At 59.0% G+C, this 56,066-nt stretch carries 54 protein-coding genes (2 of these 54 only partly in view); 28 read left to right on the plus strand and 26 right to left on the minus strand.

Annotated features, from left to right (window positions below):
• A protein-coding gene (locus tag QRN31_RS08465; RefSeq protein ID WP_201199341.1) for a DUF2782 domain-containing protein crosses the window boundary here: on the minus strand, positions 1 to 284 show its 5' portion. It extends 7 nt beyond the left edge of the window; the window shows 284 of its 291 coding nt (coding positions 1-284); it begins with the start codon at positions 282 to 284; its stop codon lies off the left edge, out of view.
• A 74-nt stretch (positions 285 to 358) separates the two neighbouring features.
• On the opposite strand from QRN31_RS08465, the gene polA reads away from it, so the two are divergent.
• Positions 359 to 3,130, plus strand: coding sequence for a DNA polymerase I (gene polA / locus QRN31_RS08470; protein ID WP_285431418.1), 2,772 nt, complete (start codon positions 359 to 361; stop codon positions 3,128 to 3,130).
• Positions 3,131 to 3,414: 284 nt separating this feature from the next.
• Here polA and yihA read toward each other — a convergent pair whose 3' ends face one another.
• Positions 3,415 to 4,059 (minus strand): ribosome biogenesis GTP-binding protein YihA/YsxC, encoded by a 645-nt coding sequence (gene yihA, locus QRN31_RS08475; RefSeq protein WP_285431419.1) that lies wholly within the window; start codon positions 4,057 to 4,059, stop codon positions 3,415 to 3,417.
• A gap of 191 nt (positions 4,060 to 4,250) precedes the next feature.
• Here yihA and QRN31_RS08480 point away from each other — a divergent pair, with 191 nt between their 5' ends.
• From QRN31_RS08480 to QRN31_RS08510, 7 genes are all read left to right on the plus strand, one after another.
• Positions 4,251 to 4,541 carry a c-type cytochrome gene (locus QRN31_RS08480; RefSeq protein ID WP_090177419.1) on the plus strand — a complete coding sequence of 97 codons (291 nt, stop codon included), beginning with the start codon at positions 4,251 to 4,253 and terminating at the stop codon, positions 4,539 to 4,541.
• 46 nt (positions 4,542 to 4,587) lie between these two features.
• Entirely contained in the window at positions 4,588 to 5,199 is a 612-nt protein-coding gene (locus tag QRN31_RS08485; protein ID WP_222589190.1) for a c-type cytochrome, read from the plus strand.
• Between the two features lie 200 nt (positions 5,200 to 5,399).
• Entirely contained in the window at positions 5,400 to 6,041 is a 642-nt protein-coding gene (locus QRN31_RS08490) for a thiol:disulfide interchange protein DsbA/DsbL (protein WP_285431421.1), read from the plus strand.
• 14 nt (positions 6,042 to 6,055) lie between these two features.
• The gene (locus QRN31_RS08495) at positions 6,056 to 6,934 is read left to right on the plus strand and encodes an endonuclease/exonuclease/phosphatase family protein (RefSeq protein ID WP_222589188.1); all 879 of its coding nucleotides are present in this window, start codon (positions 6,056 to 6,058) and stop codon (positions 6,932 to 6,934) included.
• The gene (locus QRN31_RS08500) at positions 6,931 to 8,973 is read left to right on the plus strand and encodes a diguanylate cyclase (RefSeq protein WP_285431423.1); all 2,043 of its coding nucleotides are present in this window, start codon (positions 6,931 to 6,933) and stop codon (positions 8,971 to 8,973) included. Before QRN31_RS08495 ends, QRN31_RS08500 begins: the two co-directional genes overlap by 4 nt.
• Positions 8,974 to 9,076: 103 nt before the next feature.
• The gene (locus QRN31_RS08505; RefSeq protein WP_285431425.1) at positions 9,077 to 9,856 is read left to right on the plus strand and encodes an N-acetylmuramoyl-L-alanine amidase; all 780 of its coding nucleotides are present in this window, start codon (positions 9,077 to 9,079) and stop codon (positions 9,854 to 9,856) included.
• 75 nt (positions 9,857 to 9,931) lie between these two features.
• Positions 9,932 to 11,545 (plus strand): EAL domain-containing protein, encoded by a 1,614-nt coding sequence (locus QRN31_RS08510; protein ID WP_285431427.1) that lies wholly within the window; start codon positions 9,932 to 9,934, stop codon positions 11,543 to 11,545.
• A 15-nt stretch (positions 11,546 to 11,560) separates the two neighbouring features.
• Here the strand turns inward: QRN31_RS08510 and QRN31_RS08515 are convergent, their stop codons facing one another.
• The gene (locus tag QRN31_RS08515; protein ID WP_285431429.1) at positions 11,561 to 13,351 is read right to left on the minus strand and encodes a KinB sensor domain-containing domain; all 1,791 of its coding nucleotides are present in this window, start codon (positions 13,349 to 13,351) and stop codon (positions 11,561 to 11,563) included.
• A gap of 10 nt (positions 13,352 to 13,361) precedes the next feature.
• Positions 13,362 to 14,708 (minus strand): sigma-54-dependent response regulator transcription factor AlgB, encoded by a 1,347-nt coding sequence (algB, locus tag QRN31_RS08520; RefSeq protein WP_222589184.1) that lies wholly within the window; start codon positions 14,706 to 14,708, stop codon positions 13,362 to 13,364.
• Between the two features lie 439 nt (positions 14,709 to 15,147).
• Between algB and QRN31_RS08525 the strand changes: the two genes are divergently transcribed.
• The 5 genes from QRN31_RS08525 (at position 15,148) to QRN31_RS08545 (ending at position 19,666) form a co-directional block, all read left to right on the plus strand.
• Positions 15,148 to 15,435, plus strand: coding sequence for a hypothetical protein (locus tag QRN31_RS08525; protein WP_285431430.1), 288 nt, complete (start codon positions 15,148 to 15,150; stop codon positions 15,433 to 15,435).
• A gap of 82 nt (positions 15,436 to 15,517) precedes the next feature.
• Positions 15,518 to 15,682 carry a DUF1328 domain-containing protein gene (locus QRN31_RS08530; protein WP_003177151.1) on the plus strand — a complete coding sequence of 55 codons (165 nt, stop codon included), beginning with the start codon at positions 15,518 to 15,520 and terminating at the stop codon, positions 15,680 to 15,682.
• Positions 15,683 to 15,684: 2 nt separating this feature from the next.
• The gene (locus tag QRN31_RS08535) at positions 15,685 to 16,149 is read left to right on the plus strand and encodes an inhibitor of vertebrate lysozyme family protein (RefSeq protein ID WP_285431432.1); all 465 of its coding nucleotides are present in this window, start codon (positions 15,685 to 15,687) and stop codon (positions 16,147 to 16,149) included.
• Positions 16,150 to 16,852: 703 nt separating this feature from the next.
• Entirely contained in the window at positions 16,853 to 18,184 is a 1,332-nt protein-coding gene (gene gltP / locus QRN31_RS08540; protein ID WP_285431433.1) for a glutamate/aspartate:proton symporter GltP, read from the plus strand.
• Between the two features lie 252 nt (positions 18,185 to 18,436).
• On the plus strand, positions 18,437 to 19,666 hold the full coding sequence (locus QRN31_RS08545; RefSeq protein ID WP_090177461.1) for a spore maturation protein: 1,230 nt from the start codon (positions 18,437 to 18,439) through the stop codon (positions 19,664 to 19,666).
• A 119-nt stretch (positions 19,667 to 19,785) separates the two neighbouring features.
• On the opposite strand, the gene QRN31_RS08550 is transcribed toward QRN31_RS08545, so the two are convergent.
• The 12 genes from QRN31_RS08550 to QRN31_RS08605 form a co-directional block, all read right to left on the minus strand.
• Complete coding sequence (locus tag QRN31_RS08550) at positions 19,786 to 20,412, minus strand: ABC-type transport auxiliary lipoprotein family protein (RefSeq protein ID WP_285431435.1); 627 nt, start codon at positions 20,410 to 20,412, stop codon at positions 19,786 to 19,788.
• Positions 20,409 to 21,347 (minus strand): MlaD family protein, encoded by a 939-nt coding sequence (locus tag QRN31_RS08555; protein WP_285431436.1) that lies wholly within the window; start codon positions 21,345 to 21,347, stop codon positions 20,409 to 20,411. Before QRN31_RS08555 ends, QRN31_RS08550 begins: the two co-directional genes overlap by 4 nt.
• Position 21,348: 1 nt before the next feature.
• A complete protein-coding gene (locus QRN31_RS08560) occupies positions 21,349 to 22,152 on the minus strand; it encodes an ABC transporter ATP-binding protein (protein ID WP_222589178.1) in 804 nt (267 codons plus the stop codon).
• Positions 22,149 to 23,297, minus strand: a complete 1,149-nt coding sequence (locus tag QRN31_RS08565; RefSeq protein ID WP_285431438.1) for an ABC transporter permease — start codon at positions 23,295 to 23,297, stop codon at positions 22,149 to 22,151. The genes QRN31_RS08560 and QRN31_RS08565 overlap by 4 nt, the downstream gene beginning before the upstream one ends.
• A gap of 54 nt (positions 23,298 to 23,351) precedes the next feature.
• Positions 23,352 to 24,380, minus strand: coding sequence for a DUF5924 family protein (locus QRN31_RS08570; RefSeq protein ID WP_285431440.1), 1,029 nt, complete (start codon positions 24,378 to 24,380; stop codon positions 23,352 to 23,354).
• Between the two features lie 115 nt (positions 24,381 to 24,495).
• Complete coding sequence (locus QRN31_RS08575; protein ID WP_285431441.1) at positions 24,496 to 25,884, minus strand: M16 family metallopeptidase; 1,389 nt, start codon at positions 25,882 to 25,884, stop codon at positions 24,496 to 24,498.
• Between the two features lie 121 nt (positions 25,885 to 26,005).
• A complete protein-coding gene (locus QRN31_RS08580; protein WP_285431442.1) occupies positions 26,006 to 27,664 on the minus strand; it encodes a Na/Pi cotransporter family protein in 1,659 nt (552 codons plus the stop codon).
• A 283-nt stretch (positions 27,665 to 27,947) separates the two neighbouring features.
• The gene (locus QRN31_RS08585; protein ID WP_285431443.1) at positions 27,948 to 28,580 is read right to left on the minus strand and encodes a hypothetical protein; all 633 of its coding nucleotides are present in this window, start codon (positions 28,578 to 28,580) and stop codon (positions 27,948 to 27,950) included.
• The gene (locus QRN31_RS08590; protein ID WP_285431445.1) at positions 28,580 to 29,737 is read right to left on the minus strand and encodes a DUF2515 family protein; all 1,158 of its coding nucleotides are present in this window, start codon (positions 29,735 to 29,737) and stop codon (positions 28,580 to 28,582) included. Before QRN31_RS08590 ends, QRN31_RS08585 begins: the two co-directional genes overlap by 1 nt.
• 18 nt (positions 29,738 to 29,755) lie before the next feature.
• Positions 29,756 to 30,253: a PAAR domain-containing protein gene (locus QRN31_RS08595; RefSeq protein WP_285431447.1), complete on the minus strand. Its 498-nt coding sequence runs from the start codon at positions 30,251 to 30,253 to the stop codon at positions 29,756 to 29,758.
• Between the two features lie 282 nt (positions 30,254 to 30,535).
• Positions 30,536 to 31,300, minus strand: a complete 765-nt coding sequence (locus QRN31_RS08600) for a TerC family protein (protein WP_222589173.1) — start codon at positions 31,298 to 31,300, stop codon at positions 30,536 to 30,538.
• An 85-nt stretch (positions 31,301 to 31,385) separates the two neighbouring features.
• Positions 31,386 to 32,693 (minus strand): CitMHS family transporter, encoded by a 1,308-nt coding sequence (locus QRN31_RS08605; RefSeq protein ID WP_285431449.1) that lies wholly within the window; start codon positions 32,691 to 32,693, stop codon positions 31,386 to 31,388.
• A gap of 319 nt (positions 32,694 to 33,012) precedes the next feature.
• Between QRN31_RS08605 and QRN31_RS08610 the strand changes: the two genes are divergently transcribed.
• Positions 33,013 to 33,414, plus strand: coding sequence for a GFA family protein (locus tag QRN31_RS08610; protein WP_285431450.1), 402 nt, complete (start codon positions 33,013 to 33,015; stop codon positions 33,412 to 33,414).
• On the opposite strand, the gene QRN31_RS08615 is transcribed toward QRN31_RS08610, so the two are convergent.
• Entirely contained in the window at positions 33,415 to 33,741 is a 327-nt protein-coding gene (locus QRN31_RS08615; protein WP_285431452.1) for a DOPA 4,5-dioxygenase family protein, read from the minus strand. It lies immediately after the preceding gene.
• 82 nt (positions 33,742 to 33,823) lie between these two features.
• Between QRN31_RS08615 and QRN31_RS08620 the strand changes: the two genes are divergently transcribed.
• Complete coding sequence (locus tag QRN31_RS08620) at positions 33,824 to 34,495, plus strand: NAD(P)-dependent oxidoreductase (protein ID WP_285431453.1); 672 nt, start codon at positions 33,824 to 33,826, stop codon at positions 34,493 to 34,495.
• On the opposite strand, the gene QRN31_RS08625 is transcribed toward QRN31_RS08620, so the two are convergent.
• Positions 34,482 to 35,432, minus strand: a complete 951-nt coding sequence (locus QRN31_RS08625; RefSeq protein WP_285431454.1) for a choline sulfate utilization transcriptional regulator — start codon at positions 35,430 to 35,432, stop codon at positions 34,482 to 34,484. The genes QRN31_RS08620 and QRN31_RS08625 overlap by 14 nt on opposite strands.
• A gap of 114 nt (positions 35,433 to 35,546) precedes the next feature.
• Between QRN31_RS08625 and betC the strand changes: the two genes are divergently transcribed.
• From betC to QRN31_RS08640, 3 genes are all read left to right on the plus strand, one after another.
• Positions 35,547 to 37,061, plus strand: coding sequence for a choline-sulfatase (gene betC, locus QRN31_RS08630; protein WP_285431456.1), 1,515 nt, complete (start codon positions 35,547 to 35,549; stop codon positions 37,059 to 37,061).
• Positions 37,062 to 37,077: 16 nt separating this feature from the next.
• Entirely contained in the window at positions 37,078 to 37,998 is a 921-nt protein-coding gene (choX, locus tag QRN31_RS08635) for a choline ABC transporter substrate-binding protein (RefSeq protein ID WP_285431458.1), read from the plus strand.
• A gap of 150 nt (positions 37,999 to 38,148) precedes the next feature.
• Entirely contained in the window at positions 38,149 to 39,717 is a 1,569-nt protein-coding gene (locus QRN31_RS08640) for a SulP family inorganic anion transporter (RefSeq protein WP_285431460.1), read from the plus strand.
• A gap of 114 nt (positions 39,718 to 39,831) precedes the next feature.
• Here QRN31_RS08640 and aroE read toward each other — a convergent pair whose 3' ends face one another.
• Both aroE and hemF read right to left on the minus strand, forming a co-directional pair.
• Entirely contained in the window at positions 39,832 to 40,653 is an 822-nt protein-coding gene (gene aroE, locus QRN31_RS08645; RefSeq protein WP_285431461.1) for a shikimate dehydrogenase, read from the minus strand.
• 13 nt (positions 40,654 to 40,666) lie between these two features.
• The gene (gene hemF, locus QRN31_RS08650; protein WP_285431463.1) at positions 40,667 to 41,581 is read right to left on the minus strand and encodes an oxygen-dependent coproporphyrinogen oxidase; all 915 of its coding nucleotides are present in this window, start codon (positions 41,579 to 41,581) and stop codon (positions 40,667 to 40,669) included.
• Positions 41,582 to 41,744: 163 nt separating this feature from the next.
• On the opposite strand from hemF, the gene QRN31_RS08655 reads away from it, so the two are divergent.
• Positions 41,745 to 42,722, plus strand: coding sequence for an NADPH:quinone reductase (locus tag QRN31_RS08655; protein WP_285431465.1), 978 nt, complete (start codon positions 41,745 to 41,747; stop codon positions 42,720 to 42,722).
• A gap of 117 nt (positions 42,723 to 42,839) precedes the next feature.
• On the opposite strand, the gene tsaC is transcribed toward QRN31_RS08655, so the two are convergent.
• From tsaC to QRN31_RS08670, 3 genes are all read right to left on the minus strand, one after another.
• Entirely contained in the window at positions 42,840 to 43,397 is a 558-nt protein-coding gene (gene tsaC, locus QRN31_RS08660) for an L-threonylcarbamoyladenylate synthase type 1 TsaC (protein WP_008155669.1), read from the minus strand.
• 54 nt (positions 43,398 to 43,451) lie between these two features.
• Complete coding sequence (gene dprA / locus QRN31_RS08665; RefSeq protein WP_285431468.1) at positions 43,452 to 44,552, minus strand: DNA-processing protein DprA; 1,101 nt, start codon at positions 44,550 to 44,552, stop codon at positions 43,452 to 43,454.
• Between the two features lie 80 nt (positions 44,553 to 44,632).
• Positions 44,633 to 45,658 (minus strand): LysM peptidoglycan-binding domain-containing protein, encoded by a 1,026-nt coding sequence (locus QRN31_RS08670; RefSeq protein WP_285431469.1) that lies wholly within the window; start codon positions 45,656 to 45,658, stop codon positions 44,633 to 44,635.
• Between the two features lie 167 nt (positions 45,659 to 45,825).
• Between QRN31_RS08670 and def the strand changes: the two genes are divergently transcribed.
• The 5 genes from def to QRN31_RS08695 all read left to right on the plus strand — a co-directional run bounded on the left by def (position 45,826) and on the right by QRN31_RS08695 (position 50,533).
• Entirely contained in the window at positions 45,826 to 46,332 is a 507-nt protein-coding gene (gene def, locus QRN31_RS08675) for a peptide deformylase (protein WP_285431471.1), read from the plus strand.
• Positions 46,333 to 46,389: 57 nt separating this feature from the next.
• Positions 46,390 to 47,349, plus strand: coding sequence for a methionyl-tRNA formyltransferase (gene fmt, locus QRN31_RS08680; protein ID WP_285431473.1), 960 nt, complete (start codon positions 46,390 to 46,392; stop codon positions 47,347 to 47,349).
• Positions 47,346 to 48,656 carry a 16S rRNA (cytosine(967)-C(5))-methyltransferase RsmB gene (gene rsmB, locus QRN31_RS08685; protein ID WP_285431474.1) on the plus strand — a complete coding sequence of 437 codons (1,311 nt, stop codon included), beginning with the start codon at positions 47,346 to 47,348 and terminating at the stop codon, positions 48,654 to 48,656. Before fmt ends, rsmB begins: the two co-directional genes overlap by 4 nt.
• Before the next feature lie 23 nt (positions 48,657 to 48,679).
• On the plus strand, positions 48,680 to 50,053 hold the full coding sequence (gene trkA, locus QRN31_RS08690) for a Trk system potassium transporter TrkA (RefSeq protein WP_285431476.1): 1,374 nt from the start codon (positions 48,680 to 48,682) through the stop codon (positions 50,051 to 50,053).
• A 165-nt stretch (positions 50,054 to 50,218) separates the two neighbouring features.
• The gene (locus tag QRN31_RS08695) at positions 50,219 to 50,533 is read left to right on the plus strand and encodes a tetratricopeptide repeat protein (protein WP_285431477.1); all 315 of its coding nucleotides are present in this window, start codon (positions 50,219 to 50,221) and stop codon (positions 50,531 to 50,533) included.
• Here QRN31_RS08695 and QRN31_RS08700 read toward each other — a convergent pair whose 3' ends face one another.
• The 3 genes from QRN31_RS08700 to tag all read right to left on the minus strand — a co-directional run bounded on the left by QRN31_RS08700 (position 50,534) and on the right by tag (position 52,331).
• Positions 50,534 to 50,773, minus strand: a complete 240-nt coding sequence (locus tag QRN31_RS08700) for a pilus assembly protein PilZ (RefSeq protein ID WP_090177550.1) — start codon at positions 50,771 to 50,773, stop codon at positions 50,534 to 50,536. It lies immediately after the preceding gene.
• Between the two features lie 72 nt (positions 50,774 to 50,845).
• Complete coding sequence (locus QRN31_RS08705; RefSeq protein WP_090177553.1) at positions 50,846 to 51,733, minus strand: lysophospholipid acyltransferase; 888 nt, start codon at positions 51,731 to 51,733, stop codon at positions 50,846 to 50,848.
• Positions 51,734 to 51,773: 40 nt separating this feature from the next.
• Complete coding sequence (tag, locus tag QRN31_RS08710; RefSeq protein ID WP_285431479.1) at positions 51,774 to 52,331, minus strand: DNA-3-methyladenine glycosylase I; 558 nt, start codon at positions 52,329 to 52,331, stop codon at positions 51,774 to 51,776.
• Between the two features lie 81 nt (positions 52,332 to 52,412).
• Here tag and glyQ point away from each other — a divergent pair, with 81 nt between their 5' ends.
• From glyQ to QRN31_RS08730, 4 genes are all read left to right on the plus strand, one after another.
• The gene (gene glyQ / locus QRN31_RS08715) at positions 52,413 to 53,366 is read left to right on the plus strand and encodes a glycine--tRNA ligase subunit alpha (RefSeq protein WP_003213601.1); all 954 of its coding nucleotides are present in this window, start codon (positions 52,413 to 52,415) and stop codon (positions 53,364 to 53,366) included.
• Positions 53,363 to 55,417 carry a glycine--tRNA ligase subunit beta gene (gene glyS / locus QRN31_RS08720; RefSeq protein WP_285431482.1) on the plus strand — a complete coding sequence of 685 codons (2,055 nt, stop codon included), beginning with the start codon at positions 53,363 to 53,365 and terminating at the stop codon, positions 55,415 to 55,417. Before glyQ ends, glyS begins: the two co-directional genes overlap by 4 nt.
• A 4-nt stretch (positions 55,418 to 55,421) precedes the next feature.
• Positions 55,422 to 55,961 carry a D-glycero-beta-D-manno-heptose 1,7-bisphosphate 7-phosphatase gene (gmhB, locus tag QRN31_RS08725; RefSeq protein WP_285431484.1) on the plus strand — a complete coding sequence of 180 codons (540 nt, stop codon included), beginning with the start codon at positions 55,422 to 55,424 and terminating at the stop codon, positions 55,959 to 55,961.
• A gap of 82 nt (positions 55,962 to 56,043) precedes the next feature.
• Positions 56,044 to 56,066 carry the start of a lysophospholipid acyltransferase family protein gene (locus QRN31_RS08730; RefSeq protein WP_285431486.1) on the plus strand. 757 nt of this gene lie beyond the right edge of the window, so only the first 23 of its 780 coding nucleotides appear in the window; it begins with the start codon at positions 56,044 to 56,046; its stop codon lies beyond the right edge, outside the window.

Consider the following 56,066-nt stretch of genomic DNA (forward strand, 5'->3'; position numbering starts at 1 on the left):
CACTCAAAGATTTTCCACGACGGAATCAGCATATCCGGCTGATCCGAGCGGATGAAGTTTGCATCCGTACCGTCCGCGCGCACCAGAAAATATGGCGGCGCACCCTTCGGCGTGACCTTGATGGCGTACAGGAAACCGTTTTGGCGGTATTCCTGAATGACCTTGTCCCCTTCCGTATGGATAGTGACTTCCGGCTCAGCCTTTGACACATCGTCCGCCGCCATGACGGCAAGCGGAACAGTTGCAAACAAGCCAGCCAGCAACAGGCGATTTAGTGTGCGCATGATAACCTTGTCCCTTTGTCGTCAACGGTCCCGCTATTCTAGCGCCGGACCCGCCGAAAAGGTTGATCCTGCTCATGAGCCAAGCCCCCCTCGTCCTGGTGGACGGTTCTTCTTACCTGTACCGCGCCTTTCACGCCCTGCCACCGCTGACCACCTCCAGGGGTTTGCCGACCGGTGCGGTCAAAGGCGTGTTGAACATGCTCAAGAGTCTGCGCAAGCAGTACCCGGACAGTCCGTTCGCCGTGGTCTTCGACGCCAAGGGCGAGACCTTCCGCGACGAAATGTTCGCCGAGTACAAGGCCAATCGCCCGAGCATGCCCGATGACATGCGCGTGCAAATCGAGCCACTGCACCAAAGCGTGATCGCCCTGGGCTTCCCATTGCTGTGCGTCGAAGGCGTCGAAGCCGATGACGTGATCGGCACACTGGCCCGCAGCAGCGCGGCCGCTGACCGCCCAGTGGTCATCTCCACCGGCGACAAGGACATGGCCCAACTGGTCGACGGCCACATTACCTTGGTCAATACCATGACCGGTAGCGCGTTGGACGTTGAAGGCGTGAAGGAGAAATTCGGCGTCGCTCCCGAGCAGATCATCGATTATCTGGCATTGATGGGCGATTCTTCCGACAACATCCCCGGCGTTCCGGGCATCGGTCCAAAGACGGCTTCTGGCTTGTTGGTCGGCGTAAATGGCGGTCTGACCGAGCTATATGCAAATCTCGACATCGTTCCGACGCTGCCGATTCGCGGTGCCAAGACACTGCCGGCCAAGCTGGAAGAGCACAAGGAGATGGCGTTCCTCTCCTATCAACTGGCGACCATCAAGATCGACGTACCGCTGGACATCAGTCTCGACGATCTCCACATGGGCCAGCCGGATCACGACAAACTCGCCGAGCTCTACACACTGCTGGAATTCAAAAGCTGGTTTGAAGAAAACCAGCGCGATGCCAAGCGTTCCGGTCAGGAAGTCTCTGTTCCGGTGGCAGAAGAAGCCGCAGTCGACACCGAGCTCAAGTACACGACGATCCTCACCCAGGCCGATTTCGATCTGTGGCTGAAGAAACTCAACGACGCCAAACTGATCGCCTTCGACACCGAAACCACCGGCATCGATGCGCAGCAGGCGCAACTGGTGGGCCTGTCTTTCGCTGTACAAGCCAACGAAGCGGCCTACATTCCGCTGACCCATTCCTACATGGGCGTGCCGGATCAGCTGGATCGCGACACCGTGCTGCGGGCGCTGAAACCTATTCTGGAAGATCCGAGCAAACTCAAGGTCGGCCAGCACGCCAAGTTCGACATGAACATCCTGGCAAACTGCGCCATCGGCGGTGACCAAAGCTGTGGCATCACCGTGCAAGGCATTGCTTTCGACACCATGCTCGAATCCTACGTGCTGGACTCCACGGCCACCCGCCACGACATGGACAGCCTGGCGCTCAAGTACCTGAATCACACCACCACCAGCTTCCAGGACATTGCCGGCAAAGGTGCAAAGCAGCTGACCTTCGACCAGATTTCCCTGGAACTGGCCGGGCCTTACGCCGCAGAAGACGCCGACGTGACACTGCGCCTGCATCAAACCCTGCAGGACAAGCTCAATGCCATTCCGAGCCTGAGCAAAGTCCTGAGCGAAATCGAAATGCCGCTGGTGCCGGTGCTGGCTCGGATCGAACGCCAGGGCGCGCTGGTCGATGCCAACCTGCTGGGCATTCAAAGTGTTGAACTGGGCGACAAAATGGTCGCGCTCGAACGTGAGGCGTTTGCCATCGCCGGTGAGGAGTTCAACCTCGGCTCACCCAAGCAACTGGGCGTGATCCTGTACGAAAAGCTCGGCCTGCCGATCCTCAGCAAAACTGCCAAGGGGCAGGCATCCACCGCCGAAGCGGTGCTGGCTGAACTGGCCGAGCAGGATTACCCGCTGCCCAAAGTGCTGATGCAGTACCGCTCGATGAGCAAACTGAAAAGCACATACACCGATCGCCTGCCGGAACAGATCAACCCGCGCACCGGGCGGATTCACACCTCGTACCATCAGGCTGTCGCCGCGACCGGTCGTCTGTCGTCCAGCGATCCGAACCTGCAGAACATCCCGATCCGCACCGCCGAAGGCCGTCGCATCCGTCAGGCTTTTATTGCCCCCAAAGGCTACAAACTGCTGGCTGCGGACTACTCGCAAATCGAATTGCGCATCATGGCTCACCTGGCAAAAGATGAAGGGTTGCTCCATGCATTCCGCAATGATCTGGACGTGCACAAAGCCACGGCGGCCGAAGTCTTCGGTGTCGAACTGGCCGACGTCACCACCGATCAGCGTCGCAGCGCCAAGGCGATCAACTTCGGTTTGATCTACGGAATGAGTGCGTTTGGCCTCGCCAAGCAGATTGGGGTTGATCGCAAACAGTCACAGGCGTACATCGACCGTTATTTCGCCCGCTATCCGGGTGTTCTGGATTACATGGAGCGCACTCGCGCCCAGGCGGCCGAGCAAGGCTTCGTTGAAACCATTTTCGGACGTCGCTTGTACTTGCCGGAAATCAACGCGAAAAACCCGGCCCTGCGCAAAGGCGCCGAGCGCACGGCAATCAACGCCCCGATGCAAGGCACTGCGGCGGACATCATCAAGAAAGCCATGGTGGCTGTGGATAATTGGCTGACGACTTCAGGGCTGGACGCCAAAGTCATCCTGCAAGTGCACGATGAATTGGTGCTAGAGGTGCGTGAGGATTTGATCGACCAGGTTCGCGATGAAATACGCGTGCACATGAGCGACGCCGCGAAACTCGATGTACCGCTTCTGGTTGAAGTCGGCGTGGGCAACAACTGGGACGAGGCTCACTAAGCAGTCTAGTCCGGGGTTTTCTGCTGCGGCACAGTGCCGCGGCAGAACAACTGAGGGGGCTTATTTCGGAAAACGAGGGGGCTTATTTCAAATGGTTTCTGAAGCGCCGGAACTAAACCTGTGAACTGCCACTCAGAGTTACTGAATGGCTGGTGAAGCCCTTCGATGCTCCTATGTTGTGTTAAGTGTTGGCAGATATCTGGACCCCGCCCTAGCGGTCCGGAACTTGAACCCCGGAACTTCCCCCTCCCCATAAGAAGTCCGGGGTTTTTTTTGCTCGCGATTTATTGCTCGACAATCTCCGAGCCCTTGTCCGCGAGTTCCATCCAGCCTGCCAGTACAGTGTAGGCGTCTTCCAGGCCCATGCGTTTCGGTGCCGAAAACAACTGGATGCTGATCGCATCACCCCAGCCTTTGCGGATATCTGCCTGAACCTTGAGCAGCACGTTTTTCGCTGCGCCGTACGTCAGCTTGTCGGCTTTGGTCAGCAAAATGTGCATCGGCATGCCGGCGGCGACTGCCCAGTCGAGCATCAACAGGTCGAAATCAGTCATTGGATGGCGGATGTCCATCATCAAGATCAGACCTTTCAAACTCTCGCGACCACCCAGATAAGCTTCCAGGTGACGCTGCCAGTGCAGCTTCAACGGGATGGGTACTTTTGCGTAACCGTAGCCCGGCAGGTCGACCAGACGACGATCATCGTCTAGCTTGAAGAAGTTCAAGAGTTGCGTGCGACCCGGAGTTTTCGAGGTTCGCGCCAGACTGGCATGAGTCAGAGTGTTCAATGCGCTGGATTTACCGGCATTGGAACGCCCGGCGAATGCCACTTCAAAGCCTTCGTCATCAGGACATTGATCGACTTTGGCAGCGCTGAGCATGAAGGTGGACTGTTGGCACAGGCCGAGGATGGGGTTCTTGAGTTGCATGGGATTTCCGATGTGGGCGGCGCCGGGAATGGACGCGGCGAGCAGTGTCGTTTCCGTTTCAGTGACGCCAGTATATAATGCCGCAGATTTTGTGTGCGCTTTGTCCCAGCGTAGGATGAAGTTCACGAGAGCGAATGACCTTGATTGCGCATTAGAACGCAAAACGCTCTCAACCCTGAAAAGGTCGTTTTATGACGAAATGGCTGCTAGTTGCCGGTGTCTTGATGCCGCTTTACAGCGCTCAGGCTACACAGGATCCGGAAGCTGTGTACAACCGTGTTTGTGGTGCCTGTCATTCCGGCCAACTACCCATGGCCCCCCAAAAGGGCGATCAGGAAGCTTGGACGCCGAGGTTGGCGAAAGGTATGGAGACGCTGGTGCAACACGTGACCCAGGGTTTCAAGGCGATGCCGCCGCGTGGTTTGTGCATGGACTGCAGTGCCGAGGATTACCAGGCCATCATCCACTGGATGAGCGAGTGATCCCGGTCCATAACTCTTTAACCCTTAGCCGTAGTTGGATTAGCTGATGAACAAATTGATCGTGAGTCTGCTGTTGACCGTGGGGATCTCCGGCATTGCCCATGCTGCAGGTGATGCAACTGCTGGTCAGGCGAAAGCCGCAGTATGTGGCGCCTGTCATGGCCCGGATGGCAATAGCATGGCGCCTAACTTTCCGAAACTGGCAGGCCAGGGCGAGCGTTATCTGAACAAGCAGCTGCACGACATCAAGTCCGGCAAACGCACGGTACTGGAAATGACCGGCTTGCTGACCAACCTGAGCGATCAGGACCTGGCCGATATCGCCGCCTACTTCTCCAGCCAGAAAGGCAGCGTTGGCGCCGCCGACCCTAAAGTCGTGGCTCGCGGTGAAGCATTGTTCCGCGGTGGTGACCTGGCCAAGGGCCTGCCCGCCTGCACCGGTTGCCACTCGCCCAATGGCGCAGGCAACCCGGCAGCTGGCTTCCCACACCTGGGCGGCCAACACGCTCAATACGTTGCCAAGCAACTGACCGAGTTCCGCAAGGAAGAAGGCGGCCGCACCAACGATGGCGACACCAAAACCATGCAGACCATTGCCAAGCGGCTGAGCGACGAAGACATCGCAGCAGTGTCCAGCTACATTCAGGGCCTGCACTAAGACCGGCGAATGGGGCGTCGCGCAGGGTGTACATCTCCTGCAACGTTAACGCTCTATTAATCCGTCGCAGCAAGTATAAAAAGGGTGGCTTAGGCCGCCCTTTTTTGTGGCCGCTGCCGTTACACTACAGAACTCACGCCCGCCATGACCTGTCTGAAAACAGGTCGCGCGAAGCGACCAAAATTGTCCAGGAGTAAAGCATGCGTAATCTGATCATCAGCGCCGCACTCGTCGCTGCCAGCCTGTTCGGCATGACTGCACAAGCTGCCGAAGCACCCGCCGCCCCTTATGTCGAACTGAGCAATCCGGTTCCGGTCGCCGTGCCTGGCAAAATCGAAGTCGTGGAGCTGTTCTGGTACGGCTGCCCGCACTGCTACGCTTTTGAACCGGTGATCAATCCTTGGGTCGAGAAGCTGCCTTCGGATGTAAACTTTGTCCGTATTCCGGCGATGTTCGGCGGCCCTTGGGATGCACACGGCCAGATGTTCCTGACCCTTGAAGCCATGGGCGTCGAGAGCAAGGTTCACGCCGCGGTGTTCAACGCGATTCAGAAAGAACACAAAAAGCTGACCGATAAAGCCGACATGGCCGACTTCCTCGCCACTCAAGGCGTAGACAAGGACAAGTTCCTGGCGACGTTCGACTCCTTCGCCATCAAGGGCAAGATCGTCCAGGCGCGTGAACTGGCCAAGAAATATGAAATCTCCGGCGTTCCAACCATGATCGTCAACGGCAAGTATCGCTTCGACATAGGCTCTGCCGGCGGCGCCGAGCAAGCCCTGCAACTGGCCGATAAACTGGTCGACAAAGAGCGAGCGGCTAACAAGGCTGCCGCCAACTAAGCGCGGGGCCTGCCATGCGCCGCTGGGGTACTGAACGGGTCGTTGGCCTGCATGATCCGCAGGTCAACGAACATCATCTGGAATCGACGGGCTTGCCCGCAGACAGCCGTCTGCGCCTGCTCAGTTTCAATATCCAGGTCGGCATCAGTACCGAGCGTTATCGGCACTACCTGACCCGTGGCTGGCAACATCTGTTGCCACACACCGGGCGTGCCGACAACCTGCAAAAGATCGGCAATCTGTTGGGCGACTTCGATCTGGTTGCCCTGCAGGAAGCTGATGGCGGCAGCCTGCGATCGGGTTACGTCAATCAGGTTGAACACCTGGCGCAACTTGGCGCCTTCCCCTACTGGTATCAGCAACTCAACCGCAATCTCGGCCGCCTCGGCCAGCACAGCAATGGCGTGCTGAGCCGACTGCGCCCGTGGGCGATTGAGGATCATCCACTGCCGGGCCCCAAAGGGCGCGGAGCCATCCTGGTGCGCTTCGGCGAGGGTCCGGAGGCGTTGGTGGTGGTGATGATGCACCTTGCTCTCGGCGCTCGGGTGCGCACGATGCAACTGGCTTACATTCGCGAGTTGATCGGCGGCTACAAACACCAGGTGCTGATGGGCGACATGAACACCCACGCCAGTGACTTGCTGCAAAACTCCCCGTTGCGTGACCTCGGCCTGCTCGCGCCACAACTGGAAGCGACCTTCCCCAGTTGGCGTCCGCAGCGCTGCCTGGACCATATTCTGCTCAGCCCCACCCTGACCCTTGAAAAGGTCGAGGTGCTGGCACAACCGATTTCAGACCACCTGCCCGTCGCGGTAGAGATTCGTCTGCCGGGTTCGCTCACGGCCGATGCATTGCCCGCGTTGAGTCCTGCCCCTCGCGGATCCCTTGAATGAGCGACGAAACAGAGCGTTGGAAAGAGAAATACCTCAAAAGCATTGAACAACAGGAAAAGCTCGAACGCCGATGGAACGCCAGGCTCGACCTGCTGCGCCGTGGCCTGGTGCGCAGCACGCTTGCCGCGGAAGGCACCGATCGCGCCGTTGATCAATGCATGAAGGAAATGCGCGAAGTCGTGCGCACCGATGATATGGACGCCGGCCTGGCCGCCCTGTTGCCACGGCTCGAAAAAGCGGTGCTCGACTCAGAACAGCGCCGGGAAACCCGGGTCAATCAGACCAGCGCCGCACTGACTGCACTGGTGGCCCAGCTGCAAACACTGCCGCTGCCGCGTGAAGTCAGCCGACCGCTCAAGAATTTTGCCAAACAACTGGATGGCCGGGTCAGTCAGGCAAGGGAAATTCCGTTGCTGCTCAGCGAGCTGAGTGGCCTGCAAGGCAACGCCTTGCGCCAACTGGATAACCCGACAGAGCCTGATCGTCCTGGTTTTTTGCAGAGGCTGTTCGGTAACCGGGAAGGGAATGAGGCCACGTCGGTTGCCGTCGCTACCGTGCAAGCGCCTGCCCAGCAGACCGTTGAACCGACAAACCCACCGGCTGCCGAGAGTCAACCGGTAACAGTCAATCCCGCGCCCACGATCGAGCCGCCTCCAGTCGCGCCGTCACCGGAACACGACGCCCAACTTGTCGCTGCAACCCCTGAGCCCTTGGTAATACAGGCCGCTCCCAATGAGGTTACCGCTCCCGACGTCGTGCCGTTTGTCCCGCCAGTCCTTGCCCCCGCGCCTGAATGTGCGCAGCCGGTAGAGCCACAGGAGCCGAGCGATTTTGAACAACTGGAAGAGCCAGCACAGCCAGTCATCGCACCCGCCGCGCAAGTTCCACAGGCAATCAATCCTGACGAATTGAACTCGGCATTGGCGAGCGACAATGCGCAGGAACCTGAGTCAGGTGACGTTGTTTATGCCTTGCCGGACTCACCCGAGCCTTCCTACAGTTCTGTAGCCAAGCATATTGAAGACACGCTGTTGGGCCTCCTTGACGACCTGACGCTGCCTGAACGCCATCGGCCGCAAGCCGAAGCGATGCGCGACCGCCTGCAAAACGGCTTGAATTGGTACGAGTTGATCCCGATCCTCGACGATCTGGCGACATTGATGCTGGCCATCACCGACAGCGGCCAGCACGAATTCGAAGCTTACTTGCAGCACCTCAACGAACGACTGGAGTCATTCCAGAGCAACTTGCAGGCAGCCAGTGACGGCCATGCCGACAATCGATCTGCCGCGCGCGAAATGGACACGCAGATCCGCGAGCAGGTCGACGGTTTGCAAAGCAGCATGCAGGAAGCGGCAGATCTGGAGGACCTCAAGCACGTCCTTGAGAACCATCTCGAAGGCCTGCTGGGCACGATGGACCAACACCAAAAGCAGCGCGACGAGCGTGAACACGAAATCGCCGCACGCCTGCAAAGCTTGGCCGAGCGAGTGGCACACATGGAGCAGGAAGCGCTGGGCTACCGCGAGCACCTCGAAGAACAGCGCCAGAAAGCCCTGATCGATCCGCTCACCAGCCTGCCCAATCGAGCCGCCTGGAGTGAGCGACTGGAGCACGAGGTTCGCCATTGGCAGCAACACGGCAACACCTTGTTGCTGGCGATGCTGGACCTCGACCACTTCAAACGCATCAACGATAACTACGGGCACCTTGCGGGTGACAAAGTACTGAAAATCATCGCCAGCGTGCTGCGCAAACGCCTGCGGGGAACCGATTTCATTGCACGGTTCGGAGGTGAGGAGTTTGTCATGTTGATGCCTGGCACCTCATTGGTAGACGGCGCAAAGCTGCTTGAAACTTTTCGCGCCTCCATTGAAGCCTGTCCTTTTCACTTCAAGGGCGAGCGGGTGACCATCACGCTGTCCGTAGGTTTTACTGCATTGAAAACCGCGGAACACAGTGATCAAGCACTGAAAAGAGCTGATCAGGCGTTGTATCGCGCAAAGAATGGTGGCCGCAACCGGGTCGAACCAGGCTGACAGGCAATTGTTCCATTTTATTTAAAAAAACGCTTTTGCCCTCTGCACGCGAGGCAGTACGTTACACTGTTGCATTACTGCCTTGCGTGTATTGCCTACAACCATGAAATGTCTTGCTCTCATTGTGTCGCTGCTCCTGCTGGCCGGTTGCGCCAGCGGGCCGCGGATCGACACCAGTCACCCTTCAGCCAATTACGACAGTCGCATTCAGTTCGTGGTGGTGCATTACACCAACGCCTCGCTTGAGCGCTCGCTGCAGTTGCTGACCCATGGCGAGGTCAGCAGCCACTATCTGATCGGCGACGATAAAAGCGCCACCATCTATAAGCTGATGGATGAAAATCTGCGCGCCTGGCACGCCGGTGAAAGTGAATGGCAAGGCCGGACCTGGCTGAACTCCAGCTCCATCGGCATCGAGATCGTCAATCCGGGCTTCAAAGACACCCCGACCGGTCGCTTGTGGTATCCCTACAGCGAAGCTCAGGTTCAATCGTTGATCTTCCTGCTCAAGGACATCAGCAAACGTCACAACATCAACCCTGACGCCATCATCGGTCATAGCGACATTGCGCCGCTGCGCAAGCTCGACCCTGGCCCGCTATTCCCTTGGAAACGCCTGGCCGCCGAAGGCCTGGGTCTCTGGCCCAACGAGCAGGCGGTTGCACGCCAGCAAGCCCGGTATGAAGTCGAACTGCCAAGCATCAGCTGGTTTCAGTCACAGCTGGCTCACCTGGGTTACGCCACGCCGCAAACAGGTGAGCTGGATGTAGCGACACGCCATGTACTGGCCGCTTTCCAGATGCATTTCCGCCCCACCCGCTTCGACGGCACCCCGGACGCTCAAACCGCAGCGTTGCTACAGGTTTTGAATCAGACAAAATAATGACGCCCGCCCGACGGTCAGGGCTATTTCCAAATCAACAGCTATAACTCATTGGTAATTCTTCGGATATCCATGATGGCTGTAGCTCGAGAGACGCTTCGTAGTTGGTTCTATCGCCCCTGGTTCTTGGCGATACTGGCTGCTGCCTTCAGCGCGACGCTATTGATGGCCGGCAGCCTGTTCGTGGCAATGCATCAGGTCGAACAGAGCGAAAGCGAGGAAATGAACGCTCAGGGCGAGCGCTTCCTGGTCCGCCTGGAGCAGTTGTTCGGCCAGCTTCGAGAGAGCCTCGACGACCTGGAAGCCCAGCCGCTGCGAACGTGTGATACGGCGATGGTCGCGACCTTGCAACAAGTCAGTTTCAACTACCGCTTCGTTTACGAAGCCGCTTACATGGATGGTCCGCGAATCTGCTCAAACCGTCCTCGCCAGGAAGTGTTGTCGCTGACACGACCACCGGACATCAGGGGCCCTACCTACAGTTTCTGGTTGAACACCACGACCGAGCCCGATGAAAACCGTGCTGCGCTGATGCTCGGACGTGGCAACTTCCGTGTCGCGACGTCTCGCGGACATTTGACCGACATGGTCGATTTGTCCCCGGGCAGCAGCCTGCTGGTCGTGCTCGATCACGGTAACCGCGCGATTCCGGTTCTGGGTGTCGAGCAAGTCTGGCCACCCACGGAACCCTGGCCGCCAAAAAGCCAGGACGCACTGCAAGTGACACAAACCCGCTTGATTTACCGCATGCCCACCAACAACCCCGAATACCAATTAGTGCTGATCACCCCGCGCACGGGCATGCATGTGCCTGCCGTGTGGTGGTGGCTGCTGCCGGCCAGCCTGGCCTTGGGTGTCTTCGTTGGTTTCATGGTGTTTTTGCTGGTGCGACAGCGACAGTCGCTGGACGCCGAATTGAACGGCGCCATTCGCCGAGGCGAATTGCAGGTGTTGTATCAACCCATCTTCGATCTCAACAGTCGCAACTGTGTCGGCGCCGAAGCCTTGCTGCGCTGGCGAAGGCCGGACGGCACGCTGACCAGTCCCGACCTGTTCATCCCGATGGCCGAAAACACCGGCCAGATCCGTCAGATGACCGACTTCGTATTGCAGCGCTTGCTTGAACAACTGGGACAGTTGCTGCGCGCCAATCCACAGCTGTACATCTCCGTCAACCTGGCGGCTTGCGACGTCATGGTCCCGCGTATCGGTCAGGTGATGGCCCGCCTGCTGACCTTGCATCGGGTTGCGGCAAAGCAGATTGCTTTCGAGGTGACTGAACGCGGCTTGATCGATGTGGTGGTGGCCAGGGAAAACCTGCAAGCGCTGCGCGATGTCGGGCATCAGGTGCTGATCGATGACTTTGGCACGGGTTATTGCAGCCTCGCCTACCTGCAAACCCTGCCGGTGGACTGCCTGAAAATCGACAAGGCGTTTATCGATGCACTGGGCCATGACGCCGCCAGCAGCGGTGTAGCACCGCACATCATCCATATGGCGCAAGCCCTGCAACTCAAGGTGATCGCTGAGGGAATCGAGCATGAAGCCCAAGCGAAGTTTTTGAGCAGTGAAGGTGTGAGGTATGGTCAGGGTTGGCTTTTCGCCCATGCGCTGAGCGCCGTACAGTTCATTGAACTGATTACCCGCGGTCGCCGGCTGAGCGCCCGGCGTCTGGATGATGAAGCCTGAAGAGATGGCTGCGGCTTATACCGCCAGCGCCATGTAGAACTGGGTCCCCTGCCCCGGCCGCGAATAGACACCCATTCGGCCGCCATGCAACTGCACGATTTCCTTGCAGAGGGCCAAGCCAAGCCCCGCGCCACCCTTCTTGCGGCCGACCTGAACAAAGGGCTCGAAAATGCGCCCCTGCTGGCCGTACGCTATGCCTTCACCGTTATCTTCTACGCTGATAATCACCCGTTCCCCATGACGTCGGGCCTGCAAACGTATCAACCCACCCTCGGCGGTGTGGCGCAAGGCGTTATCAATGAGGTTATCAAGAACCCGGTCCAGTTGCCCCTGGTCGGCCTGCAACCTGGGTAGCGGCCCCTGAACCTCCACCAGCAATTCAATGCCCTTGAACGCCGCAGCCCCGGTAAAACGGCCCCGGGCCTGCTCAAGCAAATCCTCGATGGCACAAGGTGCCAGCGTGAGCTTCTGCAATCCGTTCTGGTAACGTGAGAAATTCAGCAGGTCGTTGATCAGCTGCATCAAACGCTGCATTTCTTCGTTCACGGTGTCCAGCAGATCAGCTTCGCGCGAATCCTCAGGAAACTTCGCCCGTTCGCGGAACAAGCCGAACGCCATGTGCATGCCGGTCACCGGGGTGCGCAGCTCATGGGAGGCCCGCAGGACAAACTCACTGCGCACCCGTTCGAATGCGCGCTGCTCGGTGACGTCATGCAACACCATTACAGCGCCAAGAATGTGACCCTGTGTATGACTGACCGGCGTCAGGCTATAGGTCAGCAACCTCGATTCGCCATCCACCTCAACGCTCAGGTCTTCCGGTGCCCGCTCGAGCGTCCCGCCGCGTAGCACCAGCTGCAGTTGTTCATCGAGTTCGGGCCGTTCAAGTGCCGCCCCCAGCCCTTGGCCGAGACGATCGGTGTCCCAGCCCAACTGGCGTTGCGCCACTGGGTTGAGGTGCTCGAGATGACCATCGCGATCGATCATCAGCAATCCGTCGTCAATGCTGTCGAGTACGGCCTGCAATCGTTGCTGACCGGCAAGCAGCTCGTCGACATTCATCGCCTGGTGCTCGCGCAACGCCTCGGCCATGATGCCGAAACGCTTGGTCAGCTGGTTCATCTCCACGGCGGAGGACACCGGCAGGGTCACTTCGAAATTGCCTTGGCCGATGTTATCCGCAGCCTGCACCAAAGCTTCGATCGGAGCGCCAAAACGCCTGGCGATGGCATGGGCGGTAACGAACCCGATGATCAAGACCGCCAATCCCACCAATCCCAGCAAACCGGCGATCAGCAGCGCCCGCTCACGGGCCTTGCGTTCGGTGTCATTGATGTTATCCAGCGCGCGCTTGTGTTCGGTGATCAGGCCGTTGCGCAGTGCGTTGAATTTTTCAGTGAGCGCTTCTTTGCCACTTAATACCTGTGTCGGTTCACGTGCCTGGCTGTAGGCCTGAAGAAAGTCGAGGTAATCAGCCTTGGCCTGCTTGAATCCGTACAAGTCGTTGTTGCCCTCTTGTTCATGGGCGATGCCTTCGTCCAACAACTGGAGGTAATGCTGGCGGGTCGACTCAAACGCTTCAGGGTTGGGCGTTTCATTGACCATGACCATGAGCTGATCGCCCAGGGTCTGACGCAATTTCAGCCCCAGATCCAGCGTGACAAAGTTTTCGCGAACCATTGCTTCCTGAGTCGCGGCCATCTGCATCACGCTCACCAGCCCGAGCAAGAGCCCGAGCAACGCCACCGTGATCAGCGCCGAAATACTCAGGAACAGCCGGGTTCGCAGCTTCATCGCCAGTTTCATCGGACAGCGCTCACAGGTTGTACTGCTTGCGCTTGCGATACAGGGTCGAAGCGTCGATGCCAAGGGTTTTGGCCGCCTGATCCAGCGTGTCGGCCGTGGCCAGCACGGCACCGATGTGGGCTTTCTCCAGCTCATCCAGACTCAACGCAGCACCGATGCGCGGCGCATTGTTGATCGGAGTCTCGGCCATGCCCAAGTGACTGATCTCGACCCGCTCCTGTGGACAAATGATGCTCGCCCGCTCCACCACGTTACGCAGCTCGCGAATGTTGCCGGGCCAGCGGTAACCCAGCAGTGCCTCACGGGCTTCATCGCTGAAGCCTCTCGCCGGTCGGGCATACTCCTTGACGAAGCGCGCAAGAAAGCGGTCAGCCAGGTTCAGAATGTCTTCCCTGCGCTCACGCAGCGGCGGCAGGTGCAGGGTAATGACGTTCAGGCGATAGAGCAGGTCTTCACGAAAACGACCGTCGCGCACCATGTCTTCCAGGTTCAGGTTGGTCGCCGCAAGAATTCGCACATCGGCGCGGCGCGTCACTGGGTCGCCCACACGCTCGTATTCTTTATCCTGGATGAAACGGAGCAATTTTGGTTGCAACGTTAGAGGAAAATCGCCGATTTCGTCGAGAAACAGCGTGCCTCCATCCGCTTGATTGACTCGTCCCAAGGTGCTTTCACTGGCACCCGTAAACGCGCCACGGCTGTGGCCGAAGAGTTCGCTTTCCATCAATTCCGCCGTCAGCGACGGGCAGTTGATAGTCACGCAAGACTTCTTCTGGCGCTTGCTCCAACCGTGAATGGCTTGCGACAGCTCACCTTTACCGGTGCCGGACTCGCCAAGGATCAGGATGTTGGCGTCAGTGCCGGCCACCTGGCGTGCGGTCTCGAGCACGACTTTCATGGCCGGGCTGTGTGAATCCAAGCCGTCCTTGGATTTACGCACTTCGCCTTCAAGGGCTTCAAGGCGCGCGGAGAGTTGGCGCACTTCCAGCTGCTTGGCCGTGGCCAGGCGCAATTGGTCGGGGCTGCAGGGTTTGACGAGGTAGTCGGCGGCACCAGCCTGAATAGCATCGACTGCAGTGTCTACGGCGGAGTGAGCGGTGACGATGACGACTCGCATCCAGGGTGCCTGGATACGCATCTGGGCCAGAACATCCAGGCCATTGTCTTCGCCCAGGCGCAGATCGAGAAAGCACAGATCGAACACCTGGCGCTGCAACAAGGCGTCGGCCTGTGCTGCGCTGTTCGCGGTGGCGACGCTATAGCCTTCATCTTCGAGGCAATAACGGAAGGTTCGCAGAATGGCGGATTCATCATCCACCAGCAGAATGCGGCCTTGATGCTCAGTGGCTGATTCCATGTTCCTGCGCTCCATTTAATGAATGATCTTGGTTAGTCCCGGAAAAATCGGGCAAGTTGCATGGTTTATTCTGATCCATTCCAACCCTGGCAGGGTAGCTCTCTACCAATCTGTTAGCTAATGGTCTGATTTATCTGGTTTTTTACTCAAATATCGCTTTTAAGGCGATTACCCACGTCCTTTTCTGACATCTGCGCCCTCCTCGCAATTCAAAAATTCTCAAAGTTCCCTCGATGCGATCGTGCAATACGCACGACCTTGCGCAGGACATCGTGCAGGATGCGTCCTGCGTGCTTTTCACTAACAACCTAACTACTTGATTTTAAACGATTTAATTCTACGAAAAAGCTGGCATGCAGGCTGCAATAGATAGGGTAAGCAGGGCATAAATAATCGACGCCCACTAGCAGATCACCACCAGAGTGGGAGGAGCTTCAGGATGAATCGTCAACGTGCCGCCCAATTGCGTATCTCGCCATTGCATATCCAGCAAGGCCTGTTTGCCCTTCTGGCCCTGTTGATCACGCTGATCGCAGGCCAACAGTTCCTTCTTTGGGAACAGAGCCAGCAGCCAGAGGCGCCGCACGCATCGATTCACCCGGCAACCCAGACTCATTTCAGAGCCGTCAGCAGTAACCAGGCTGACCTCGCTCCAATGCGAATGATGGACGTCGACCAGGCTCAGCCTGCGGATCAGATGCCACGTCAGGAACATTGGGTGTTCTAGGCAAACGAACTTGGCGTGATCGATGCGCCGGGAAAAGCACCACACGCACTACCTCTAATATAGAAGCGTAAGGAGAATCACCATGTTGAGCTGGGCAATTACATTCTTGATCATTGCCATCATTGCTGCGGTACTGGGCTTCGGTGGTATCGCGGGCACCGCCACGGGTATCGCCAAGATTCTCTTTGTCGTGTTCCTGGTGATGTTTATTGCTTCGTTCTTCTTTGGCCGTCGCGGTCGAGGTTGAAGATGAGCGTCACGTTTAAGACATTGGCAGCCGCCCTGCTTCTGGGCGGTAGTGCCATGGCAATCGCTGCCAATGATGGGCAGTCGCGGGTCAACGAGTTGCTGAGCGCAGACCCGCAGTACCGTGAAACCTGGACAAAAGTCGTTAAAAAGGAACAACGACTGCCGGAATGGGTGATGAACCTGTCTGGCGATGCCGAGCAAATGAATGCTGTTGAAGAAGATCACGACAAGTATCTGGTCGGGCCACTGTGCGAAACAAAGTCGACGTGCCGGACTAAACGCCTGATCGTGGCATTCAGTTTCGACAAAAAGGACGCCTACGCCATGCTGATCGAAGTGCCCGCAGGGCTGCCAGCCGACAAGTCGCCAACGCGACATGCCGACTACCGCTTCCTCGGCAAACCCGATCAAGGTATGCAGGATTTGTTGATGGAACAGCTCAAGAAAGATCCAAACTGGTACTGAGTTCGAAACACGGGAGAGGCGGCACCGCTTCTTCCCTATGCGCTACCCGAGGAAGGTAGTCGCATGACCAAGGGGTCGGGACGTTCTGACTGTTACAGGGTCGGAGTGACCTACGGGCACACGGAGTGTCTGCGCAAGGGCCGGGTCAGGAATAGCTGCGACGCAAGTTCGCCGATCCAGTGTGATTTGACGAGCTTGCGTAGAGCTTTTGCATGAAAAGTATCGTCCTAGAGCGTTCTGCTCATTCCCGGCGCTTAACGAATTCGACTCTTCGCAAAACCGTTGCGCGGTGTTTCTTTCGTGACCGTATATCGAGAAAGATCTGCTTTGCGAACGAAGTGTTTTCGCTTTGAAACGTAGGCTTTTTCCTAAGTTTTGCCCTATTCCCCCCCGCTCAAAAAATGACCAACCTCCCCTGTAATGGCCGGTTCACGGCACTTATGCCTGCCGAAATGTCGTATTCGAACCGGTTGGGACGCGAGTTTCAATTGAAAAAGCTCATGCCGATTCGGCATAGGGTAGGCGTTTACGGCATTAGACGTCGCAGCCTTGCATCGGAATAGTTGCGCCTTTTTTCGCCTGCCAGAGAGCCATACAACTCGCTCCGGGGCACCTTATACGGGGGCAGAGGCATACGACTTTTTCGCCACAAGCGTTCCAGTTCCTGCATCTGCCTGAGTCAAACGCAAGTAAGGGTAAAGATATGAAGAAGGCAAAGCTTAGCCTCGCCTGGCAGATCCTCATCGGTCTGGTATTGGGGATTGCAATCGGTGCGCTGCTCAACCATTTCAGTGCCGAAAAAGCCTGGTGGATCAGCAACGTCCTGCAACCGGCAGGCGATATCTTTATCCGTCTGATCAAGATGATCGTTATCCCGATCGTCATTTCCTCGCTGATCGTCGGCATCGCAGGCGTTGGTGACGCGAAGAAGCTTGGACGTATCGGTCTGAAGACCATCGTTTACTTCGAAATCGTCACCACCATCGCCATCGTGGTCGGTCTGGTGCTGGCCAACGTGTTCCATCCGGGCACCGGCATCGACATGAGCACTTTGGGTACGGTGGATATTTCCAAGTACCAGGCAACTGCTGCCGAGGTTCAGCACGAACACGCGTTCGTCGAAACCATCCTCAATCTGATCCCGTCGAACATCTTCGCGGCCATGTCCCGCGGCGAGATGCTGCCGATCATCTTCTTCTCCGTATTGTTCGGTCTCGGCTTGTCGAGCCTGCAGTCGGACCTGCGTGAACCGCTGGTGAAGATGTTCCAGGGCGTCTCGGAAAGCATGTTCAAAGTCACCCACATGATCATGAACTACGCCCCGATCGGCGTTTTCGCACTGATCGCGGTGACCGTGGCCAACTTCGGTTTCGCCTCCCTGCTGCCGCTCGCCAAACTGGTGATCCTGGTTTACGTCGCCATCGCCTTCTTCGCCTTCGTGGTGCTGGGCCTGATCGCCAAGGTTTTCGGCTTCTCGGTGCTCAAGCTGATGCGCATCTTCAAGGATGAGCTGGTGCTGGCTTACTCCACCGCCAGTTCCGAAACCGTGCTGCCGCGCGTGATCGAGAAAATGGAAGCCTACGGCGCACCGAAAGCCATTTGCAGCTTCGTGGTGCCAACCGGTTACTCGTTCAACCTTGACGGTTCGACCCTGTACCAGAGCATCGCGGCCATCTTCATTGCTCAGCTCTACGGCATCGATCTATCGATCAGCCAGCAACTGCTGCTGGTGCTGACCCTGATGGTCACCTCCAAAGGCATCGCCGGTGTACCGGGCGTATCCTTCGTGGTGTTGCTGGCCACCTTGGGCAGCGTCGGCATCCCGCTCGAAGGCCTGGCGTTCATCGCCGGTGTCGACCGCATCATGGACATGGCCCGTACCGCACTGAACGTGATCGGCAACGCCTTGGCCGTGCTGGTCATCTCCCGTTGGGAAGGCATGTACGACGATGCCAAGGGCCAGCGCTACTGGAACTCCCTGCCGCACTGGCGCAGCAAGGAAAAGCTGCCGGCAGGCGAAGCGTCCAGCAACTAACGCATAACCTGCGCAGATGGGCTTTTCTGTGGGAGCGAGCTTGCTCGCGATAGCGGTGGATCAGTCGACATTAATGTTGCCTGTGAGTCAGTCATCGCGAGCAAGCTCGCTCCCACAGTGAATTGAGGCCAGCCCATAGCATTGGGTGCAACAAGGTCCAATGCGGTACCAAACAAACCCCGGAGAAATCCGGGGTTTGTCGTTTCTGCACACCCCGCTATCATTCGCCGCATCTTCCGGGGGATTTGACTGATGCTTAATGGCCTTTGGCTTGGCTTCTTCATCGTGGCTGCCATTTCGGCGCTGGCGCAATGGCTGATTGGCGGAAACGCCGGGATCTTCGCGGCGATGGTGGAAAGCATCTTCGCCATGGCCAAGTTGTCTGTCGAAGTCATGGTCCTGCTGTTCGGCACACTGACGCTCTGGCTAGGCTTTCTGCGAATTGCCGAAAAGGCCGGCATCGTCGAATGGCTGGCCAAAGCGCTCGGCCCATTGTTCCTGCGTCTGATGCCGGAGGTCCCGCCCGGTCACCCAGCCATCGGCCTGATCACGCTGAACTTTGCCGCCAACGGCCTGGGCCTGGACAACGCCGCCACACCGATTGGCCTAAAAGCCATGAAAGCGCTGCAAGAGCTCAATCCCAGCGACACGATTGCGAGCAACGCTCAGATCCTCTTTTTGGTGCTCAACGCCTCTTCGCTGACCCTGCTGCCAGTGACGATCTTCATGTATCGCGCCCAGCAAGGCGCGCCCGATCCGACGCTGGTGTTTCTGCCCATCCTGCTGGCCACCAGTTGCTCGACCATCGTGGGCTTTTTGTCGGTAGCGTTCATGCAACGCCTGCGCATCTGGGACCCGGTGGTGCTCGCCTATCTGATTCCGGGTGCCTTGGCCCTTGGTGCCTTCATGGCGCTGCTGGCGACCCTCTCGGCGAGCGCTCTGGCGGGATTGTCATCCATCCTCGGCAACCTGACGCTGTTTGGCTTGATCATGCTGTTCCTGGTGATCGGCGCGCTGCGCAAGGTGAAGGTGTACGAAGCGTTCGTCGAAGGGGCAAAAGAAGGCTTCGACGTGGCCAAGAATCTATTGCCGTACCTGGTGGCGATGCTGTGCGCGGTCGGCGTGCTGCGAGCCTCCGGGGCGCTGGACTTTGGCCTGGACGGTATCCGTCATCTGGTGGCATGGGCTGGTTGGGACACGCGCTTCGTCGACGCACTGCCAACGGCGATGGTCAAACCGTTCTCCGGCAGCGCCGCTCGGGCAATGCTGATCGAAACCATGAAGACATCGGGTGTAGACAGCTTCCCTGCGTTGGTCGCGGCGACAGTGCAGGGCAGTACGGAAACGACGTTCTATGTCCTGGCGGTGTACTTTGGCGCGGTGGGAATTCAGCGCGCGCGGCACGCGGTCGGGTGTGCGCTGCTGGCGGAGCTTGCCGGCGTACTGGGTGCTATCGGCGTTTGCTACTGGTTCTTCGGTTAACCGAAATTCCCAGTGGGAGCGGGCTTGCCCGCGATGGCGTCGTATCAGGCGACGATGATGTCGACTGATAGTCCGCTATTGCGGGCAAGCCCGCTCCCACATGGGGTTCTGTGGTGGATTCAGGGCTTTGGCGGCGGCGCGACTTTCTGGCCTTGCTCAACCGCCCAACTCACCACCTGCGCCGTCAGCTGATCACTGGCCTGGCCAAATCCCGCCACCACCGCCGGTACCTGCACATCGCTCAACGGTTGGCGCACTTCGAAGCGACGGCTGGCGAGGATCCGCTGGTCATACCCGCGCACCAGCAACGCATCCAGACGCACGACCACACTGGCCGCCGTGCCTTGATACTCCGTCTGGAAGGCCTGCAGATTGCCGCCCAATTCCAGATCAGCCTGGAAGTTGCTGTCATCGGTGCTCAACAACGGCACCCGACCATCACGCTGGAAACCATCGAGCAGGCGATTGCGCAACAGGACCGGCGCCGGATCGCTCCAGCGTGACGCCTTGTAGCTGCTGAGCAGGTCGCCCTGAGGGATAACCGCGATGTTCGGGCTGTTCAAGGCCTGGCTGGCCTGTGGCTTGGCCAGGCGCAGCGACCAGCGTAGCGGCGCGCCGTGGCTGGCCGCTGCGCTGCCCTGGGACGCGGGCAAGCGATAGACATCGGACGGCTCGGACTTTGGCAGGATCGAACAGGAGCTGACCCAGGTGAAGCTGGCGAGGAGGGCGAGGTGCGCAAACTTCATGGCGTGAATTCCTTGTTCTTGTCATCACCCAGCAGATAACCGCTAGGGTTGGCTTGCAGGCGTTGGGAGATGGCCCGCAATGCCGTCAGGGTATCGCGCAGTTCACGCACCGCTGGCGCCAGGCCATTGAGGCCCTGCATCCCGCTGTTGAGCGAATCCTGATTGGTCGTGAGGAGGGTGTTGATGGTCGCGCTGCTTTGCTCCAGCGATTTCATCGCCTGCTCGGCGCTGCCGAACATCTGCTTGCCTTGATCATTGAGCAGGCCATTGGCGTTGCGCATCAGCGCTGACGTCTGTTCGAGCATGCCACCGGCTTGCTTGCCGACCGACGCCAGTTGCTGCATCGCCTGACGAATATCACCGCGTTGATCGGCGATGGTGCCGGTGGTTTGCTCCAGATGCTCAAGCGTCTTGCTGACACGCTCGACGTTGTCAGGAGAAAACATCTGATTGGCGTTATGCATCAGCGCGCTCACGCCTGCCATCAAGTCATTGCTGTCGTTCATCAAGCGCGCGATGGGCGAGGGCGACGCCACAATCGTTGGCAAATGACCGTCCTTGCCCCTCAGCGTCGGGCTTTGCGGCGTGCCACCGCTGAGCTGGATGATCGACGTCCCCGTGATCCCGGTCAGCGCCAACTTGGCCTGGGTGTCCTCCTTGATCGGCGTATCACCCCCCAGGCGAATCCGCGCCAGCACCCGACGCGGGTCTTTCGGGTCCAGGCGCAACGTGACCACGTCGCCAACCTTGATCCCGCTGTACTGCACCGCACTGCCCTTGGACAGGCCGCTGACCGCCTCGTTGAAGACGATCTCGTAATCCTTGAACTCGGTATCGACGCTGGACTTGGCCAGCCACAGACCGAAGAGCAGGGCGCCTGCCACCACCAGCACGGTGAACAGGCCGATCAATACATGATGGGCTCGGGTTTCCATGTCAGACCTCTTTCAACTGTTGAGCGGCCGTCAGCGCCGCGCGGCCGCGAGGGCCATGGAAGTATTCGTGAATCCACGCGTCGTCGGTTTCCGACACCTTGTCGATGGCGTCCGCCACCAGCACTTTTTTCTGCGCCAGCACCGCCACACGGTCGGTGATGGTGTAGAGCGTGTCGAGGTCGTGGGTGACCAGAAACACGCTCAATCCCAAGGCATCACGCAGGGTCAGGATCAATTGATCGAACGCCGCAGCGCCAATCGGGTCGAGGCCGGCGGTAGGCTCGTCGAGAAACAGGATGTCCGGGTCCAGCGCCAGCGCCCGGGCCAGCGCCGCACGCTTGATCATGCCGCCGGACAGCGAAGCAGGGTACTTGTCGGCCGCCGACAGCGGCAGACCGGCCAATGCGAGCTTGACCGCCGCCAAATGCTCGGCGTCTTCACGGCTCAGACCGGCGTGTTCGATCAAGGGCAGGGCGACGTTTTCGGTCACGGTCAGCGAAGAGAACAGGGCGCCTTTCTGGAACAATACGCCGAAACGCCGTTCGACCAGTGAGCGCTCGTGTTCGGACAGGGTTGGCAGGTTCTTGCCAAAGACTTTCACCACCCCCTCACTGGGCTGACGCAAGCCGACGATACTGCGCAGCAACACCGATTTGCCGCTGCCGGAACCGCCGACCACGGCGAGGATTTCACCCTTGTACAAATCGAGGTCAAGGTTTTCGTGCACGCTCTGGCTGCCAAAGCGATTGCACAGGCCACGGACTTCGATCACCGCCTCGGAAGGCGCGCGCGGTTGTCGACTCACCAGCCCATCTCCATGAAAAACAATGCGGCCACGGCGTCGAGCACGATCACCACGAAAATCGACTGCACCACGCTCGACGTGGTGTGCGCACCGACAGATTCAGCACTGCCGCTGACTTTGAAGCCTTCAAGACAACCAATCGAGGCAATCAGGAAGGCGAAGATCGGCGCTTTGACGATCCCCACCAGAAAGTGCTGAACGCCAATGTCCGATTGCAGCAGCGAAAGGAACATCGCCGGCGAGATATCCAGCGACACGGCGCACACCACACCGCCACCGACAATGCCTGAGAGCATCGCCAGAAAAGTCAGCATCGGTAGCGAAAACAGCAAGGCCAATACGCGCGGCACCACCAGCAACTCCACTGGGTCGAGACCCAGCGTGCGGATGGCGTCGATTTCTTCATTGGCTTTCATCGAGCCGATCTGCGCAGTGAACGCACTGGCGGTGCGCCCGGCCATCAGGATCGCGGTCAGCAATACACCGAATTCGCGCAGGAAGGAGAAGGCCACGAGGTCCACGGTGAAAATGCTGGCGCCGAAACTGGCCAACACCGTAGCCCCAAGAAACGCCACCACGGCGCCGACCAGAAAGGTCAACAGGGCAACGATGGGCGCGGCGTCGAGGCCGGTCTGTTCGATGTGCGCGACCATCGGCGTGATACGCCAGCGCGCGGGGCGAAACAGATTGCGCGCGATGGTTTCAAGAATCAGGCCGACGAAACCCAGCAGTTGCAGGGTGTCCTGCCAGACCGCATCGACGGCGCGACCAATGCGTGTCAGCAGTTGAATGCCGACGCTGATTTCCGGTTCCTTGAGCGGCACGCAGAAATCGGTGAGCGAGCAATAAACCGTCTGCAACAAGGCACGGTCGGCAGAGGAAAGCGTGCAATCGGGATGCTCGGCGGACCGGCCCAGGCGCTCGGAGCCGAGTAATTCCACCAGCAGCGATGCCCCGGCAGTGTCGAGGGCGCCGAGGCCGTTGAGGTCGATGTGCGTGCTGTCGTCGTACTGGCCACGGAGCTTTTCGCTCAGTTGCTTGAGATCGGCGTAATGGGCGAGCGTCCAGTCACCCGTAACCCGCAGTTGAGCAGGGGTGTGAGAGGCGTCTAGTCGGGCATTGCCGGCCACTGTGCTACTGGTCATAAGCTCCGTGCTTGTTCGGCTGATACGCAGGTCTACGTAATAGCACGAACCGGATTAGTTTTCTTTGATCGGTGTGCTGTCCGTGATCTCGAAGCGCAGCACCCCGATCAACTGGCCGTCTTCGGTCAGCACCCGAACCTGCCATTTACCCGCCGGGTTGCCAGGGAAGTTCTGCTTGTGGGTCCAGGCCCGATAGCCTTCCTTTCGCCCGCCGTGGATGTCCAGGGCGATGCGGTCGACCTCTTTGCCGTTGAACATCCACACGTGATAAATCCGTTCATCCAGACCGCGTGGAGCGTTGATCGCGGTGTAGGCGTACAGGCCATCTCCGCGGGTCTGCTCGGCGCTGACCTCATCAAGGCTCTTGCCTGGCGTGCGGTCTTGCAGCTGCGTGCTGATCGCCACGTCGGTCATCCACAGCGTCGCCGGCGGCACCCACGAACGCAGCACCCAGCCAACGCCACCGATGCCCACGGTAATGCTCAGAATCGCCAACGCGTTGCGCACGGTCCGTATCGGGAAAATCGACGCCAGGCTCGGGAACGACAGCACGACGGAGATACCCAGCGCCAGTTTGAAACTCTGGGAGGTGGTCAGGTGCATGATGACGGGCAGGGCGGTGAGCAGCGCAGCAAACAGCGTCAGGGTGTGCAGCGCCAGGAACGCCCAGCGTCGGGGCGCCAGCCATTTGTAGTAGAGCGGGTCGATGATGGAAATCAGCGCCGCAATCCCCAGCATCCCGGTAAAAAACAACTGACCGCTGTTCCAGGTGGTGGTGATGAAAAAGAATGGCAGGACGAAGAACAGACTTTCCTGGTGGATCATCTGCGTCGCGTAGCGCAGCAAAGGCTGGGGGATTTCGCGTTTGAAGATTCTGGTGAAGAGCTGGGTCAGGCTGTTTTCCAACATCAGCCAGATCCAGCTGAGCACCATGATGATGGTGATCCACGTCGCCAGGCTCTGTTGGCGATCCACCAGAATGAAACTGCCGACCCCGGAGATAAAACCGCCGAGCGCAATGACGCCTGGATAGCGCTTCATCAATTCCAGGATGCGCTGTACGAATAGGGTCAGAGTCGGCATTCGGCGATTCACAATAGTCGTGGGAAAAATCCTCGACAGACTACCGCCCGCGGGGCGGTGTGGCGAGGTTCGCAATCCAGACCCGCCCCCTTGTCGCCACCGCCGAAGGCAGCGGTTATTCGGTTGGTGGAGCCCTTCGGTGCATGCGCCAGCCCAGCACCATCAACACGATAAGGCCAAACACGCCGGCAATCGCCCACATCAACTGGTCATAGCTCATCAGTGGCTTCTCGATCCGCAAGTAGCCCGGCTGCATCAGCAACTCACGCATCGCTTTGTTCGCTTCTTCCAGCGTCACGCCTTGCAGCTCCTTGGCCGGGTCAGCGAAACGTCCGTCCTCGTAGTCTCCCAGCGCACTCCAATAGTAATCGGCCAGTGCGCTGTTTCCTTGAACGGCCCAGGCCTGGCGGGCAATCGCGGCCTGTTTAAGCCGATTGAACGTGTTGGCGTTCAGGCCGTCCCTGAGCATTCCGGCCTTCAAGTCTTCCAGCACTTGTTTGGCTTCAGGCACGTCGTCGCGTTCCAGGTCTGCGTTCAGGCTCATGAAACCCACCCCGCCAAACAGCTCGCGCTCAGCGGAAGGGCCATAGGACAAACTGTGGCCCAGGCGCAATTTGCGATAGAGCGCCCAGTCCAGATACTCCTTGAGCAAATCGAAGGTTTCGTCATGCAGGTCCTCCAGCACCGGCTCCGGAACCAGCCAGTGCAGCTTGGCGCCCCCCCCGACGAATCCATTGTTCAGCGTTCGCTCGTGGGCAGCACTGGCCTGGATTTGCGGCAGGGCCAAGTGATCGGTCGGGTCGACAGCCGCAAGTTCGCCATACGAGCGCTCCAGATAGGCTGGCAACAGGCGGTCGAGTTCGCCAACGACGATCAGCGTCATGTTGTTGGGCGCATACCAGGCCTTGCGCACTTTCTCCAACTGTTCACGGGTCAGGTGATCGACTTGGGCCCGCTCCGGGCATTTGAGGCCCAGTTCCACCGCCAGTTGATTACTCGCCGTGTGGCCCAGGTCCTGACGATCCAGCCAACGTTGCAGGTGCGAGTAATGGCCGCCGTCTTCGCGTTCGACCACCAGTTTGGCCGCGTTGATGGCGTTGTCATCGATTCGGGTCTGAGTCAGGAGCGCCAGCAGCAGGTCTAGGACCTTGCGCTGATTTTTCGCCGGGGCTTCGATGGTGAACGTGGTGTCGGCGTTGCTGGTGAAAGCGTTCCACTCACCGCCCAATGCCTGCATGCGTTCTTCCAGACCGCCTTCGCCGGTGGCATCGATGCCGCTGAACAGCAAATGCTCAAGCAGATGCGGCAGCTCCTTGTCGGCGCAGCTGAAATCATCCAGGCCAACGCCGACCACCAGACGTATAGCCACATGCCCGCGCTCGGTGCCGGGCTTGAGCAGCAATTGCAGGCCGTTGGGCAGCGTATAGCCTTCGACCTGAAAGCGATCCAGGGCAAACGACGGCAATGAACCCAGCAAAAGAAAGGCGAACAACAGACAACGCATAAAAGGCTTCCAGGCAACCAATCGGAGATCCGTGTCGTCCTTCAGGCCGCTATCGCGGGTTGCCCACGAAGACGGCCTTGAGGCTGAACCACTGTAACTGACTGACCACACTGCCAGACGTTCAAGGCGAATGCGTAATGTCAGCCAAATCGTCGACGACGAGCGCGCCAGTGTCAGACGTTTCCAGCACCACATAAGCGCTGCTGCAGAACAACGAATTCAAGCGCTTCATGTCGGAAATCAGTTCCAGGTGTAACGAACTGGTCTCGATACTTTGTACGATCTTACGTTGCAACCGGCTGACATGCGCATGGGCCAGGCGGCGTTCCTGTGCGCGAAAGCGACGTTTCTCACGCAGTAACTGGCGGGCACTTTCCTTGTCGGCACTGAGGAACACCGACAACCCCAAGCGCAGGTTAGAGATTAGCTGAGTGTGCAATCCCGCAAGCTCTTCCAGGCCGACCTCGGAAAAAGACCGGCGCTGCGAGGTTTTCTGCTGCTGGACCTTGCGCAACATGCGCTCGATCAGATCGCTGGCAAGTTTGAGGTTGATCGCCAGTTCGATGATTTCTGCCCAGCGCCGACTGTCTTGATCGCTGAGGTCCTCACGAGGCATCTGCGCCAGATAGAGCTTGATCGCACTGTAGAGCGCTTCGACATCATCGGTCAGCCGTCGCATTTCCTGGGTGATAGCGCTCTGTTTACCGCGCAGCACGTCGAGCATGGCTTCAAGCATGTTGTCGATCAGATCGCCAATGCGCAGGGTTTCCCGGGCGGCGTTGGCCAGTGCCAGGCTCGGCGTGACCAGGGCCGTGAGATCAAGGTGCCGCGGTTTGGCCGTGCCGTTGAGTTCCGGGCGCTCCGGCAGCAGCCACGCACAAAGCCTGGCCATCGGGCCGACGCTGGGCAACAGGATCAGGCATCGCGCGGTGTTGTAGAGCAGGTGGAAGCCAATGACCATTTCCTGAGGGCTGAAATCCAGGCTGTCGATCCAGTGCACCAGCGGATCGAGTACCGGAATAATCAGCAGCAGGCCGATCAGCTTGTACAACAGGCTGCCCAGCGCCACCTGACGGCCGGCGGCGTTTTGCATGCTGGTGCTGAGGAACGCCAGGATCCCGCTGCCGATATTGGCGCCAATCACCAGGCCAATGGCTACTGGCAGACTGATCACCCCAGCGCCGGCCAGCGTTGCCGTCAGCAGGACGGCGGCCAGGCTGGAGTAGGAAATCATCGCGAACATCGCGCCGACCAGGGCATCGAGCAGAATGTCGCCAGTCAGCGAGGCGAAAATCACCTTCACGCCCTGCGCATGGGTGATGGGCGCGGCAGATTCGACAATCAATTGCAGCGCCAGAATGATCAGGCCCAGGCCAATACCAACGCGGCCCATCTGCCCCAGCCGCGTCTGTTTGCGTGACAGAAAGAAAATCACCCCGAGGAAGATCAGCAACGGCGACAGCCACGACAAGTCGAACGTCAGCACCCGCGCCATCAGTGCCGTGCCGACGTCGGCGCCGAGCATGGTCGCCAGGGCCGGCGTCAGCGCCATCAGGCCTTGGCCGACAAAGGAAGTGACGAGCATGGCGGTGGCGTTACTGCTCTGGACCATCGCGGTCACGACGATCCCGGAGATGAATGCCAGCCAGCGTTTGGACATGTTCTGGCCGATGACATGGCGCAGATTGGAGCCGTAGACCCGCAAGATGCCGGTTCGGACGATGTGCGTGCCCCAGATCAACAAGGCCACGGCGGATAACAAATTGAGCAGGGTGAGCATAAGGGCCCCCTGTGGTGGTAGCGCCCCAGAGGGGCAAGTTGACGGTGCCGCGCGACGTTCTACGTTCTGTACTTAAGCTGTAGTTGGCTAACGGTCTGCGCGCCAGCATCGCACAGCTAAAGAAGCGATTGAAACAAAACTGTCATGAAAACAGGTTGATGCTGATGTGAAGAAGGGGCCGGAGGTTTCAGCCATCATATGCATAGGTGCTTCAATGCCAGGCCTGTGATGAGAGAACATGCTCCCGCGTGGCTGCGCAGCAGTCTTAACATTGAAAGAGTGTTCAATCGCTGAAGTGATCTTCTCCTAGCCCCACATCGATCAGATACCTGGCTGTCTCGGGGTTTCTTTCGTCGCAGCGGGCATAGCATTTAATGTGAAGGATCAAGCTGTACTTGTGCGGAATTAACAGAATGAGGCCATCCGGTTGATCAAAAAGTTTGGCCTGAAGTCGCTGTTTGTCTTCTGCGCTTTCTGTTCTCAGCCAATCGTTGCCTTCCACCGCCTCCGGACTCCAACCGGCCTGTCTAAACATATTTTGCAGGTTTTGAAAAAGCTCTACAGCTTGCCCAAAAGGCAAAGTTTCCAGCATCGGAGAAGTGGATAGGGTTATCGCTTTGAATTCGGACCACCCAATCGCACCAAACTTTGTCGCAGGCAATGTGAATCCATGTTGATTATCATCAAACGTGATAATTACTGGCTTGCTGATCCAGGTCGAGCTTGGATGGGGTGGGTCGCTGGGATAGACAGCGGTTTCGTTCTTTACAGGAAATGTCGAATCGCGCACCACATCGTCGTAACTTTTACCAATGTGGAAGGAAATTTGTTCCGGACCACGGCTGAAATAAAAAGCTGCAGTTACCGTCACCAACGCAACAGCGGTAGAAAATAAGTAGATATTTCGCTTCCGCATCACTTGATGCCCCCGCCGCGTGCAATGTCAGCAATGGACTGTTTTAACTTTGCTCGAGAGGCTGGCTCATTAAGCAACATGTCAAACTGAGTGGCGGCACGCAGGACAAACTCCATCCTTTGGTTCTTGTCGGCGAGGTTGGCAAGCGGATTACTACCGAAAGCAACCTTCCTGTTGTCAGGCGCTTTGCATTGACTAGCTAGGGTAAGCTGGATTTCCTCAGCTGCCCCAGGCAACAAACCTGTTACGACTGAAATGACATCGCCTCCATGAGTGCCCCGCATGAGCATCGCGAAGTGATTTTCGTCGTACATTGCTGGTTGAAGGATATTTACTTGTTCATGAGTCGCCATCCGCTCGACGCTATCCTTGATCTTTCCTTCGTCGATGGCTTTGAACGTTGCGTAGATCTCCGGGCTGTCCGCACCAAACTCCACCTTCCCTGCAATCGGCCACATCACGTCTTTCACAATGCCACGACGGCTCTTCAAGCACTTCTCCATTTCCTTATAGCCCCGCACCATAAAAAACCGATGCAACGGATAAACATCCAGAAATAGCGAGGTGTTACCAAGGGCCAGCATTTCATACACGTAGTCCAACTGCTGCTGAACAGCGGAACGGGAGTTGTCGCCGAAGGTAATATCCTCAGTGGGAAGAGGATTGGCCGCTTTGGCGTTCGCTAATTCTTTCTCGATTTCAGGATCAGTCTTACTGAGCTTGAACCCGAAACCTTCAAAAATGGTTTCCGATTTACCTGTCCGCAACTTCTCCTGCGCAGCCTTCTGCGCCGCAATAGCCGTTTGCAATTTAGTGGCATGAATCAACCCACACCCCACCTGCTTCGAAGCAAACGCCGCCAACCCCGCCCACTGAAACCGGTTATCCGCCAACCACAACTGCGCGTAGGCCGCGTTGATCTTGCGGTTGCGAGCTTGCGGGTCGGCAATCAACACGCCGCCCGGTGCGACCCATTCTTCGGCTTCTTTCTGAAACCTGCGCCACAGACAGTTACAGGTCAGCAATGGCACTTCGACACGGGTTTTCGGGTTGGGGCCACCCTTGGTGGTTTCGCGCTTGCAGACGGGGAGTTCGCAGGTGCTGTCCCATAGTTTCTTCATGTCCAGATCGTCTGGGGCCATGCACTGTCCAGTCATTTCATTCTTCCTTGAGGATCAGACGGTCCAGCGAACGACGGCGAGGTCGGGTTGTAGCGTGACGACGCTTTGGGTCATGCCCTCAGCGTTGGTCTGGCCTTTGACGATGCGGCCTTCGGCGGTTTCGATTTCGTAGTCTTGTTGGGCAATCGGTTCGCCATTGCCAGCACTGACGGCTTTGAATTCGACCAGGGGTTGGCCAATGATCGGCAGGGGCGGAATGAAGGGCGCGGGGGTGTGAGAGCTGCCAATGATAACGTTGCCGGAACCGCCGATCACTACGCCACCATGGCTCGTGGTGCTGTCGAGGGTCATGGCGTTCAGGCCGTTGATGAACACCGTCGAAGAAAATCCGCCGTTCAAAGTCTGGCCGCAGGTGCATTTGTCGCTGACCCGAGCGGCCGCAAGACCGTTGAAAAAGACATCGGGAGAACCGCTGGCAATCGGGTTGGTGCCGTGGCCGGGGAGGGGGCAGGTGGTGGGGTCGGTGAGACGTGCAGCCGGTTTTCCTGACATATGCATTCCTTGTCATTGTCGTTTGAAGCGAGCGAGGGACGCTAACCACCATAGCTCGGTGAGTCAACCGTTGAACAATCGTCGTGAAGAATTCGCAATCGAGTGCTGGATAAACTGAATCCGCCAGGGCAATCCCAGCGCAAAAAAAATGTGGGAGCGAGCTTGCTCGCGATAGCGGCCTCTCAGTCAACATCAATGTTGAATGTAATGGCCCTATCGCGAGCAAGCTCGCTCCCACAGGTTTTGTGCACTGACTGACACCAGCCAGTGCACGGGTTCGGATTATTGCCCCGGAATGTCCTTGCGCAGTTTCACCGGCTCCTGCTGCTTTTTCTTCGCCATCGCGGTGCGCATCTTGATGTTGATCGCTTCCACCGCCAGCGAGAACGCCATGGCGAAGTAGACGTAGCCTTTTGGCACGTGCACGTCGAACGACTCGGCAATCAGCACCGTACCGACGATCAACAGGAACGACAGCGCCAGCATCTTCAACGACGGGTGTTTGTCGATGAACGCGCTGATGGTGCCGGACGCCCACATCATCACCAGCACGGCAACGATGATCGCCGCGACCATGACCGGAACGTAGGAGACCATGCCGACCGCGGTGATCACCGAGTCCAGCGAGAACACGATGTCGATGATCGCGATCTGAATGATGGTGTAGAAGAAGTTGCCGCCCTTGCCGCCCGGCTCCTCATTGCTTTCGTCTTCGCCTTCGAGCGCGTGGTACATCTCTTGCGAGCTCTTCCACAACAGGAACAGGCCACCGAAGAACAGGATCAGGTCACGCCCGGAAATACCTTGGCCAAACACTTCGAACAGGTCGGCGGTCAGGCGCATGACCCAGGTGATCGACAGCAGCAACAGGATCCGCGTGACCATGGCCAGCGCCAGGCCGAAAATCCGCGTGCGCTGTTGCATGTGTTTGGGCATGCGGCTGACCAGGATCGAAATCATGATGATGTTATCGATACCCAGGACGATTTCCAGGGCGGTCAGGGTAAAGAAGGCAACCCAGATTTCAGGGTTGGTCAGCCATTCCATGTGTATTCCTTTGAGCGAGTGTTAAACCATAAAGGGCCCGGGCTTCAAACCGCAAAGCCTGGACCCGATACGGTGAGTCTTGGGCTTATAGAGTGCTGAACAGCGGAAAGATCCCCATCAGCAATGCTGCAACCAGTATGCACATGCAGACCAGCACCGCCCATTTCAGGGTGAAGCGCTGATGGTCACCAAAATCGATACCGGCCAGGGCCACCAACAGATAGGTCGACGGTACCAGCGGGCTCAACAAGTGGACGGGCTGACCAACAATCGAGGCACGTGCCATTTCAACCGCGGTTATACCGTAGTGACTGGCTGCTTCGGCAAGTACTGGTAACACACCGTAATAAAATGCGTCGTTCGACATGAAAAACGTAAACGGCATGCTCACCAGCGCGGTGATCACGGCCAGGTACGGGCCGAGGAAATCCGGGATAACCGCCAGCAGGCTTTTCGACATGGCGTCGACCATGCCAGTGCCTGACAGGATACCGGTGAAGATACCGGCAGCGAAGATCAAGCCGACTACCGCCAGCACGCTACCGGCATGGGCCGCGACGCGGTCTTTCTGCTGCTGCAGGCATGGATAGTTGACGATCATCGCGATACTGAACGCCACCATGAACAGCACGGGCAGCGGCAACAGGCCGGCAATCAGGGTGCACATCAATGCGAACGTCAGGGCACCGTTGAACCAGATCAGCTTTGGACGACGGGCATCCGGGAACTGCGAAACGCTGATTTCACTGTGGTCGACTTCTTCGCCCACCAGGTGCAATTCACCCAGACGCGCACGTTCACGTTTGCCATAGAAGTAGGCGATCAGGAGGATGGCCACCACGCCGGCGGCCATTGCCGGAATCATCGGTACAAAGATCGCGGAAGGGTCCACATGCAGCGCACTGGCCGCACGGGCCGTCGGGCCGCCCCATGGGGTCATATTCATCACTCCACCGGCGAGGATGATCAGACCGGCCATGATTCGCGGGCTCATGCCGATGCGGCTATAGAGCGGCAGCATGGCGGCCACGCAGATCATGTAAGTGGTCGCGCCGTCACCATCGAGGGAGACGACGAGCGCCAGTACGGCGGTGCCGACCGAAACTTTCAACGGGTCGCCCTTGACCAGTTTGAGGATCTTGCGCACAGCCGGGTCGAACAGGCCGGAGTCGATCATCAGGGCGAAATACAGAATGGCGAACATCAGCATCACGCCGGTCGGCGCGAGTTTGGTGATGCCTTCGAGCATCATCGGGCCGATCTTCGGCGCAAAACCACCGAACAGCGCGAAAACGATCGGGATGATGATCAGGGCGATCAGCGCGGACAGGCGCTTGGTCATGATCAGGAACATGAACGTGATGACCATGGCAAAGCCAAGGAAAGTCAGCATAGGAGTACTCCAGGCATAGCGCGGCTAGGGAATGGGCGAACCGGGTGGGGTCAGCGCAGAACGGGAAGCGCGAGGCGTATGGACGGAGTGACAGCGAAGCGGCGGGTAGCAAAGGACATCAGGATCACCATTGTTGTTGTTAAATGGACCGTGCGAGCAATCAAACACGCGCGTTGGCCAACCGGTCTGTTGCCGGCAGTGGGGGCGATCCTAATCGGGGAAGCTTTCAGCCAGCTTTCGCCGACGAAAGCATTGACCGGATGCGCAACCGGTCGTCGGACAGGGCTTATGTCCCGGAATACGGGACAGGAGGAGAAAAATGGATGACATTCATTCGGGCGGCTGTCACTGCGGACATCTGCGCTATCAATTCAACGGGCCGCTGCACGACATCGCCCACTGCCATTGTTCAATTTGCCGGCGGGTCAGCGGCGGGATCGTGACCACCTGGATCACCGTGCCCGCATCGGCGTTCCAATGGATGAAAGGGACGCCGGCGCAGTACGCGTCCTCGACCAGCTGCGTACGCTATTTCTGCCCAACGTGTGGGGCGCAACTGGCACTGGTATCACGCCTCAGCCCGGAAACTATCGACGTGACCATCGCCACCTTCGACCACCCGGAGCAAGCACCGGCCGAGCGGCACATCTGGACGGACAGCCAATTGCCCTGGCTGCACCTGGACGAACACTTGCCCGGCGAAGCGCAAGAAAGCCTCTGATCAAAAAACGGACAGGTCCAGCGGACGGACCGCGCCCATCCAGATCGCGTGCTCGGTATGGTCCAGCAAGTCGTCACCCGTGTCAGGGTGCAGGAACACCACCAACCCCTGGCGATTGAGCGCCAGCCAGGGCAGCACGTCGCCGAGCAATTCCGGGCCAAACGCCAGCTGGCAGCTCCAGTCCGGGTGCGGACCGACGGGGCGCTCATGCACGCGCCCCATCTTCAACGGGAACAGTTGCGCCGCTCGCTCACAGACATCCCGCGCCCGCTCGATGCTGTCGGCGTCAAAATAGACATGGGCGTGATAACCCTTGATCTGCTGCATCTCAATCCCTCTGAAACCCTTTCGAACCCTCACCGTTCCCCACAGGTCACACGCCATATACGTAGAAAACAAGGAATCAGCCATGAAAAATGCCGAAACCCCCGTAGTGAAAGTGGTGCTCTATGGTGCCATGAGTAGCCTGGGCAGTGCGCTGATGGCTGAAATGCTGCGACGCCAGCATGAAGTCATCGCGATTCTGGACGACCTGACGGCGCTCGCGCCTCGCCCGGGTTTGCGCACCAAGACCGGTGACCTGTTTGAGGCTGAACGGGTGAAGCAAAGCGTTGCAGGCAGTTCAGCGGTTATCTGTTTGCTCGACGCGCCAGGGCTGCCGTTCAACAGCGACAGTGTGGAAAAGACCATCGTCCCGGGCCCAGTCGAGCAAGTGCTGGCCGTGGATGCGCTGATCGACGGTATGCAGGCTGCGAGTATTTCCCGGCTGTTTCTGGTGGGAGATTTCGAAGTACTGGACGATCTTGAGACTGAAGATCGCCTGCAACGCCATGCCGCCGAAGAGATCCGCGAAGCACTGCAAAGCAGTGCATTGCACTGGACGCTGGTGAACGCGCCGCGTGGGGTGCCCGGACTGACCATCGAACATTTCAGCCACGTCAGCAGCAGCCTGGAACCGGGCCTGGCCGAACCGCTTGAACGGTTGAACCGCGTCGCCGTCGGCATTGCCGATGAGCTTCAGCTGAACCTGCACGTTCGCGAGCACGTCAATTTCGTCGCGGTGGACGCTAAACAGCGATAGACGGCAACGCCAGGCCGGTAAGCGATTGCGCACTGCTGGCTTGCTCCGCCATCAACCAATCGACAAATTGTTGGATCAACGCCCCCCGCCGTTTGCGTTGAGGCAACACCACGTAATAGCCGAGCCTGGAAATCACCGTGTCTGCAATCGGCCGGCACAACAAACCTTGTGCCAGCAAGTTATCCACAAGGTGACGCCAGCCGATCGCCACGCCTTGGCCGCCAATCGCGGCCTGAATCAACAGCGTGTAATTATCGAAACGCAATTGCCCCGGCGCAGGCGCTGAAGTGATGCCCAGCTCGCGAAACACGCCGCTCCAATCGAACCAGTTACTGCTGTTTTCTCCGCGCAAATGCAGCAGCGGAAATTCCAGCAATGATTGAGCGGGCAAGGGCAGGGGACGATCCTTCAACAACAGCGGGCTGCACACCGGAAACACTTCTTCGCTGAACAACCAATGGCTTTCGCCCTGTTTGAAGCGCCCGTCGCCGAACAGCACCGCCACGTCGATATCGGTGCGCAGCATGTTGTGGTTGCGCTCGCTGGTGACTAGGCTCACATCCACTTGAGGATTGGCGGCATGAAAGCGGTGTAATCGCGGCATCAACCAATACGCGGCAAAAGCGAAGTCGGTGGCGACCTGCAAAACCTCGTGTTGCTGTTGTGCGGTTATCGCGCTCAATCCTGCGTCGATATTCTGCAAACCGAGCTGAACCTGCTCGAAAAGAATGGCCCCGGCTTCCGTAAGTTCAATACCGCGATAGATACGGTCGAACAGCCGTGTGCCGAGTTGTTCTTCCAACCGCTTGATCTGCTGGCTGATGGCCGGTTGCGTGGTGCCAAGCTCCACGGCGGCCGCGGTGAAACTTCGCTGACGGGCGGCGGATTCAAAAGCGCGAAGCAAATCCAGCGACAAATCACCAAGGGCGTCATACATAAGCTGTGCTTATCCTAGTCATTGCCGTGCATGGGCTTTACCACAACAAGCATGGACTCCATGCTCGATTGCAGCACTCTCGCATAAATATTCACTATGGAATGCCGCGATCACATGAAGCGCAAGAATATTCTTTTCATCATGGCCGATCAGATGGCCGCGCCAATGTTGCCGTTCTACGGCCCTTCGCCCATCAAACTGCCTAATTTGAGCCGCCTCGCCGCCGAAGGCGTGGTGTTCGACGCTGCCTATTGCAACAGCCCGCTGTGCGCGCCATCGCGCTTCACGCTGGTCAGCGGTCAATTGCCGAGCAAGATCGGCGCTTACGACAACGCGGCTGATTTTCCCGCCGATGTACCGACCTATGCCCACTACCTGCGTCGACTCGGCTACCGCACCGCGCTCTCGGGCAAGATGCACTTTTGCGGCCCGGACCAACTCCACGGTTATGAAGAACGTTTGACCAGCGACATTTACCCGGCCGACTACGGTTGGGCCGTGAATTGGGATGAACCGGACGTCCGTCCGACCTGGTATCACAACATGTCGTCGGTGCTGCAAGCCGGGCCGTGCGTGCGCACCAATCAGCTGGATTTCGATGAAGAGGTAGTGTTCAAGGCCCAGCAATACCTGTTCGATCACATCCGTGAGGATGGCGACCAGCCGTTTTGCCTGACCGTGTCGATGACACACCCACACGACCCGTACACCATTCCCAAGGCTTTCTGGGACCTGTACGACGATGCCGACATCCCATTACCAGAAACTCCCGCGCAGGCCGAGCTCGACCCGCACTCTCAGCGCTTGCTCAAGGTTTACGACCTGTGGGACAAGCCGCTGCCTGTGGATAAGATTCGCGACGCGCGCCGCGCTTACTTCGGTGCTTGCAGCTATATTGACAGCAACGTCGGCAAACTCCTGCAAACGCTCGAAGAAACGGGGTTGATTGATGACACGATCATTGTCTTCTCTGGCGATCACGGCGACATGCTTGGCGAGCGCGGCCTCTGGTACAAAATGCATTGGTTCGAAATGGCCGCGCGAGTGCCTTTGCTGATCAGTGCGCCGGGGCAATTCGGGGCTGGCCGGGTCAGCGCGTCCGTTTCCACCGCTGACCTGCTGCCCACCTTCGTGGAACTGGCCGGCGGTTCGCTGGAGCCAGGCCTGCCGCTGGACGGCCGCTCGCTGGTGCCGCATCTGCAAGGGCAGGGCGGTCACGACGAAGTGTTCGGCGAATACATGGCCGAGGGCACCATCAGTCCTTTGATGATGATTCGTCGCGGTGCCTACAAATTCATCTACAGCGAAGACGACCCTTGCCTACTCTTCGACGTACACAATGACCCGCGCGAGCAAGAAGAACTCAGCCAATCGCCGCAGCATCGGCAGCTGTTCGAGGATTTTCTCGCCGAGGCGCGCGCCAAATGGGACATCCCGGCTATTCACCAACAGGTGCTCGCCAGCCAGCGACGCCGGCGTTTCGTCGCCGATGCGTTGACCATCGGCAAGCTGAAGAGCTGGGATCACCAGCCGCTGGTGGACGCCAGTCAGCAGTACATGCGCAACCACATCGACCTCGATGACCTGGAGCGCAAAGCACGTTATCCACAACCCTGCCAAAACCAATAATGTTAAGGGGAAGTCCATGCAAAAGTTATCCACAGTACTGACGGTCGGGCTTTTGGCTCTGGGCAGCGCATCGGTTTATGCCGATCAAAGCTGCGACACGGTGAAAATGGCCGACCCTGGCTGGAGCGACATCGCCGCGACCAACGCCATCACCGGGTTTCTGCTGGACGGCATGGGCTACAAGGCCAAGGTCGATACCCTTGCGGTGCCGATCACCTTTGGCGGGTTGAAGGATGGCCAGGTGGATGTGTTCCTGGGTAACTGGATGCCGGCGCAGCAGGGGTTCTACGACAAGTTCGTGGCCACCGGCGATGTCACGCAACTCGCCAAGAACCTCGACGGCACCGAGTTCACCCTCGCGGTTCCGGACTATGTCTGGGACGCGGGTGTGCATAACTTTTCCGACCTGAACAAGTTTGCCGACAAGTTCGACAAGAAGATCTACGGCATCGGCTCCGGCGCCCCGGCGAACATTTCGCTGCAAGAGATCATCAAGAAGAATGATTTCGACATGGGTCAATGGAAACTGGTCGAATCCAGCGAGCAGGCGATGCTCGCCGAAGTGTCTCGCGCGGTGAAGAAACAGAAATTCGTGACCTTCCTCGGCTGGACTCCGCACCCGATGAACGTGCAGTTGAAAATGCATTACCTGAAGGGCGGCGAGAAGTATTTCGGCGACACTGGCAGCGTCCACACGCTGACGCGCAAAGGTTATGCACAGGCCTGTCCGAACGTTGGCAAGTTGCTGACCAACCTGAGTTTCACTCAGGAGATGGAAAACAGCATCATGGCCGAGGTGGTGAACAAAAAAGTCAGCAATGCCGATGCGGCCAAAGCGTGGATCAAGGCGAACCCGGCCGTGCTCGACAAGTGGCTTGACGGCGTGAAGACCGTGGATGGGAAGGATGCGTTGACGGCAGTAAAAGCCAAACTTTAAGGTTTGCAGACGCTATCGCGAGCAGGCTCGCTCCCACAGAAACACCGTGAATATGTGGGAGCGAGCCTGCTCGCGAATCGATTTATAACCTTGCGCCTACGCAACTGACACACCACCCTGACGCCATACAGTCACTCACCGAGAGGATCCATGGCCTTCCCCAGCCGCCATTCACTCTTTCCCTTCCTTCCCTGGTTGCCCCGGCAAACCCGCGCCAGTGTCGGCCGTGATCTGATTGTCGGCCTCAGTGGCGCCATTCTCGCGTTGCCGCAATCCATTGCCTACGCACTGATCGCCGGTCTCCCGCCCGAATACGGCCTCTATGCTGCGATCATCCCGGTGTTGATCGCCTGCCTGTGGGGTTCGTCGTGGCATTTGATCTGCGGTCCGACGGCGGCCATTTCCATTGTCCTGTACGCGAGCGTCAGCCCACTGGCGGTTCCAGCGACACAGGATTACGTGACGTTGATCCTGTTGCTGACCTTTCTGGCCGGCATTTTCCAGTGGCTCCTGGGTTTGCTGCGGTTTGGCGCGCTGGTGAATTTCGTCTCGCACTCGGTGGTGCTGGGTTTCACCCTCGGCGCGGCGGTGGTGATTGCCATCGGCCAACTGCCGAACCTGCTGGGGCTGGACCTGCCCAATCAAGCCACGGCGTTAAATAGCCTGACGATGCTGTTGAGTCATCTCGGCGCGATGGACAAGCCTTCACTGGTACTGGGCGTGGCGACGGTCGTGGTGGGCGTGATCCTGAAAATGCTGCTGCCACGCTGGCCGACACTGCTGATCACCTTGGTGTTGAGCGGACTGCTGGTGTGGGTTTGGCCATCGATGTTCGGTCATGTGAAATTGGTCAGCGCGTTTGTCGGGCGACTGCCGCCGTTCAGCCCGCTGCCGCTGGACCTGGATCTTATCCTGCGCCTGCTGCCCAGCGCCGTGGCCGTCGGAATGCTCGGGTTGGTGACGAGCCTGTCGATTGCCCGTTCCTTGTCGGCGCGCTCTCAGCAATTGCTCGACGCCAATCAGGAAGTCCGCGCCCAGGGATTATCGAACATTGTCGGTGCGTTCTTTTCCGGATCACTGTCGGCCGGCTCCTTCACCCGTTCGGGCCTGAGCTACGAAGCGGGTGCGTGCTCACCGTTGGCTGGTGTCTTTTCGGCCATGTGGGTGGCGCTGTTCGCGATCTTCGGCGCGGTGCTGATCGCACACATTCCGATCCCGGCAATGGCAGGCAGTATTTTGCTGATCGCCTGGGGCCTGGTGGATCATCGCGGCATTCGCGCATTGTTGCGGGTCAGTCGCGCCGAGTTCCTGGTGATGGCGCTGACCTGTGTCGCCACGCTGCTGCTGGAGTTGCAGACGGCGATTTACGCCGGGGTGCTGGCGTCCTTGTTCTTCTATCTCAAACGCACTTCGCAGCCGCGCGTGCAGCATTGGCGCGAAGGCGATGAAGATATTCTGCAGGTCGGCGGGTCGATCTTTTTCGGCGCCAGCCATTACCTGCAAGTACGTCTGCAACGCATGCACGGCGCGCGGGTCGTGATCGAGGCGCAGCAGATCAACTTTATCGACTATTCGGGGGTGGAAATGCTGCACCAGGAAGCGCGACGGCTTCTACGCCAGGATCGCAGCCTGACCCTGCGTGGCGCTCGGCCACCGGTGATAGAAGAACTGAGAAAGCTCGAAGGCGCGGAGAAATGCCCGATCCGGTTTGAGGATTGATCCGTCATGGCGCAAATCCCCTGTGGGAGCGAGCTTGCTCGCGATGGCGGTCGTTCTGATACATCAATGTTGGATGTACCGTTGTCATCGCGAGCAAGCTAGCTCCTACAGTAGTTACAGGGCGAGTTGCCGGCGAAGTTCGGCCAGCACCGGCGCCGTGTCCGGGCGCACGCCGCGCCACAGGAAGAAGGCTTCCGCCGCTTGTTCAGCCAGCATGCCCAAGCCGTCCATCGACACTGCCGCGCCGTGTTCACTGGCCCAACGACAGAACGAAGTCGGCTCTTTGCCGTACATCATGTCGTAGCACACCGTTTTGCCCGCTTCGATCAGGCTGCTGGCAATCGGCGGCACATCACCCGACAAACTCGCCGATGTCGCATTGATGATCAGGTCCACCGGCTCGCGCAACCAGTCAAAGCCACTGGCCGACACCGGCCCCAAGTCGCAGAACAGCTCCGCCAGCAGCTCGGCTTTTTCCACCGTGCGGTTGGCGATGATTACCGACGCCGGCTGCTCCGCCAGCAGCGGTTCCAACGCACCACGCACCGCGCCGCCAGCACCGAGCAACAGGATGCGTTTACCCTTGAGGCTGAAACCGGCGTTGACGGTCAAGTCGCGCACCAGCCCGGCGCCGTCAGTGTTGTCACCGAGCAGCGTGCCATCGTCGAGTTTGCTCAAGGTGTTTACCGCGCCAGCCCGCTGTGCCCGTTGCGTCAGGCTATCGGCCAGGCGAAAGGCATCTTCCTTGAACGGCACCGTGACATTCGCCCCACGACCTTCGAGGAAAAATGCCCGGGCGAAACCGGAAAAATCGTCGAGCGGCGCCAGCGAGGTGCTGTAGTCCAGTTCCTGAGCGGTTTGCTCGGCAAACAAACGGTGAATCAGCGGCGACTTGCTGTGGGCAATCGGGTTACCGAATACGACGTAACGGTCCATCAGAACTCCTCGTTCAGGCTTCGGCCAACCAATCGCGATCTTGCAGGAAGTAGTCGGTCAGGCGTGCTTCTTCGCTACCGGGCTCGGCTTTCCAGTCGTAGCTCCAGCGCACTTGCGGCGGCAGCGACATGAGAATCGACTCGGTGCGCCCGCCTGATTGCAGGCCGAACAGCGTGCCACGGTCGTAAACCAGGTTGAACTCGACGTAGCGCCCGCGACGGAATTCCTGGAATTCACGCTGCTTGGCAGTGAAGGGATCCTTTTTGCGGCGCTGCATGATCGGCAGGTAGGCGTCGATGTAGGCGTCACCGATGGCGCGCATGAAGGCGAAACTGGTGTCGAAGTCCCACTCGTTCAAGTCATCGAAGAACAGACCGCCGATGCCGCGCGGCTCGTGACGGTGCTTGATGTGGAAGTAGCTGTCACACCAGGCTTTGTAGCGTGGGTAGACGTCCGGACCGAAGGGCGCACATGCCTGCTCGGCGACTCGGTGCCAGTGTACGCAGTCATCGATATTGCCGTAATAAGGGGTCAGGTCGAAGCCGCCGCCGAACCACCAGACCGGCTCTTCACCTTCTTTTTCCGCGATGAAAAAGCGCACATTGGCGTGGGAAGTCGGCACGTGTGGGTTGTGCGGGTGAATCACCAACGACACGCCCAGGGCTTCGAAGCCACGCCCGGCCAGTTCTGGCCGATGAGCGCTGGCGGACGGTGGAAGACCGCTGCCAAAGACGTGGGAAAAGTTGACGCCGCCCTTTTCGATCACTGCGCCGTTTTCGATCACTCGCGTGCGACCACCGCCACCAGCAGGCCGGGCCCAGGCGTCTTCGACGAAGTGCGTGCCGCCGTCTTCGGCTTCCAGGGCTGCGCAAATGCGGTCTTGCAGGTCGAGCAGGTAGGCTTTTACGGCCTCGGTGCGGGTCGTCATGTCATCACCTTGAATCGGGCAAAGCTACGCGGCGCTCCATCGGAACGGGGGCCGGCGCAAATGGGCGCGTAGCATAACATCGCAGATGGGCCTGCCGCAGTTGACGAAGGTCAAGCTTAGGAGTCCGATAGGGAGCTTCGCAAATGACCTAAGGAGAGTTCTGATGGCAAAGCGTATCCAGTTTCGCGCCCATGGCGGCCCCGAAGTGCTCGAGTATGTCGACTATCAACCCGCCGAGCCCGGCCCGCAGCAGGTTCGCGTGGCCAACAAGGCCATCGGCCTGAACTTCATCGATACCTACTACCGCAGTGGTCTCTATTCGCCACCCGCCCTGCCATCGGGCCTGGGTGCGGAAGGCGCGGGCGTGGTCGAGGCAGTGGGCAGCGAAGTCACCCGCTTCAAGATCGGTGATCGTGTGGCGTACGGCAGCGGCCCATTGGGCGCTTATAGCGACGTTCATGTATTGCCCGAGGCCAATCTGGTGCACCTGCCGGATGCCATCAGTTTCGAACAGGCTGCCGGGGTGATGCTCAAAGGCCTGACCGTGCAATACCTGTTGCGTCAGACCTATGAACTCAAGGGCGGTGAAACCATTCTGTTTCACGCAGCGGCCGGCGGTGTCGGTTCGCTGGCGTGCCAATGGGCCAAGGCTCTGGGCGTGAAGCTGATCGGAACGGTCAGCTCGGCGCAGAAAGCGGCGCTGGCAAAGGCCAACGGTGCCTGGGCAACCATCGATTACAGCCATGAAAATGTCGCACAACGCGTACTGGAATTGACTGACGGGAAAAAAGTCCCCGTGGTGTACGACGGCGTAGGCAAGGACACGTGGCTGACGTCACTGGACAGCGTTGCTCCGCGCGGCCTGGTGGTGAGTTTCGGCAATGCGTCGGGAGCGGTCGACGGGGTGAACCTGGGGATTTTGGCGGCGAAAGGATCGTTGTACGTCACCCGGCCGACGCTGGCGACTTACGCCAACAATGCAGAGAACCTGCAGCGCATGGCGGATGAGCTGTTCGAGATGATCATCAGTGGGAAGTTGAAGGTGGACATCAGCCAGAAGTATCCGCTGGCTGAAGCGGCGAAAGCGCAGGCTGAGTTGTCGGCGCGGCGTACGACTGGCTCGACGGTTTTGTTGCCCTGAAGGACGCCATCGCGAGCAGGCTCGCTCCCACATGAGATCTTCAGCGAACACAGATTGGGTGTTCGGCAATGATCCACTGTGGGAGCGAGCCTGCTCGCGATTGGCAGCGCCGCGGTCTTAATCCGGGCGGATGACGTTACCGGTCGCCAGGTCTCGAATCACGCTCGGATTCTTGCGCCCGCCCAGATTCCCACCCAACACGTAATCCACTTGCCCACGGAAATACTGCTCGACGCGAATTCGCGTGCGCGCCGCGGGCTGGCCCTGTGGGTTGGCCGACGTTGAAACCAACGGCCCGACCACTGCACACAAATCCCTCACCAACGGATGATCGCTGACCCGCAGCGCCACCGTTTCATGCACGCCGGTAATCCACTGCGGCAACATATTCTGATGCGGCACCAGCCAGGTGTTCGGCCCAGGCCAGGTGCTGGCCATGCGATCCATCCACAATTCAGGAAAGTCTTCGAAAAGGAAGTCGAACTGGCGAATGTTGTCAGCCACCAGAATCAACCCTTTTTCCACTGACCGACCCTTGATCGCCAGCAGACGATAGACCGCCTCTTCGTCCCACGGGTCGCAACCCAGGCCCCAGACGGCTTCGGTTGGATAGGCAATCACCGCCCCTGCGCGAATGGCTCGTGCGGCTTGTTGCACACGCCAACTGTTGACCATGAAAAACTCTCCGGAATAAGGCTCTGCGCAGTTTACCGATCTTCCTTATAAAACCTAGCTCACCCGTGCAAACCAACGCCCGCTTTCACAGACTGCCCGGCCGTCCATTTCCAGCTCCGTCAACGCCGCCAGCACTTTGGACAAGGCCCAACCGCTGCTGACAGACAATGCTTCACTGGTGTGGGGCGCGGCGTGGAGCAACTTGAGCAACGGGTGCGCCACCGCCGGAGTGTCTGTGGATAACGGCAACCGTTGCCAGCCGCGTAGCGCTTCAAGGATATGTTCAATAGCTTCCACCAACACCGCGCCGTCGCGGATCAATTGATGACAGCCCTTGGCGCCAGGATGATGGATCGATCCCGGAATCGCGTAGACCTCGCGACCCTGTTCCGCCGCCAGTCTCGCGGTAATCAACGAACCGCTCGCAATACTGGCCTCGACCACCAGCACACCCAGGGATAAACCGCTGATGATCCGGTTGCGCCGAGGGAAGTTGCTGGCGCTAGGGCCGGCGTCCAGCGGGAACTCGGAAAGCACCGCGCTACCCGATGCAATCATGGCGTCCGCCAGCCGTCGATTGCGCTGTGGATAAAACTTTTCAAGTCCCGTGCCAAGTACACCGACCGTTCGCCCGCCCACGTCCAAAGCGGCCTGATGCGCGGCGGCATCGATGCCCAGCGCCAGACCACTGGTAATGACGAAACCGGCACTGGCCAGACTGCGCGAAAACGCCGTGGCAGTGTCCATGCCCGGTCGTGATGCGCGACGACTGCCGACCATCGCCAGCTGTGGAATTTCCAGAATCCCCGGATCGCCCGCCACAAACAACAGCGGCGGAGCATCGCTGATCTGTGCCAGCAGCGCCGGGTAGTCAGGCTGGTCCCACATCAGTAAATGCTGGCCCGAACGCTCTAGCCAGGCCAATGCGTGGCTCGCGCCATCGCGTACTTCCTGGGCTCGTCGCGCATCGGCGCAGGCCAGCGGCAAGCCCAACGAGCGCCAGGCGCTGGCTGGTGCGCTGATGGCTTTGGAGGCCGATCCAAACGCTTCGAGCAATTTGCGAAAGCGCGCAGGACCGATTTCCGGCAAGCGATGCAGGCGTAAACGAGCTTCCAGTTCCGAAGGGGAAACCGGTGTGACGGCAGACAGCGACATGGATCATCCTTGATCGTTATGAGCCCCGTTCAAACGGGAATAAGCTGTGGATAACTCTGTTGGTAACTTGTGGAGCAGGCCTACGGATTTCGCACCTTGTCCATGACGGCCAAGGAGCGCGACGCGTTGAGCACCAAACCGTAACTAAGCTTGTCGTAGGTGCGGAAAACCATCAGCAATCCCGCACGCTCATCAGGAATTTTCAACGGTTGACCGGTGATCCGGTCACGCACGGTTTCACCGGTTTTCATCACCACCAGCACGTTGCCTTCGACCAGACCATCGCGCTGGCCTTTGTTCAACGTGACAACATCCAGGGCACCAATCTGGGTGACCCCGCGCGGCACATCGATAATCAACCCGTTGACCGGTGTCTTGGGCGCACTGGGCATGAAGGTCGAGTTGATGGATCGCTCTTCACCACTGAACAAACGGTCACCCAGTCGAACCTCCTGAGTCGTGCGTTGCAGCGCCAGGGTGGCGACATCACCTTCGGTGGCGACAATCTCACCGCCCCCGATGTCGTCGGCGTTGATCCCCAGAAACTCTTTGCTGTCGGGATCGGTATAGACCTTGCCCTGACGGAAGATGCCGTAGACCGGCTGGTTCGGGTCGAAATGGCCGCGGGCGAAGATGCGATCGCCGGTGCCGCTGAGCACGCGTTCGGCATCTCCGGCAACAATGTAGGGCGCCTTGTCGAAGTCCTCGACCTTGTCGACGATGCGGTTGCTCAACAAGAAACTGTTGATCGATTTCAACGGAATGCTCGGGATCGCGTCAGCCACCGGCGCACTGCGCACCCGAGGCGAGAGCTTGATGGTGCCCCGAGAGGCGCCACGATTGAGGGTCAGGCGCGGCTGGCCATTGACGTAGACCAGCGACAACGAATCGCCGGGATAGATGAGATTGGGGTTTTCGATCTGCGGGTTGGCCTGCCACAGCTCCGGCCATTTCCATGGCTCGCGCAGAAATTTGCCTGAAATGTCCCAGAGTGTGTCTCCCGCGACCACCGTGTATTGCGCTGGAAAACCTTCCTTGAGTTGCACCTGCCCGTGCGCCAAACCGGCCGAGGCCAGAAGGAGCAAGGCGAGTAGTGATTTCCTCATGCGGTGAATCCCTTTATTATGTGCGTTCGCGTGAAACGCCAGAGCCCTCGTGGCTCGCTCATCTATTCTGAAAAGAACAGGGAGCTACGCTTCACAACGGTAGCCGGCATCTTCGGACCCGCCAGGCCATCGCCCGACTTTACCTCACACGTGCAGCAATTAAGCTTATGGCCATTTTAGACATCCTCGAATTCCCCGACTCGCGCCTGCGCACGATCGCCAAACCGGTGACCGTAGTGGACGACGAAGTGCGTCAGTTGGTCGATGATATGTTTGAAACAATGTATGAAGCGCCAGGCATCGGCCTCGCCGCGACCCAGGTCAACGTGCACAAACGTATCGTCGTGATGGACCTCTCCGAAGACCGCAGCGAACCGCGGGTGTTCATCAACCCCGAGTTCGAAGCGCTGACCGACGAGATGGAGCAATACCAGGAAGGCTGCCTCTCGGTGCCGGGTTTCTACGAAAACGTCGACCGTCCGCAGAAGGTCAAGGTCAAGGCCCTGGATCGCGACGGCCAGCCTTACGAAATGATCGCCGAAGGCCTGCTCGCGGTGTGCATCCAGCATGAATGCGACCACCTGAATGGCAAATTGTTCGTCGACTACCTGTCCAACCTCAAACGCGACCGAATCAAGAAGAAACTGGAAAAGCTCCATCGCCAGAACGCTTGATGCCCTTCTTTCAAAGGCTTGCCGCGGCAAGCCTTTTTCTTTTCAGAGATTGCTCCCATGACTGAGCCACTGCGCATCGTCTTTGCCGGCACCCCGGAATTCGCCGCCGAACACCTCAAGGCCCTGCTCGACAGCCCTTACGAGATCGTCGCGGTCTACACCCAGCCGGATCGTCCGGCAGGTCGCGGGCAAAAACTGATGCCAAGCCCGGTCAAGCAACTCGCGCTGGAAAACAACATCCCGGTGTTGCAACCGCCCACCCTGCGCAACGAAGACGCCCAGGCCGAACTGGCTGCGCTCAAGCCGGACTTGCTGGTGGTGGTCGCCTACGGCCTGATCCTGCCGCAAGCGGTGCTGGATATTCCACGCCTGGGTTGCATCAACAGCCATGCCTCGTTGCTGCCACGCTGGCGCGGTGCGGCGCCGATCCAGCGCGCCGTCGAAGCGGGCGATAGCGAAAGCGGCGTGACCGTGATGCGCATGGAACTGGGCCTGGACACCGGGCCGATGCTGCTCAAAGTCACCACGCCGATCACCGCTGAAGACACCGGCGGCAGCCTCCACGACCGTCTGGCCGAAATGGGCCCACCGGCGGTGATTCAGGCGATTGCCGGGCTCGCCGCCGGCACCCTGAAAGGCGAAGTGCAGGACGACAGTCTTGCCACCTACGCGCACAAATTGAACAAGGACGAAGCACGCATCGATTGGAGCCGCCCGGCGGTTGAGCTGGAGCGTCTGGTCCGTGCCTTCAACCCATGGCCGATCACTCACAGCACGCTCAATGGCGAAGCCCTGAAAGTGCTGGCCGCGAGCGTGGCCGAAGGGCAGGGCGCACCGGGGGAAATCCTCAGCGCCAGCAAGGACGGCTTGATCGTCGCCTGCGGCGAGCACGCCTTGTGCCTGACCCGTTTGCAATTGCCTGGCGGCAAGGCGCTGAACTTCAGCGACGTATTCAACAGCCGTCGTGAGAAATTCGCCGTCGGCACCCAGCTCGGCCAAGTGGCGGACGCTCAATGAATCCGCGTCTGGCCGCCGCCAAGGCACTGGCTGCTGTTCTCAACGGTAAGGCATCCCTCAACAGTTCGCTGCCCACACAAATGGACAAGGTTGAAGACCGTGATCGCGGCTTCACCCAGGACCTGGCATTCGGCACCGCGCGCTGGCAACCGCGTTTGTCGGCGCTGGCGGCCAAGTTGCTGCAGAAGCCGTTCAAGGCGGCGGACGCTGATGTCGAGGCGTTGCTGCTGGTCGGTCTCTACCAATTGCTCTACACCCGCGTTCCGGCCCACGCCGCCATCGGCGAAACCGTGGGCTGCGCCGACAAGCTGAAAAAACCGTGGGCCAAGGCGTTGCTCAATGCCGTGCTGCGCCGCGCCCAGCGTGAAAGCGAAGCGCTGCTGGCCGAACTGGAACATGATCCGGTGGTGCGCACCGCTCATCCGCGCTGGCTGCAGAAATCCCTGAAGGCGTTCTGGCCTGAGCAGTGGGAAGCCATTTGCGCGGCGAACAATGCGCATCCGCCGATGATTCTGCGGGTCAACCGTCGCCATCATTCTCGCGATGCTTATCTCGGCTTGCTCGCGCAAGCCGGTATCGCCGCCACGCCGTGCATTTACAGCCAGGACGGCATCATCCTCGAAGCAGCGGCCGACGTGCGCAGCTTGCCCGGCTTCGCCGAAGGCTGGATCAGTGTGCAGGACGAAGCGGCACAACTGGCCGCAGACCTGCTCGACCTGGCGCCAGGCCAACGGGTGCTGGACGCCTGCTGCGCGCCGGGCGGCAAAACCTGCCACATTCTTGAAGCCGAGCCAAAACTGGCTGGCGTCGTGGCGGTGGACCTGGAAGCCAAGCGTCTGGTGCGAGTGCGCGAAAACCTTGCGCGCCTTGGCCTGAGCGCCGACCTGATCGCCGCCGATGGCCGCGATACCGCCACCTGGTGGGACGGCAAACCGTTTCAACGCATCTTGCTGGACGCGCCGTGCTCGGCCACCGGCGTGATCCGTCGTCACCCGGACATCAAGCTGACACGCCAACCCGACGACATCGCCGCATTGGCAGTGCTGCAAGGCGAGTTGCTCGATGCCCTGTGGATAACGCTGGAAGTCGGTGGGATTCTTCTTTACGCCACCTGCTCCACGCTGCCGACCGAGAACACCGAGGTCATCGAAGCGTTCCTCGCTCGCACCCCGGGTGCCCGTGAGCTGGACCTCGCCACGACGGCCGGCATCAAGCAGCCGCACGGTCGACAGTTGCTTGCCCAGGAAGGTGGTCACGACGGTTTCTACTACGCCAAGCTGATCAAGATCGCCGCCGCGCGCGGTTAACCGGATTTCAAGGGAGTGACTGGATGAAAATCATCATCCTCGGCGCAGGGCAGGTCGGCGGTTCGCTGGCGGAACACTTGGCCAGCGAGGCCAACGACATCACGGTGGTAGACACCGATGGCGAACGCCTGCGTGACCTCGGCGATCGGCTGGACATTCGCACTGTGCAGGGCCGCGGCTCATTGCCGACGGTGCTGCGCCAGGCCGGCGCGGACGACGCTGACATGCTGGTGGCGGTGACCAACAGCGACGAAACCAATATGGTCGCCTGTCAGGTCGCCCACACCCTGTTCCACACTCCGACCAAAATTGCCCGGGTCCGCGAAGCGGCGTACCTCACGCGATCCGAGTTGTTCGATAACGACGCGATTCCGGTGGACGTGCTGATCAGCCCGGAGCAAGTGGTCACCAACTACATCAAGCGCTTGATACAGCATCCAGGCGCCTTGCAGGTGATTGACTTCGCCGAAGGCAAAGCGCAATTGGTGGCCGTGAAGGCTTACTACGGCGGCCCGCTGGTGGGTCAGCAACTGCGTCAGTTACGCGAGCACATGCCAAACGTTGAAACCCGTGTTGCGGCCATTTTTCGTCGTGATCGGCCGATTTTGCCTCAGGGCGATACCGTCATCGAGGCCGACGACGAGGTGTTTTTCATCGCCGCCAAAGCGAATATTCGCGCGGTGATGAGCGAAATGCGCCGTCTGGATGAAACGTACAAGCGTATCGTCATTGCCGGCGGCGGGCAGATCGGTGAGCGTCTGGCCGAGGCGATCGAAAGTCGCTACCAGGTCAAGATTATCGAGATGAACCCGGCGCGCTGCCGCCATCTCTCGGACACCCTCGACAGCACCGTGGTGTTGCAGGGCAGTGCCTCCGACCGCGACTTGCTGATGGAGGAGAACATTGCCGACGCGGACATCTTCCTGGCCCTGACCAACGATGACGAAGCCAACATCATGTCTTCGCTGCTGGCCAAGCGCCTCGGCGCGAAGAAGGTGATGACGATCATCAACAACCCGGCGTACGTTGATTTGATTCAGGGCGGCGACATCGATATTGCCATCAGCCCGCAACTGGCGACCATCGGCACTTTGCTGGCCCACGTGCGCCGCGGCGATATCGTCAGCGTGCACTCACTGCGCCGCGGCGCGGCGGAGGCCATCGAGGCGATTGCCCATGGTGACGCGAAGTCGAGCAAGGTGATTGGCAAGGCCATCGAGAACATCGGCTTGCCGCCGGGTACAACGATTGGCGCGATCATTCGTGATGAAGAAGTGATCATTGCCCACGACGACACAGTGATCGAAACGGGCGACCATGTGATTCTGTTCCTTGTGGATAAAAAGCATATTCGGGATGTGGAAAAGCTGTTCCATGTGGGGCTGAGCTTCTTCTGATCCAGAAGCTGCGGCGGCCGGTCTGGCCTCATCGCGAGCAGGCTCACTCCCACAGTATTTCTTCAGTGAATACAGATCTTGTGTCCGGCAAAAATCCACTGTGGGAGTGAGCCTGCTCGCGATGGCTATCTTGAAGCTGACCAACCTCTAGAAGGAGTCCACCCAATGCTCGAATCCCTGGAAAAAATGCTCGCCAAGGGTGTGGATAACTCATTGCTGCGCTTCGGCTTGGGCAAGGGCTACCTGGATCTGGGGGAAAACGCCAAGGCGGCCGAGCATTTCCAGCGTTGCGTCGAATTCGATCCGAAGTATTCGGCGGCCTGGAAACTATTGGGCAAGGCTCATCTGGCACTCGCGGACGTTGCGGCCGCGCGTCAGGCATGGGAACGAGGTCTGGAAGCTGCCCGTGCCCATGGCGACAAGCAAGCAGAGAAAGAGATGACGGTATTTCTGAAAAAGCTTGAACGCCAGTCGCACTGATCAGAGATAGCGCAAACCTATGCCATCGGCATCGACCAGCACCACTTCCATGCGCACCCGCGGAGCACCTGTGGGTAAGTCCTGCACTTGACCATAAACCACTGCGCCTCGGGACAACGACGACAAGCGCGGATGCTTGACGTAGACGCCTGTATCCGAAAGATTGCGGGTCTGGCCAAGGCATTCGCCAAAACTTTCGTGAGTGATCTTGATGCGAAACGATTTGCGAAGTTCGGACATCTTTTGCGCCCTTGAATGAACGGTTGTGGATAACCTTGGCCCCAAGGTTATCCACAGATCATGCCAATCGAGTCAATACCAGCGCTCTTCGCCTGGCGGACGTTTCTTGAAGCGCTTCATGCTCCACATGTATTGGCTTGGATAAGCCCGTACATAACGCTCCACGACCTGGCTCATGGCGGCGCAGGAGGTCTCGGTATCCGTGCTGTACATGGCTTCTGGGGCGGCTTCGAGGATCACTTTGTAACCGGAACCGTCCGGCAACCGCAACGCATGCAGGAACACACCGACGGCTTTACCACCAGCGAGCATGTTCGGCACGAATTTACTGGTCAGCGCCTGTGTGGCGAAGAACGGTACAAAGATCCCGGCGGATTCAGCCGGTTCCGGGTCAGCCGGAATCCCGACTGCACCACCTTTGCGCACTTCCTTGATAACACTGAGGATGCCTTCCTTGGTCGAAGCGGCCACCCGGTTGCCCAACTGGACGCGCTGCTTGCGCAGCAAATCATCCACCGCCTTAAGCTTGGGCGGACGATAGAAGATGATCGGTTTGCACTGGCTGCAATAGAAGTGGTTCAACACTTCCCAGTTGCCCAGGTGGCTGGTGATGCCGACGACACCTTTGCCAGAGGCAAGCGCGTCTTTCAAAACGTCGAGGCCTTCGACTTCGCGCACCAGGTCGATGGAGCGCTGGGCCGGCCAGATCCACGCACAGGCGCTTTCGGTCAACGACTTGCCAATGTCTTTCAGGCTTTGGCCCACCAGACGCTCACGCTCGGCCGGGTCCATCTCGGGAAAGCACTTGGAAAGGTTGATCCGCACCACGTCGCGGGAACGGTTGGGGGTTTTCCACATGACCCAGCCAATGGCCGAGCCCACGGCTTGCACTGCCCGCCAGGGAAGCAGGGCAAACAGCCGCAGAGCGCCTACCAGCAAGGCGCCTTTAAACTTATCCACAGGTCACTCCTGATCTTGTGCTGTGCGCGAGGCGGCTATTCTAACCGCCGTTGGCGAGCTGAGCGTAGCGGTCGCAGTCTTGCGTGTGATCCATGACCATGCCCGAGGCTTGCATCAGCGCGTAGCAAATCGTCGGGCCGACGAAGGTGAAGCCGGCCTTTTTCAAACCTTTGCTCATCTCCACGGCGACTGGCGTGATCGCCGGCACTTCGGTGCGATCCTTGAAATGATTGATCACAGGCGTGCCGCCAACGAAAGACCAGAGAAACTCCACCGGGTCTTCCAGCGTCAGCCAGGCCTGGGCGTTGCGCCGTGCGGCGTTGAGTTTCAGGCGATTGCGGATGATGCCTGGATCGAGCATCAATTCATCGATTTCCGCATCACTCATCTGCGCCACACGCTGGACGTCGAAGCCGAACAACACCTCGCGATAACGCTCACGTTTACGCAGCACGGTGATCCATGAGAGGCCTGCCTGGAACCCTTCGAGCAAAAGCAACTCGAACAATCCCTGCGCATCGCGTAGCGGCGCGCCCCACTCCTGGTCGTGATAAGCCATGTACAGCGGATCTTCGGAACACCAAAAGCAGCGTGGCATAAGGCTCCAGGGGGCGTGCGCAGCAATGAATCGGGTATACTCCCGCTCTTTAAATCGCAGCCCAAGAAACAGGTGAATTTCGTGAGCCAGCCTACGCCAGCCGTGCGTACCTTCCAAGACTTGATCCTCGCCCTCCAGCAATACTGGGCCGAGCAAGGTTGCGTGGTACTTCAGCCCTACGATATGGAAGTAGGCGCCGGTACTTTCCACACTGCCACGTTTCTGCGCGCCATCGGCCCGGAAACCTGGAACGCCGCTTATGTGCAGCCCAGTCGTCGCCCGACTGACGGCCGCTACGGCGAAAACCCGAACCGTCTGCAGCATTACTACCAGTTTCAGGTTGTCCTGAAGCCGAACCCGGACAATTTCCAGGAACTGTACCTGGGCTCCCTCAAGCACGTTGGCCTGGACCCGTTGGTCCACGACATTCGCTTCGTTGAAGACAACTGGGAATCGCCGACACTGGGCGCCTGGGGTCTGGGCTGGGAAGTCTGGCTCAACGGCATGGAAGTGACGCAGTTCACTTACTTCCAGCAAGCGGGCGGCATCGAGTGCTACCCGGTGACCGGCGAGATCACTTACGGCCTGGAACGTCTGGCGATGTACCTGCAAGGCGTGGACTCGGTCTACGACCTGGTCTGGGCGGACGGTCCGTTCGGCAAAGTGACCTACGGCGACGTGTTCCACCAGAACGAAGTGGAGCAGTCGACCTACAACTTCGAACACGCCAACGTCGAGAAGCTGTTCGAACTGTTCGATTTCTACGAAAGCGAAGCCAAGCGCCTGATCGAACTCGACCAGCCGCTGCCATTGCCGAGCTACGAAATGGTGTTGAAGGCGTCCCATACCTTCAACCTGCTGGATGCGCGCCGGGCGATCTCGGTGACCGCGCGTCAGCAATACATCCTGCGAGTGCGCACCCTGGCGCGTTCCGTTGCGCAAGCCTACCTGCTGGCTCGCGCCAAGCTGGGCTTCCCGATGGCGACCCCGGACCTGCGTGATGAAGTACTGGCCAAGCTGGAGGCTGCACAATGAGTGCTCTAGATTTTCTGGTTGAACTGGGCACCGAAGAACTGCCACCCAAAGCCCTGAACACCCTGGCCGACGCGTTCCTGGCCGGTATCGACAAAGGCTTGCAGGCCGCCGGCCTGAACTACGAGACCAAAACCGTCTACGCCGCGCCCCGTCGTCTGGCTGTGCTGATCACTTCTCTGGCCACCCATCAGCCGGATCGCAGCATCAACCTCGACGGCCCGCCACGTCAGGCCGCGTTCGACGCCGAAGGCAACCCGACTCAAGCGGCACTGGGTTTTGCCAAGAAGTGCGGCGTCGACCTGAGCGAAATCGATCAGAGCGGCCCGAAACTGCGCTACAGCCAAAGCATCGCCGGCAAGCCGACCGCGAGCTTGCTGCCGACCATCGTCGAAGATTCCCTGAACGACCTGCCGATTCCCAAGCGCATGCGCTGGGGTGCTCGCAAGGAAGAGTTCGTTCGCCCAACCCAATGGCTGGTGATGTTGCTCGGTGACCAGGTCATCGACTGCACCATCCTCGCGCAAAAGGCTGGCCGTGATTCCCGTGGTCACCGCTTCCATCACCCGGAAAGTGTGCGCATCACTTCGCCGGCCAACTACCTGGCCGATCTGCGCGGCGCTTACGTGCTGGCCGATGCCAACGAGCGTCGCGCGCTGATCAGCAAGCGCACCGAAGAGCTGGCGACGATGCAGGAAGGTACTGCAATCGTGCCACCAGCCTTGCTTGACGAAGTGACTGCGCTGGTTGAGTGGCCGGTGCCGCTGGTGTGCTCGTTCGAGGAGCGTTTCCTCGACGTGCCGCAAGAAGCCCTGATCACCACCATGCAGGACAACCAGAAGTATTTCTGCCTGCTGGATGCCGACGGCAAGTTGCTGCCACGTTTCATTACCGTGGCCAACATCGAAAGCAAAGACCCGCAGCAGATCATCGCCGGTAACGAGAAAGTGGTTCGTCCGCGCCTGACCGACGCCGAGTTCTTCTTCAAGCAAGACAAGAAGCAGAAACTCGAAGACTTCAACCTGCGCCTGCAGAACGTGGTGTTCCAGGAAAAACTCGGCAGCGTCTATGACAAGGCCGAGCGTGTTTCCAAACTGGCCGCGTTCATCGCGCAACGCATTGGCGGCAACGCAGCCTGGGCTTCCCGTGCCGGCCTGCTGTCCAAGTGCGACCTGGCCACCGAGATGGTCGGTGAGTTCCCGGAGATGCAAGGCGTCGCCGGTTACTACTACGCCCTCAACGACGGCGAGCCGGAAGATGTCGCCCTGGCACTGAACGAGCAGTACATGCCGCGTGGTGCCGGCGCTGAACTGCCGACCACCCTGACCGGGGCGGCCGTGGCCATCGCCGACAAGCTCGACACCCTGGTCGGGATTTTCGGCATCGGCATGTTGCCAACCGGCAGCAAAGACCCGTATGCCTTGCGCCGTGCCGCGCTCGGCGTGTTGCGCATCCTGATCGACAAGAAGCTCGACCTCGACCTCAACGATGCCGTGGCGTTTGCCGTGAATGCGTTCGGTACCAAGGTGAAGGCTGCCGGTCTGAATGACGCGGTGCTGGAGTTCATCTTCGATCGTCTACGTGCCCGTTATGAAGACGAAGGCGTGGACGTCGGCACTTACCTGTCGGTACGTGCCCTGAAACCGGGTTCGGCGCTGGACTTCGACCAACGCGTACAAGCGGTAGAAGCGTTCCGCAAATTGCCGGAAGCCGCTGCCCTGGCCGCGGTGAACAAGCGCGTATCGAACTTGCTGAGCAAGGTCGAAGGCTCTGTTCCGTCGGTCGTGGAAGCCAAGTACTTCGACAATGCCAACGAGTTCTCCCTGTACTCGGCGATCCAGCAGGCTGACCAGGCTGTACAGCCGATGGCCGCTGCGCGTCAGTACCGTGAATCGCTGGCGCGTCTGGCTGCCTTGCGCGAGCCGGTGGATGCGTTCTTCGAGGCCGTGATGGTCAACGCTGAAGATGCCAAGGTCCGCGCCAACCGCTATGCATTGCTGGCGCGTCTGCGTGGGCTGTTCCTCGGCGTCGCCGACATTTCGATGCTGGGCTGAGGAATTGCTGTTGAAACTGCTGATTCTCGATCGGGACGGGGTGATCAATTACGACTCCGACGCTTACATCAAGTCGGTGGAGGAGTGGATTCCGCTCCCGGGCTCGATCGAGGCGATTGCGCAGTTGAGCAAGGCCGGCTGGACGGTGGCGGTGGCTACCAACCAGTCGGGCATTGCGCGCGGTTATTACGACATCGCCACCCTGGACGCCATGCACGAGCGCCTTCGCTCGCTGGTGGCGGAGCAGGGCGGTGAAGTCGGGCTGATCGTCTATTGCCCGCACGGGCCGGACGACGGCTGCGATTGCCGCAAGCCAAAACCGGGGATGTTGAAAACCATCGCCACGCATTACAACGTTTCGCTGACAAATCTATGGTTCGTTGGCGACACGCTCGGTGACCTGGAAGCCGCCAAAGCCGTCGATTCTCAACCAGTTTTAGTAAAGACCGGGAAAGGCGAAAAGACTTTGGGCAAGACCCTGCCGGTGGGCACCTTGATTTTTGACGATCTTGCGGCGATTGCCGCAGAACTTATCCACAATTAGAGTGCTTTCGAATTTCCTGACCAGGGATTGATCGGGAGTGCACTTTATATAGACGGGCAGAGCCCGCACGGTAAATGTCGCCATGTCGATACTGCAGGCCATCAG

Origin of the sequence: Pseudomonas sp. fls2-241-R2A-110 (assembly GCF_030209165.1) — a bacterium.
Classification (GTDB): Bacteria; Pseudomonadota; Gammaproteobacteria; order Pseudomonadales; family Pseudomonadaceae; genus Aquipseudomonas.

What these genes read in the sequence shown, in the direction of transcription:
- polA (WP_285431418.1), top strand. Translation starts at nt 359, where the DNA reads ATGAGCCAAGCCCCCCTCGTCCTGGTGGACGGTTCTTCTTACCTGTAC.
- yihA (WP_285431419.1), bottom strand. Translation starts at nt 4,059, where the DNA reads ATGCAACTCAAGAACCCCATCCTCGGCCTGTGCCAACAGTCCACCTTC.
- QRN31_RS08480 (WP_090177419.1), top strand. Translation starts at nt 4,251, where the DNA reads ATGACGAAATGGCTGCTAGTTGCCGGTGTCTTGATGCCGCTTTACAGC.
- QRN31_RS08485 (WP_222589190.1), top strand. Translation starts at nt 4,588, where the DNA reads ATGAACAAATTGATCGTGAGTCTGCTGTTGACCGTGGGGATCTCCGGC.
- QRN31_RS08490 (WP_285431421.1), top strand. Translation starts at nt 5,400, where the DNA reads ATGCGTAATCTGATCATCAGCGCCGCACTCGTCGCTGCCAGCCTGTTC.
- QRN31_RS08495 (WP_222589188.1), top strand. Translation starts at nt 6,056, where the DNA reads ATGCGCCGCTGGGGTACTGAACGGGTCGTTGGCCTGCATGATCCGCAG.
- QRN31_RS08500 (WP_285431423.1), top strand. Translation starts at nt 6,931, where the DNA reads ATGAGCGACGAAACAGAGCGTTGGAAAGAGAAATACCTCAAAAGCATT.
- QRN31_RS08505 (WP_285431425.1), top strand. Translation starts at nt 9,077, where the DNA reads ATGAAATGTCTTGCTCTCATTGTGTCGCTGCTCCTGCTGGCCGGTTGC.
- QRN31_RS08510 (WP_285431427.1), top strand. Translation starts at nt 9,932, where the DNA reads ATGGCTGTAGCTCGAGAGACGCTTCGTAGTTGGTTCTATCGCCCCTGG.
- QRN31_RS08515 (WP_285431429.1), bottom strand. Translation starts at nt 13,351, where the DNA reads ATGAAACTGGCGATGAAGCTGCGAACCCGGCTGTTCCTGAGTATTTCG.
- algB (WP_222589184.1), bottom strand. Translation starts at nt 14,708, where the DNA reads ATGGAATCAGCCACTGAGCATCAAGGCCGCATTCTGCTGGTGGATGAT.
- QRN31_RS08525 (WP_285431430.1), top strand. Translation starts at nt 15,148, where the DNA reads ATGAATCGTCAACGTGCCGCCCAATTGCGTATCTCGCCATTGCATATC.
- QRN31_RS08530 (WP_003177151.1), top strand. Translation starts at nt 15,518, where the DNA reads ATGTTGAGCTGGGCAATTACATTCTTGATCATTGCCATCATTGCTGCG.
- QRN31_RS08535 (WP_285431432.1), top strand. Translation starts at nt 15,685, where the DNA reads ATGAGCGTCACGTTTAAGACATTGGCAGCCGCCCTGCTTCTGGGCGGT.
- gltP (WP_285431433.1), top strand. Translation starts at nt 16,853, where the DNA reads ATGAAGAAGGCAAAGCTTAGCCTCGCCTGGCAGATCCTCATCGGTCTG.
- QRN31_RS08545 (WP_090177461.1), top strand. Translation starts at nt 18,437, where the DNA reads ATGCTTAATGGCCTTTGGCTTGGCTTCTTCATCGTGGCTGCCATTTCG.
- QRN31_RS08550 (WP_285431435.1), bottom strand. Translation starts at nt 20,412, where the DNA reads ATGAAGTTTGCGCACCTCGCCCTCCTCGCCAGCTTCACCTGGGTCAGC.
- QRN31_RS08555 (WP_285431436.1), bottom strand. Translation starts at nt 21,347, where the DNA reads ATGGAAACCCGAGCCCATCATGTATTGATCGGCCTGTTCACCGTGCTG.
- QRN31_RS08565 (WP_285431438.1), bottom strand. Translation starts at nt 23,297, where the DNA reads ATGACCAGTAGCACAGTGGCCGGCAATGCCCGACTAGACGCCTCTCAC.
- QRN31_RS08570 (WP_285431440.1), bottom strand. Translation starts at nt 24,380, where the DNA reads ATGCCGACTCTGACCCTATTCGTACAGCGCATCCTGGAATTGATGAAG.
- QRN31_RS08575 (WP_285431441.1), bottom strand. Translation starts at nt 25,884, where the DNA reads ATGCGTTGTCTGTTGTTCGCCTTTCTTTTGCTGGGTTCATTGCCGTCG.
- QRN31_RS08580 (WP_285431442.1), bottom strand. Translation starts at nt 27,664, where the DNA reads ATGCTCACCCTGCTCAATTTGTTATCCGCCGTGGCCTTGTTGATCTGG.
- QRN31_RS08585 (WP_285431443.1), bottom strand. Translation starts at nt 28,580, where the DNA reads ATGCGGAAGCGAAATATCTACTTATTTTCTACCGCTGTTGCGTTGGTG.
- QRN31_RS08590 (WP_285431445.1), bottom strand. Translation starts at nt 29,737, where the DNA reads ATGACTGGACAGTGCATGGCCCCAGACGATCTGGACATGAAGAAACTA.
- QRN31_RS08595 (WP_285431447.1), bottom strand. Translation starts at nt 30,253, where the DNA reads ATGTCAGGAAAACCGGCTGCACGTCTCACCGACCCCACCACCTGCCCC.
- QRN31_RS08600 (WP_222589173.1), bottom strand. Translation starts at nt 31,300, where the DNA reads ATGGAATGGCTGACCAACCCTGAAATCTGGGTTGCCTTCTTTACCCTG.
- QRN31_RS08605 (WP_285431449.1), bottom strand. Translation starts at nt 32,693, where the DNA reads ATGCTGACTTTCCTTGGCTTTGCCATGGTCATCACGTTCATGTTCCTG.
- QRN31_RS08610 (WP_285431450.1), top strand. Translation starts at nt 33,013, where the DNA reads ATGGATGACATTCATTCGGGCGGCTGTCACTGCGGACATCTGCGCTAT.
- QRN31_RS08615 (WP_285431452.1), bottom strand. Translation starts at nt 33,741, where the DNA reads ATGCAGCAGATCAAGGGTTATCACGCCCATGTCTATTTTGACGCCGAC.
- QRN31_RS08620 (WP_285431453.1), top strand. Translation starts at nt 33,824, where the DNA reads ATGAAAAATGCCGAAACCCCCGTAGTGAAAGTGGTGCTCTATGGTGCC.
- QRN31_RS08625 (WP_285431454.1), bottom strand. Translation starts at nt 35,432, where the DNA reads ATGTATGACGCCCTTGGTGATTTGTCGCTGGATTTGCTTCGCGCTTTT.
- betC (WP_285431456.1), top strand. Translation starts at nt 35,547, where the DNA reads ATGAAGCGCAAGAATATTCTTTTCATCATGGCCGATCAGATGGCCGCG.
- choX (WP_285431458.1), top strand. Translation starts at nt 37,078, where the DNA reads ATGCAAAAGTTATCCACAGTACTGACGGTCGGGCTTTTGGCTCTGGGC.
- QRN31_RS08640 (WP_285431460.1), top strand. Translation starts at nt 38,149, where the DNA reads ATGGCCTTCCCCAGCCGCCATTCACTCTTTCCCTTCCTTCCCTGGTTG.
- aroE (WP_285431461.1), bottom strand. Translation starts at nt 40,653, where the DNA reads ATGGACCGTTACGTCGTATTCGGTAACCCGATTGCCCACAGCAAGTCG.
- hemF (WP_285431463.1), bottom strand. Translation starts at nt 41,581, where the DNA reads ATGACGACCCGCACCGAGGCCGTAAAAGCCTACCTGCTCGACCTGCAA.
- QRN31_RS08655 (WP_285431465.1), top strand. Translation starts at nt 41,745, where the DNA reads ATGGCAAAGCGTATCCAGTTTCGCGCCCATGGCGGCCCCGAAGTGCTC.
- tsaC (WP_008155669.1), bottom strand. Translation starts at nt 43,397, where the DNA reads ATGGTCAACAGTTGGCGTGTGCAACAAGCCGCACGAGCCATTCGCGCA.
- dprA (WP_285431468.1), bottom strand. Translation starts at nt 44,552, where the DNA reads ATGTCGCTGTCTGCCGTCACACCGGTTTCCCCTTCGGAACTGGAAGCT.
- QRN31_RS08670 (WP_285431469.1), bottom strand. Translation starts at nt 45,658, where the DNA reads ATGAGGAAATCACTACTCGCCTTGCTCCTTCTGGCCTCGGCCGGTTTG.
- def (WP_285431471.1), top strand. Translation starts at nt 45,826, where the DNA reads ATGGCCATTTTAGACATCCTCGAATTCCCCGACTCGCGCCTGCGCACG.
- fmt (WP_285431473.1), top strand. Translation starts at nt 46,390, where the DNA reads ATGACTGAGCCACTGCGCATCGTCTTTGCCGGCACCCCGGAATTCGCC.
- rsmB (WP_285431474.1), top strand. Translation starts at nt 47,346, where the DNA reads ATGAATCCGCGTCTGGCCGCCGCCAAGGCACTGGCTGCTGTTCTCAAC.
- trkA (WP_285431476.1), top strand. Translation starts at nt 48,680, where the DNA reads ATGAAAATCATCATCCTCGGCGCAGGGCAGGTCGGCGGTTCGCTGGCG.
- QRN31_RS08695 (WP_285431477.1), top strand. Translation starts at nt 50,219, where the DNA reads ATGCTCGAATCCCTGGAAAAAATGCTCGCCAAGGGTGTGGATAACTCA.
- QRN31_RS08700 (WP_090177550.1), bottom strand. Translation starts at nt 50,773, where the DNA reads ATGTCCGAACTTCGCAAATCGTTTCGCATCAAGATCACTCACGAAAGT.
- tag (WP_285431479.1), bottom strand. Translation starts at nt 52,331, where the DNA reads ATGCCACGCTGCTTTTGGTGTTCCGAAGATCCGCTGTACATGGCTTAT.
- glyS (WP_285431482.1), top strand. Translation starts at nt 53,363, where the DNA reads ATGAGTGCTCTAGATTTTCTGGTTGAACTGGGCACCGAAGAACTGCCA.